Below are 57671 nucleotides of genomic sequence, written 5' to 3'. Positions count from 1 at the left end.
ACAGATAAAAAAACTATTTTTGGAATATGCTACTCACCTTTCCAAAAAAGGTAATGAACTCGAGGTTTCAATGAAATGATCTCTGTTTTTTATCATCTTGATAAAAATACTTGGTCGCATGACCATAGTGAATCAAGATATTCCATAGGCCATAATCGGCTTACTATATTACCATCCCACGACGATCGTTCAAATTCCATACAATTTCAGGTAAAAAAAACCGGAACCCATTTAGGCCCTATTATCGGTATTTTAACAAACGAAGATCGGCTACCTTTTAGTGGAAATATTAAAACCTTTAAAAGAATTTGTAAGAAGGTATTAACTGAAGGCGGTATACCTATCATAATAACCCCTACCGCCCTCTCTGGTAATTCGGTTACATGTTATACGTTTTGTTTTAAAACAAAAAAATGGCTTAAACTATTTTCCCCTTTACCAGACGTAATTTATAATCGCATCCCATCTGTTCAGTACGAATCTAACGATGATTATAAAAATTTCCGAGAAAAAATCTCAGAACTAAACATTCCTTTTTTTAATGAATCATATCTCTCAAAAATACAAACAACATCAATATTATCTTCAAACGACTTTTTAAAAAGTTATATACCAAAGACAATCAATTTAACTAGCGAAAAAGATTTATATTTCTATTTAAAAAAATGGAAATTTCTATATATAAAGAAACATAATTCTTCAAAGGGATTTGGGGTGTTTAAGCTCTCCTTAAAAAGTGACAAAGAAGTCTTAATCCGGAATGCATTTCATGTAGAATTGGTGAAATCAATTAGTGATTGTTGGAAATTTCTAAGTTCATTAAGCGAGGACTTTATTTGTCAACAAGGGATCGTGAGCGAATTACCTGATGGAAGAAAGTTTGATCTACGAATTCTTGCACATAAAAATGAAAATAATTATATTCTTTCCGGTATCGGTGTAAGAGTAGGAACATTTAATGCTATTACAACTCATGTACCTAGAGGTGGTAGCATTATTACAATTGAAGAACTACCGATTGAATTAAATTTTTCATTATTACAAGAAATAGTCAAACAAACAGGTATTGCATTAAATATGGATGATGCACATTTTTATGAATTCTCAATGGATATCGGAATTCAAAACAATCATTACTATATTTTTGAAATTAACTCAAAACCAATGGTCTTTGACGAAATTGCAATCAAAGAACAAGGACTTGAAAACTTAATTCGACTATTTTATGAACTTTCGAATTTTAGACAGTAGTTAAAAGATTACTGTAACAATGTACAAAAAACTTGAGTCTCAGACTGATTGCAAGCGTTTGTCTTTCGAGGCGCGAGGGCTGGTGAGGAGCGGAGTTACCTTTGAACGGTAATGAGCACCGCAGACAGACGAAGCAACGAAGAAAGCCAACGTTTGTCAACAGTCTGAGCTTTTTTATTTTTATTAACAATGATAAACTAATATGAAATAATGCGTCGGAAGGAAATAAATATGATTGATAAAATTAAGACATTGTTTGGGAGTGAGTCTATTTCAGTCACGCCTGATGAGAGTACATATATGGATTATTCTTGGTTTTCTACTGAGAATCAAGAAATTTTCGGGATTAAAAAAAATTCAATATCAGAGGAACAAAATAACCTACTGGAATGTCTTTTTACAAAATTAGAATCAGATGCAATTTTGATGCCATCTGAACAAAGCGAGTGGTTCCAATATTTATTTTTAAGTAAAGGACATAATCCCTTCTCTTTCGAAACTGGAGCTACTCTCCCTACCTCAATTCGTTTTATTCATTTTTATAGCAATCAGTTATTCTCTAATAAAAATGAGTTTGAAGAAGCAATCAACGCATTCTTTCATAAAGAAGTAATAGTCGTTTGGAATTCTGCTAAGGAAGGCGTCATTATAGAAAAAATAATCGATCAACCTTTTAACAAAGAATTTTTAGAGCATATGCAAGAAATCATTGCAGCTGACTTGTACCATGATGTTACTTTTTTTGTAGGAAAACGCTACTCACCATTAGCAAATCTAAGCCTTTATTTTGATATTGAACATCAATGTTTTAAAAAAGCTTTATCCGTAAAAAAGCAAAAAAATATACTTTGGTTTTCAAAAGAAATGCTTTATTATATCCTTTCCTTTTTACCAGATGATTTACAAAAGGAATTACCTAATTTATTTTTGAATGATATGAAAATTGATGACCCAATTCTTTCAACGGTAAAAATCTTTCTTCAACAAAATTTAAATGTTACTGCTACTTCCAAAAAAGCTTTTTTACATCGAAATACTGTTCAATATCGTCTTGATAAGTTTTCGGAACAAACTGGTATAGATTTAAAGCATTTCGAGGATGGACTAGTTATATTTTTAGCAATTCATCTACTTGAGATCGTGAATGAAAATTAATTAAAGCCTATTTTGTGCACCTTGTACAAAGTAGGCTATTTTTTTTGTGAACCTTTGACATTGTTTAAAAACGTTTAAATGTTTACAATTTAATCAATGAAACCGATTACAAATAGTTGGAGGTAATACTGATGGCAGAATTAAAATTAGATCACATTTATAAAATTTATGATAATAACGTAACAGCTGTAAAAGATTTTAATCTTCACATTGATGACAAAGAATTTATCGTATTCGTTGGTCCTTCTGGTTGCGGTAAATCAACAACACTTCGAATGATCGCTGGTTTAGAGGATATTTCAAAAGGTGACTTCTTTATTGACGGCAAGCGAGTAAATGATGTTCAACCAAAAGATCGTGACATCGCAATGGTATTCCAAAACTACGCACTTTACCCACATATGACTGTATATGATAACATGGCTTTCGGATTAAAATTACGTAAGTTTGACAAAGCAGAAATTGATCGTCGTGTAAAAGATGCTGCACGTATTTTAGGTCTTGAGGAATATTTAAACCGTAAACCAAAAGCTTTATCTGGTGGACAACGTCAACGTGTAGCTCTTGGTCGTGCAATTGTACGTGATGCAAAAGTATTCTTAATGGATGAGCCATTATCAAACTTAGATGCAAAATTACGTGTTGCAATGCGTTCTGAGATTTCAAAATTACATCAACGTCTTCAAACGACAACTATTTATGTAACACATGATCAAACAGAAGCAATGACAATGGCTACACGTTTAGTAGTCATGAAAGATGGGATTATTCAACAAGTAGGTACACCAAAGGAAGTTTATGATCGCCCAGAAAACGTATTCGTTGGTGGATTTATTGGTTCACCTGCAATGAACTTTGTTTCTGGTAAGGTTGAAGATGGTCATTTTAACTTTGGCAGCAAAAAAGTTGCTATACCTGAAGGAAAAATGAAAACATTACGCGATAATGGATATGTTGGAAAAGAAGTTATTTTAGGTGTACGTCCTGAAGATTTACATGACGAACCAGTATTTATCGAAGCATCTCAAGGTACAGTTCTTGATTTAAAAATTGAAGTAGCTGAGCTTTTAGGAGCAGAATCAATGCTTTATACTAACTTTGAAGGAAATACATTAGTAGCTAGATTAGATGCACGTTCAACATTTACACATGGTCAAGTAATCAAATTAGCAGTAGATATGAACAAAGTTCATTTCTTTGATAAAGAAACTGAATCTCGTATTCGATAATTTAATAATAAATTAAACATAAAAATAACGCGGTACCATTTTAATTGGTACTGCGTTATTTTATTTTCTCAATAATTTTAAGAAAACCTTCGTTACAATCCGGACAATTAAACATATGAGTACAATACTGATTTGAATTTAGCTCAGTTAAACCATCAGCTTTTGCTGAAATGTCATAATCTAAATATGGACTATATTTATCTTCGTAATCAACAGCTCTGCCTTTATCTTCACAATGATTTTCACAAATTGGACATTTTAGTTTATAATACTCAATTCCATTGCACAGTGGACAAATACCATCCATAAAAAGCTCACTCCAATTTCATTTACTTCATTAAGAAAGGATGGAGATTAATCTCCATCCCTTATTAGCCATAGCTATTATTTTGTATAACCACCTAAGCTTTGTTCAGCCATTTGAACTAAACGTTTAGTGATCTCACCACCTACAGAACCGTTAGCACGAGCTGTAGTATCAGGACCTAAGTTTACTCCAAACTCAGAAGCGATTTCATACTTCATTGCATCTAATGCTGATTGAGCACCAGCTACTACTAAGTTGTTGCTGCTATTGTTGTTTGCCATGTTGTCTCACCTCCTTAAGTAGTGTAATGATAGTATGACTCTAATCGATTAACATATGTATGTTTAGCTAATGTAAATTTTGGAAAAAACATTTTAATTGGTTTTTCCGCGTTTTTTACATAAAAAAAGCACTAGATCAACATCTAGTACTAGTTTTCTACACTATATTGTAAATTATTTTATCTTAAAAATTATTGTATTAATTGTAAAAATTGTTTTGTTCTTGCATGTTTAGGATGCTCTAAAACATCTTTAGGATGACCTTGTTCAACAATATAACCACCGTCCATAAAAATGACTTCATCCGCTACATCTCGAGCAAATTTCATTTCATGTGTAACGACAATCATTGTCATTCCCTCTTCTGCTAACTCCTTCATTACCTTTAGAACTTCTTGTACAAGCTCTGGATCTAATGCTGAAGTTGGTTCATCAAATAAAATGACTGTTGGTTCTAAGGCTAACGCTCTAGCTATCCCCACACGCTGTTGCTGTCCACCTGAAAGTTGATGTGGTAATAAATTTATTTTCTCTTCTAATCCTACTTTAGTAAGTAAGTCAATTGCTTTTTGTTTTGCAACATCTTTTTTTATTTTTTGTACAGTTACTAAACCTTCCATTACATTTTCTAACGCTGTTAAGTGAGGAAATAAATGGTGTTGTTGAAAAACCATACCTGTTTTACTTCTTAAAGAAATAATTTCTTTTTTCGTAACTTTATTAGAAAAATCTAATGTCTGTTCATCAATTGTTATCTTACCATCTGTCGGATGCTCTAAAACATTAATACATCTTAAAAATGTTGTTTTCCCAGAACCAGAAGGGCCGATAATAGCAGTAACAGTACCTTTTTCTACATTTAAGCTAACATCTTTTAATACTTCTAATTCACCAAAATTTTTTTTAATATTTTCTAGTTTTATCATATGTTCTTCCTCCATTACTTAGCAACATAGCGTTCAACTCGAGCTTCTAATCGACCTTGAATGACTGAAAGGAAGAAGCAAATTATCCAATAGATGAATGCAGCCTCTATATAAACAACTAAAAATTTATAATTCGTTGCAGCTATTTCCTGAGCTGTTCTAAACATTTCAGTAACTAAAATTAATGAAGCCAAAGAAGTGTCTTTTACTAAACTAATAAAAGTATTTGATAACGGCGGTAAAGAAACTCTAGCCGCTTGAGGAATAATAATTCGTTTTAATGTTTGATTATATGTCATGCCGATTGAATAAGCAGCTTCCCATTGCCCCTTATCAATCGACTGGATTGATCCTCTAATAATTTCAGATGCGTAAGCACCAACACTTAATGAAAAACCAATAATAGCAGAAATATAAGGTGATATTGTTACATGTATCGAAGGTAAACCATAAAAAATAATAAATAATTGTACTAAAAGAGGTGTCCCTCTAATGATTGAAACATAAAATTTTGCTATTCCATTTAAGAATTTATTACCTGACAGACGGAAAAGTGCGGTAATAAATGCTAATACAATACCTACTACAAATGTAATAATTGTTAATGGAATAGTGCCTATTAAAGCAGTTTTAACCATTGGAAGGAAAGAATCCTTCGCAATGGTTAAATTGTCACTCCACTCTGGGCTGAGTATATTATTTAAGTCCATCTTTACCGAACCATTTTTGTACTATTTCATCATACTTCCCGTCTTTTTTCATATCTGCAAGTGCTTTGTTCACTGCTTTTACTAATGAATCATCATCTTTACGGAACATAAATCCACTGTTAGAAGCATCCTTTTCTAATGCTGCAATTTTAACTTTATTGTCGCCAGTTTCATTTAAATAGTTTTGAATTGATAATTTATCGTTGATTGTAACATCAGCACGGCCTGTTTCAATTAATTGAATTGCTTGGCTAAAACCTTCTACCCCAACTAATTTAGCTCCATATTTCTTAGCTAAGTCACCATAATTACTTGTTAAAGATTGAGCAGCATTTAAGCCTTTAATTCCATCAAATGAGTTAACTTTTGAATCAGATTTTACAACTAATGCACCTGATGAAGTGATATATGGATCAGAGAAATAATATTTTTTCTCACGATCTGGTCTAATACCAACTTCATTTGCAATGATGTCAAAACGTTTTGCATCTAAACCTGCAAACATTGCATCCCATTGAGTTTCAAAATATTTTGGTTTTACTCCTAAACGTTTTGCAACTTCATTTGCTAAATCAACATCAAAACCTGTTAATTTACCAGATTTATCATGGAACGTGAAAGGTGCATACGTACCTTCAGTACCAATTTTTAACTCTCCGCTATCCTTCACTTGAGTTAATAAATCTTTTCCTTTTGCAGTTTCTTCTTTTTTATTTGTATTGCAACCTGCCATAACACCTGCTGCTAAAAATAACGAACCTAATGTTAAACCAATTTTCTTAATATTCATTCTTCAATCTCCCTTAACCTTATCGGAATTGTTTGTTTTGAATTGTGTGTCTTAAATATATTGCATGTATTAAAAAATTACAACAAAAAAATCTTATATTTTTATTATTTTTCTTTTTGCCTTTTTAATTCTATTTTTATGATAGAAAAAGAAATTTGGAAAAATCGGGCGTCTAAGGAAAACAAGAATTTATCATTAACCTAAAATTACCAAAATAAGAAAGTAAAAATCGTAATCATATTATTTTCTTTAAGATCTAAACTGCATCGTCAACACAAACATAAAAAAACTCGACTCCTAAGAACGAGTTTACAGAGTGTTGAAATGTAACACGATCTATAGAGAATACAAAATTTAGTGGAAGTTAATATTCATTTTATATTTATTAACGATTTTAAATGTTAAAGTGTTTCAACAATTTTAATATACCAACAATCTATAGTAATTGTTTTTTATTAAATTAATTAAAAATTTTAAGAGCAAATTTTAAATATATCGTTCTAAATGATTATTTATAATTGATTGTTCAATCTCAATTGACTTAAAAATCGTTTATTAAACTGTTACACTAAGTAAAGGATATTTAATTAGTATTTTATCGTAAACTTTTTTTGAAGAATTAGTTGATTGGAATGGAGGGATGCTCGACTCCTATGGGATAAGCGGGAAGGCTGAGACCCCGCAGGCTTGCCGAAGAGGCGAAAGAATCTCGCCCCATGGAAAGCGAGCATCCTGTAATGGAAATCAACATCACTCAACTCCTTTTACGAAATTTTGATAATTATAATTGACAAGATTGTTTTTAATAATATAAAAAACTCGGCTCCTAAGAACCGAGTTTACTTTGCAAATTTTGTTGATTTATTTTTACAATTACACTTTGGATTCTTCTATTTTGAACTTCTTTAATGATGAAGGTTAAATTTTTATATTGAAGTAATTCTCCATTTTTTGGTATATGTTTAAAACTTTCAAATAACCATCCACCTAATGTTAAATATCTACTACTAGGTTTTTTTATGTTAAATCGATTAAAAAAACTCGATAAGTCAATTGCGGCTTGGAATTGGTACTCATTCTCATTTATTTGGAAAAACTCATCCTCTTGCTCGTCAAATTCATCTCTAATTTCGCCAACTAGTTCTTCAATTATATCTTCAAGCGTAACGATACCGGAAGTTCCTCCAAATTCATCCATAACAATAGCTAGATGTGCATTTTGTTTTTGAAGAAGTTTTAGCACTGTAGAAATTTTCATTGTTTCCATAACAAAAATCGGCTCTCTAATCAGTTCATGAATATTAACTGTTTTTTTTTGTATTAGTTGAGTTAAAAATTCCCTTTCAGAAATTACACCAATTATATGATCAATATCCTGCTCATAAACTGGGATTCTAGAATACCGTTCTTGTAAAAATAAATTACATATATAGTCCACAGATTCATTTATATCAATCGCTACCACATTTGTTCGGGGTGTTAAAATGTCATTTACTTTTTTTTCTTTAAAAGTGATTATTCTTAAAAATAATTCATCTTCGTACAAGTTAAATTGTTCTTCATCATCAACATCAAATAAATAATTATGAGTTAAAAGATGTTTTTCTTTTGACTCTACATTTTTTCGATCATTAGATTCCTTAAAAAAAAGTCGGTTAATAAAGTCTAAAAAAATTTTTATACCATTACCCGAGGGAGCATCTGACAAGCACTTCACACCCCTATAACAAATTTTTTTAATTATTAACTATCGACAATCCTTTACAAATATTTAATTTATATGTATTCAATAAAGGTAGAATTATGCAAAAAAAAGCCTCTTACTTTAGAAAAGTAGAGGGGGAAAAATGAGGTATTGTACGAAACGATTAAAAAATAAGCTGATTGAAATAGTTAATAAAATAACTAGTAGAAGAATTAGAACTTCTGTTCAAATCAACCTTACAACCTTATTTTATAATAAAATGAATTGAATTGGAGTTGTAAGTTGTTAACTTTTTGTGAATTATTGTACAAAGTATAACACTATAAGGTTTTAGTATTAATTTGTTTAAGAATCAAAAAAAAGAAGGTATAAAGACTTATGCCGTTATCCTTCTTTTTCATTTTTATCTTTATGATTTTACTGCCTGAATAAACTCATTTTTTTTTATTTCAACTAATTTAACTTGGTGTGAATCTAATTCAACAACTTTGAATTCAAAGTCCTCAAATATGACAGATTCACCTTGTTGGATGTCGTGATTTTGAGTTAAAATCCACCCACCAATTGTATCAACATCGTCTTCCTCAACATATAGACCAAATAAGTCATTAATTTCAGTAATTAATACTTTTCCGTCTACAATCTTATGTGATTCTGAAATATGTTGAACAGCTGGTTTTTCATCATCATCATATTCATCACGTATTTCCCCAACAATCTCCTCAAGAATATCTTCCATTGTTAATAATCCCGCTGTTCCACCATATTCATCATACAGAATTGCAAGTGGAATACGTTTCTTTTGCATTAACAATAATAAATCATGGATTGCGATTGTTTCAATTACCTGAATAACTGGGCGAGTATAGTTTGCGAAATCGTATGTTTTTTCAACTTTTCCATCAAGATATCGAATAAAAAAGTCTTTTACATTAACCATACCTAATATATCATCTTTATCTTCACCAAAAACTGGGTAACGTGTATATTTTTCGTTTTTAATTATTTCAATTTGTTCTTCAATTGGGTCTTCTGCATATAAACCGATAATTTCAGTACGAGGGACCATAATTTCTTTTGCAAGTCGGTTATCGAATTCAAAAATATTATTTAAATATTTATACTCAGCCTGATTAATTTCTCCGCTTTCAAAGCTTTCTGATAAAATAATTCTCAATTCTTCCTCAGTATGAACTTCTTCTGATTCAGATGCTGGCTTAACTCCAAATAATCCTGTAAAAAATCTTGCAGAACTATTTAATGCCCAAATAAATGGATAAGCTATTTTATAGAAAACAATAAGTGGAGTAGCAAGTATTAGTGTGATCGATTCAGCTTTTTGAATAGCAACCGTTTTAGGTGCTAGCTCACCAATTACAACGTGAATAAATGTCATAAATGAGAAAGCTAAAATAAACGAAATAGATTTAGCGATTGTTCCGTTTAATCCAAGAAATTCTACGACTGGGTGTATAAGATGCTCAAACGTTGGCTCACCTAAGTAACCTAATCCTAAAGCTGTAACCGTAATACCTAATTGACAAGCTGATAAATATTCATCCAAACTCGTCGTAACCTTTTTAGCAGCTACTGCACCTCGCTTTTTTTCGGCTAATAGTTGATCAATTCTACTTGATCTAACTTTCACTATCGCAAATTCTGCTGCTACGAAAAAAGCTGTAAGTGCGATTAAAACTGCAATCATAAACAAGTTAACTATGTCCAATGACGAACTCGAGTATATTACTCGAGTATTCACCTCCTGAGAATTTCAATCTACAAAAATATAAAATTATTATTTTACTTACTTAATAGATTACCATAATTTAGTAAAACATACCTATTTTATAGCTTTAATAAATTGTTAAGTTTTAAAATTAATTTAGTCATTATTTTACAAAATGTTTCAATGTTTCAAATAACGGAAATGTATGATGTGACAATGAATCTACTAAAGCATTTTTTTCACAATCATTCATACCCGATATTACTGGTACTAATTGAGCTAATTTAGCTTCAAGCTCAATAATTTGATTTGATATTTGTTGAATTTGTTCAAAAACACAATTTTTTTGATTATAATTAGTTTGCAGTAAATCTTTTATCTCTTCTAAGGAGATTCTCATTTTTTTACAATGTTCAATAAATCTGAGAGTCTCAATTGCCTCTGTGGAATAATATCGATAGTTTGATTCAGATCGTTTTGCTTCTAGTAACCCTAATTTTGTATAATAATCAATTGTTCTTTTTGAAACTTGAGCTATTTCAGCTAACTCACCAATGCGATACTCGATCCCAAGTGACAACCCTCCCCATTTTAAATAGTATTACTATTATATAATTTAGAAAGTATACAGTCAAACGTTACAGTTCTACATAAATTTCGTCTTCAAAGTAAATACGGATTCGTTATAATTAATCGTTTTTGTTTAATCTTTGTTGTTTTTTTTAGAAGTTGGTGTGTTGATTTCCTCTCCAGGATGCTCGCTTTCCGAATTTCCAGTCCATAATACCTTAAATGGTATGGGTAATTTTTTATTTTATTTGCGATTCACTGGATTTTAATTGTAGTTTTGCTAATTTTATTTGCGATTTTCTAATTTAAATTGCAGTTTTCCTAATTTTATTTGCGATTCTCAGATTTTAATTGCACTCTCCTGTTCTTCTGTAGCTTTTCAATAAAAAAGAGGGTCCCCCATAAAACTTATGGGATACCCTCTTTTTTTTGAAACTTTTCATTCTCTAAAATCAAATAAGCTAAGGAAAACATCAGTAATCTCAGGATCAAATTGAGTTCCTTTATTCTTTTCTATTTCCTTTAAGCAGTCTTCTAAAGACATGCCTTTACGATATAATCGATTTGAGATCATCGCATCATAGCTATCGGCTATTGCTACTATTCTAGCAGTTAAAGGAATTTGATCACCCTTTAGTCCTCTTGGATATCCTTTTCCATCGTATCTTTCATGATGGTATAAAACGCTATCAAGGATGCCATTTTCATTAAAAATAGCAATATGTTTAATAATGTCATATCCAATCACAGGATGTTTTTTAATTGTATTATATTCATCTTCAGTCAATTTCTCATGCTTCAGTAAAATATGCTCCGGAATTCCTATTTTACCAATATCATGTAATAGCCCCCCTTGATGGATGACTGCACATAAATTTTTAAGTAATATGTAATTAGGTAGCTAATAATATGCCCTGCCTGGGGAACTAAATAGTATCTAGAAAGTACTATTATTGTAGAAACTAAAATGATAAACCAATTAGAACAGTTGTAAAAACCAAGTCCAAATAATACAGTATCAAGCATGTACAGTAGGTAAAAACTATCACTTTTTTTAGAACAAATTAGATTAAATAATACACTCACCGCAAAAGAAATGTAAAAAGCATAACGAAAATAAACTGGATTGTTAAACCATTTAGAAAACATTTAAACTCCCTTAAAAACAATTTAATCATTAAATTTTCCATTTTCTTCTAAAACTATGCATTTTTATTTTTTAATCAAAGTATTAACCGAATTAATTTTTCGTTTGTATTCATGTAAATTTACTAATTTAAGTACTTCAATCATTACATTCACTTTTCAGAAATGCGAAAATTAAAATATTTTGTGAATTTTTTATGATTTTATTTCATCTTTTATTGACCAACGTATATGAGTAGTTTAAAGTTAGAATATTATAAAAATAACTAGTGAGGATGATTTTTATGGAACGCGTTTTTAATTTCTCTGCAGGCCCATCTGTCTTGCCTGTTCCAGTATTGGAAAAGGTACAAAAAGAACTTGTTTCTTACGGTACTTCTGGTATGTCAGTTATGGAAATGAGTCATCGTTCGGCTGAGTTTGAAGGAATTATTAAGAAATGTGAAAGCTTATTACGTGAACTTTTAGAAATTCCATCAAATTATAAAGTGTTATTTTTACAAGGTGGAGCATCAACTCAGTTTTCAATGATTCCATTAAACTTATTAAGAAAGCATAAAAAAGCTGCTTATATTAATACAGGAACTTGGTCAAAGAAAGCAATCTCTGAGGCAAAAAAATATGTAGATGTTGATGTTATCGCTTCATCTGAGGATGAAAATTTTTCATATATTCCTAATTTAGAAGATTTAGCCCTTTTTGAACCATACGATTATTTACATATTACAACGAATAACACAATTGAGGGGACAAAATACTCTACTTACCCTAAAACAAATTCTCCATTAGTTGCAGACTTTTCTTCAAATATTCTTTCTGAACCAATTGATGTCTCACAATTCGGTTTAATTTATGCTGGAGCTCAAAAAAACATCGGTCCAGCAGGGTTAACAATTGTCATTATTAGAGATGATCTTATTGGAAATGCCGATAAAAATTGCCCGACAATGCTCGACTACAAAACACATGTAGAAGCTTCTTCACTTTATAATACACCTCCTACATTCAGCATTTATGTAGCGATGCTAGTTTTAGAATGGATTAAAGAATCAGGTGGTTTAAATCGTATTTATCAAACTAATCTTTTAAAAGCTCAATTATTATATGATTTTATCGATCAATCTGACTTGTTCTCTTCACCAGTAAAAAAAGAGAATAGATCACTTATGAATATTCCATTTACATCAACTTCTGATGAATTAAATAAGCAATTTCTTGCTCAGGCAAATTCAGCTGGCTTGGTGAATCTTGAAGGTCATCGATCAGTTGGTGGAATGCGAGCTAGTATTTATAATGCGATGCCATTAGAAGGCGTTGAGAAATTAGTTCATTTTATGAGTCAATTTGAAAAGAAAATATTAGAGGAGATTGTAAGATGATAAAAATTCAAACATTAAATAATATTTCTGAGCACGGAATGAAAGAATTTCCTTTGGAAAACTATACTATTAACAATCAATTAAATGAACCGGATGGAATTCTTTTAAGAAGCCATAGTATGCATGAAATGAGCATACCAAGCAGTGTTAAAGCAATCGCAAGGGCTGGCGCTGGGGTCAATAATATTCCAATTGATGAGTGTACTTCAAGAGGTATTGTTGTATTTAATACGCCTGGTGCAAATGCAAATGCAGTTAAAGAACTAGTTCTGACAAGTTTATTCCTTTCTTCACGACGAATTATTGAAGGAATTGAGTGGACTCGTTCATTATTTGGTGAAGAAAATGTTTCTAAAATTGTCGAAGCTGGTAAAAAAGAATTTGCAGGAGCAGAGGTCGCAGGAAAAAAATTAGGTATTATTGGTTTAGGAGCAATTGGTGCACTTGTAGCAAATGATGCGCTTGCGTTGGATATGGAAGTATATGGTTATGACCCTTATATTTCAGTCGAAACTGCATGGCGATTATCTAGGAATGTGCAACGAATCGATAATTTAGAGCAGATTTTTTCAACATGCGATTATATAACAATCCATGTGCCTTTAACACCTGAAACAAAAGGATTTGTGAATGAAAAACTTTTATCTGGAATGAAAAAGGGAGCAAGAATACTTAATTTTTCACGGTCTGAATTAGTAGATGATGTGGCGCTAGAATATGCGTTGAATAACGGGACTGTAGGGGTTTATGTGACTGATTTTCCAAATGAAAAAGTGATTGGTATGAAGAATGTCATTCCAATTCCTCATTTAGGAGCATCAACAACTGAATCAGAAGAAAACTGTGCCCGAATGGCAGCAAAACAATTAAAAAATTATTTGGAAACAGGTAATATTAAAAACTCCGTTAATTTTCCAAATGTAGAATTACCTTATACAGGGAAAAAACGTATTACGATTGCACATAAAAATATTCCAAATATGGTCGGTCAAATTACAGGATTACTAGCAAACTATCAAGTAAATATTGCTGATATGCTTAACCGAAGTAAAGGTGCTTTTGCATATACAATGATTGACCTTGATGAAACAATCAATGGTCCAGTTGAACAGTTGTTAAAAGATATTGAGGGTGTTATTTCTGTAAGAATTATCTAACCTTCAGACTGCCCGTAAACGCTCGCTTTCTTCGTTGCTTCGCCAGTCTGCGGTGATTTTTAATTAATCCAATGATGCGGTAGGATCATTAAGAGTCCTACCGCCATTTATTTATTTTTTATTCAAAACAATTTTCAATAATTGTCGCAACGCCTTCTCCGCCACCAATACATAGTGTTGCAAGGCCGTACTGTGTCTCTCTTCTCTTCATTTCATGAATCAATGTAACTAGTATTCTAGTTCCACTTGCACCAATTGGATGTCCGAGTGCAATCGAGCCGCCATTTACATTTACAATATTTTCGTCAAAACCGCATTCCTTCATAACAGAAAGCGATTGCACAGCAAATGCTTCGTTCGCTTCAATCAAGCCTATTTCACTTAATTCAATCGATGATTTTTCAATTGCTTTTTTAGCTGCAAATGCTGCTCCAATTCCCATTATACTCGGATCAACGCCTGCACTACTATTTGCATTTATTTTTACTAATGGTTTAATACCTAGTTCTCTTGCTTTACTTTCACTCATTAATACAACTGCTGCTGCGCCATCATTTATACCTGAGGCATTTGCTGCTGTAACTGTTCCATTTTTTTCGAAGGCTGGTCTTAGTGATGAAATTTTCTCTACTGTAGCACCAAATTTTGGATATTCATCCTCTTTAAAAATGATTGGATCCTTTTTACGTTGTGGAATTTCAATCGCAACAATTTCATCTTCAAATTTTCCGGCCTTCATTGCATTTTCGGCTTTTTGTTGACTATTTACCGCAAACTCATCTTGTTTTTCTCTAGAAACTTCATAACGAACTGCTAAGTTTTCAGCTGTGTTTCCCATGTGATAATCATTAAACGCACACCATAGTCCGTCTGCAATCATACTATCAACAATTTGTTGATTGCCCATTCTATATCCATCTCTTGCACCTTTAAGTAAATATGGTGCTTGACTCATATTTTCCATCCCGCCAGCAACAATAATTTCAGAGTCTCCTGCTATAATTGCTTGAGTCGCTAAATGGACTGATTTTAATCCAGATCCACAAACCTTATTTATCGTCATTGCTGAGACAGTATTTGGGAGTCCTGCCTTTAATGCTGATTGTCTAGCCGGATTTTGACCTAAACCAGCCTGAAGTACATTTCCCATTATGACTTCATCAACTTGACTTTCTTGAATACCCGCTCTATTAATCGCTTCTTTAATAACTTTAGCACCTAATTCTACTGCACTTACATCTTTCAATGTACCACTGAAACTTCCGATTGCAGTTCTAACAGCACTAACAATTACAACGTTCTCACTCATTTTATTTCCCCCTTTTTATTTCATCCTAATTAACCAAACGACATGAAATCCTTTAACTTTTTATGTTATAAGCTTTACATTTTTCATAAAAAGTTGACTTGCTTATTTCTAATAATTTTGCAGCTTCAATTTTATTACCTTGAGATTCAATTAGAGCTCTCTTAATTGCTTCCTTTTCGGTCTCTTCAATCATTTCTTTTAACGATTTTAAGGAAATTTGATTATTTAATTGAGATGCATTTTTTTCGAATTCGACTGTATTTTTTTGATTGGTTGGATTTTCATATAAATAAAGAGGTAATTGCTTTGGTGTAATCACTTTACCATTTAGGACATTTATGCATCTCTCAAGTACGTTTTCTAGTTCTCGAATATTTCCTGGCCAATGATGTGACTTAAGAATTTGAAAAACTTCATTTGAAATTTGAATTCCGTTTCGATGAAATTTCCTTTCGAGTTTTTTTATTAACGAATCTGCTATGAGAGGTAAATCATTTATCCTTGATCTAAGTGGAGGAATGTCTATTTTAATTACATTTAAGCGGTAATACAAATCCTGACGAAATTCTTTTAATACTACCATCTTCTCAAGATTTCGATGCGTAGCGGCAATGACTCTTACATCAATGGAAGTAGGAGAACTTCCACCAACTCTTTCAATCTCTCTTTCTTGAAGTACTCGCAGTAATTTACTTTGCATATGCAAAGACATATCACCAATCTCATCTAGGAAAATCGTTCCTCGGTTCGCAATCTCAAATTTTCCTTTTTTCCCGCCTCTTTTTGCACCTGTAAAAGCACCTTCTTCATAACCAAATAGCTCTGATTCTAGTAAATGCTCTGGAATTGAAGCACAATTTACTCTTACGAATGGAAAGTTTCTTCTTGGACTAGCATCGTGAATTGCATGTGCAAATAATTCCTTACCTGTACCAGATTCCCCAAAAAGTAAGATTGCAGATGAACTTGCAGATACTTGCTCTGCCAAGTTTTTTGCAGAATTAAAGATTGGAGTATCACCAATTATTTGATTGAAGCTATATTTACTACTTAACTCTTTCTCAAATTTTCTTTTATAATAGTTTAATTCTTCTATTAAAGGTTCTACTTTTTTAGAATACTCAAGCCACTCTTGCGCATTACGGAACATTACGGTTCCAACAGCACCTACTAATTCATCCCCTACATACAGCGGATAACGATTTGCGACCATTTCTGTATTTTTTATTGGATGGATCTCAGCTACTTCTGCCTGACCAGTTTTGGCGACTATATGCATTCTAGAGTTTTCAATTACATCTACTACAGGCATCCCTATCACTTCATGAGCAGAACGACCAACAAACTCACAATACGATTCATTCATATACAAAACTTTTCCTTCACGATTAACGACAACAATCCACTCAGTTGCAAGATTAATAATCTCGGAAATCCAATCAAAAGGAAGACTCTCTAACATACTATTCATACCATACCTCGCTTAAAGTAGTAGGGTACTAGAAAGGATAAGAGCAGGAATCACCCCCTGCTCAAAACAAACCTTTCCTCTTATCCTACTGAACTGTATATCCTGCATCTATTACATTCGCTTGACCTGTAACCCCGCCAGTATATTCACTAGCAAGAAATACTGTATAATTTGCAATTTCTTTTACTGTAAGTAATCTTTTTTGAGGTACTAATGGATAAATTACTTCTTCAATTACACTTTCAATTGGCACATTTCTTGTTTTTGCTAAGTCGGCCAACTGGTTTTGAACTAAAGGTGTATCAACATAGCCTGGGCAGATTGCATTGACTGTAATACCCTCAGTTGCACCTTCTAATGCAGCAACCTTTGTTAAACCAATAACGCCATGCTTCGCAGAATTATAAGCAGCTTTGCCAGCGAATCCTATTAACCCATTGATCGAAGCCATATTAATAATGCGACCATACTTTTGCTTTTTCATAATTGGAAATACATGTTTGATACTAATAAAAGGTGCAGTTAACATGACCTTAATAAGTAATTCGAATTTTTCAGTAGGGAAATCCTCTATTGATGACACGTATTGTAATCCAGCATTGTTTATTAAAATATGTAATTCACCAAATTGATCGATTACTTTATGAAACGTGTCAACTACCTGTTCTTCATTTGTAACATCACATGCATAACCGATCGCATTAAACCCTAGCTCTTGTAATGATGTAGCAGACTTTTGAACATTTTCCTCATTTAAGTCGGTTAAGACAACTGTTGCTCCTTGCTCTGCAAAGGTTTTAGCAATTTCAAAACCAATTCCACTACCGGCACCAGTTATCAGTGCAACCTTCTCAGAAAGCATTTGCTGCATTTGTTTGCCTCCTTTTAAAGATTAGTTCACGTTATTTAATAACTTCGGACTAATTGTAAATGTAGCCTCAGTTTTTTCAGTAATTTCTTGAATCGTTGCTCCACCAACGCATTCTACTAAAACCATTCCATTTTCTGTAAAATCAAAAACTGCTAATTCAGTAATTAGTCTATGAACTACGCTTTTTCCAGTTAAAGGTAAAGTACATGCTTTTTTAACTTTACTTTCACCGTATTTATTTGCATGTTCCATCACTACGACGATTTTCTTAGCACCATTTACTAAGTCCATCGCACCGCCCATACCTTTAACCATTTTTCCTGGAATCATCCAGTTAGCAAGATCACCAGTTTCTGAGACTTCCATACCACCTAAAATAGCTAAATCAATATGGCCTCCTCTAATCATCGCAAAAGATTCAGCGCTATCAAAATAAGAAGCTCCTTTAGCCGCAGTTACTGTTTCTTTACCTGCGTTGATTAAGTCAGCATCAAGTTCAGCTTCTGTTGGGTATGGTCCAATACCTAGTAAACCATTTTCAGATTGAAGCATTACTTCAATTCCTTCTGGAAGATAGTTTGCTAATAAAGTAGGTAGTCCAATTCCAAGGTTTACATACATACCATCTTGAATTTCTTTAACCGCAGTTTGAATAATTAATTGACGAATATCTTTCATGTTATTAGCCTCCTATACTCCTGTAGTCATTCTACGTTCAATTCGTTTTTCGTATGTTTCACCGTGGAATACGTGTTGTACATAAATGCTTGGCGTATGAATTGCATCAGCATCAAGTTCCCCAACTTCTACTACTTCTTCGACTTCTGCAATTGTGATTTTTCCAGCCATAGCTGCAAGTGGATTAAAGTTACGAGCAGTTTTTCTAAAAATTAGATTTCCTTGCTTATCAGCTTTCCACGCTTTAACAAATGCAAAATCTCCTACGATTCCTTCTTCTAATAAATAAGTTCTTCCATTAAATACTTTATGTTCTTTTCCTTCTGCGATTGGTGTACCTACACCTGTTGCTGTGTAGAATCCTGGGATTCCAGCACCGCCTGCACGAATACGTTCAGCTAGAGTCCCTTGAGGAACAAGCTCTACTTCAAGTTCTCCACTTAAGAACTGCTTTTCAAAAATTTTATTTTCTCCAACATATGAAGAAACCATTTTTTTAATTTGTTTATTTGCTAATAAAAGACCAAGACCCCAATCGTCTACTCCACAGTTATTACTTACGATTGTTAAATCCTTTGTCCCTTTATCTCGTAATGCTAAAATCATTTTTTCAGGAATACCGCAAAGACCAAAGCCACCAACTATAATCGTAGCTCCATCATGAATTTGTGAAACAACCTCTTCAACTGAAGTAATTACCTTATTCTTGCCCATTATTTTGCTCCCTTCAAAAGTAAGATTAGTAGTTTAACATTCTTAAACAAGTCCTGTAAGTTTAAATACTGCAATGATTAAGAATACTGCAACTGTTTTAATGATTGTTATTGCAAAAATATCTTTATATGACTGGCGATGTGTTAAACCAGTTACAGCTAATAATGTAATAACTGCACCATTATGAGGCAAAGTATCCATACCACCTGAAGCCATCGAAATAACACGATGCATAACTTCAGGGGGAATATTGTATTTATTGATTGCCTCGATATATTTTTCAGACATTGCACTAAGTGCAATCCCCATACCACCTGATGCAGAACCTGTAATACCTGCTAAAGTTGTAGTTGTCACAGCTCCATTTACTAATGGATCCGTAAATGTATGAGAGATTCCTTTACTTACCATCCCAAATCCAGGTAAAGCAGAGATTACTCCACCAAAACCATACTCAGCACCAGTATTCATAGAAGCAAGTAGTGCTCCACCAATGCTTGCATTCATACCTGTCTTTAGATTTGTACGCATATTCTTATAGCCATAAATCATCGCTGAAAGAATCCCAATAACTAAAGCACATTCAACTGACCAAATACCAACAACTGCAGGAATTTGAACAACCCCAAAAGCTTCTAGTCCAATTGATTTAAAGTCAAATCCATTTGGGTACCATTTTGGGAATGAAACAACAAAAAATTTATTTGAAAATCCAACTAATAATAGTGGAACAAATGCTAAAATTTGTTTTAAAACTGGTGTAGGCGTATTGGTCGTTAATGAAGGAACTTCTGTTTGAGTTTCATTTGCAGCAGCTAATTCTCCATTAAATCCTAAATAACCTTCACCAGCTTTTTCTGCTTTTTTACGTCTTGATTCTAAGTACCAAAGACCAACTGCAAGTACAAAAACAGCAGCTAAAATACCTAGAAATGGTGCAGCATAAATATCTGTTTTGAAAAATGTAGTTGGAATAACATTTTGAATTTGCGGTGTACCTGGCAATGCATCCATCGTAAATGTAAACGCACCAAGTGCGATTGTTCCAGGAATTAATCGTTTAGGAATATTCCCTTCACGGAATAAGTTTGCAGCAAATGGATAAATAGCAAATACAACAACAAACAAGCTTACTCCACTATATGTTAAAATTGCGCCCATTAATACAATCGCTAAAATCGCTCTTTTTGCTCCAACTAATTGAATAATTGTTTTCGCGATTGATTCAGCAATTCCAGACATTTCAACGACTTTACCAAAAATTGCTCCAAGTAAAAATACAGGAAAATATAGTTTTATGAAACCAACCATTTTTTCCATAAAAATATTACTAAAGAATGGAAGAATATAACTTGGTTCAGTTAAAAGTACTGCAAATAAAGCACAAATTGGTGCAAATAAAATAACAGAAAACCCGCGATAAGCAACAAACATTAAAAGTCCTAATGCTAATAAAATAATTAAGATTTCCATAATAACCTCCTTGTTATCTTTATGAATCGGCACTTTCTGATAACGCTTTCATTCAAACTATTTAACTAGTTCAATTTCCACTATTTACTGTATTTTGCTCCTTTCACAGAATGTCCTTCTGCTTTTATATAAGCAAATAGTGTGCCAAGTTATTAATGGATTGTCCTTAGACTGATGTGTATATTTTTAGGACCGTGTCTTCACACTGAATATTTATTTTATAATTCTAATAATATTAAGTTAATTTATAATTTTCAATTATTTTTATCGAAATTTTTCCGAAATTTCGGAATTTCACTTCAATAAAATTCCGAAAACCTGGAAATTCCAGAAATTCGGAATTTTATTTTTTGTACATTTTATGAACTTTTTATAGTGAACAATGATGATGAATTAAATTTTTCATCCAATCATGTACCTCTAAAAATTGAAACCCTTCTTTTTTAGCTTTCTGATTACTCAATGATTGATCACTATAAGCATCAAATGGTGATTGATCTTCGACTGGACCATGAGAGTTAATAATAGCCTCTTTTCCAGTTTCCTTTTCACAAATGTTTATTATTTCTTGAAAAGTTATTTCACCATTAGAACATGCATTAAAAGGACCACTTTTAATCGATTCATTTTCACCTAACCAAAGTAAAAACTCAGCGGTTTCATCAGAATCGATAAAGGTCATCTCTTTGTTTAAATCTGATAGTATTATTTCTTCATTTCTTAAAACTTTATCAACATGGAAGAGTAATCTTTTCGTATAATCATCTGGTCCTAATACGATTGGGAATCTAGCCGCAAACACTGGAAAATTTGCTTCTTGATATAAAACAGCCTCACAAAGACGCTTCCCTTCGGCATATGAATATTCGTTATCTTTATTATACTTAATAGGATAATTGTAAGGATCGAAGTCAGTTTCCACATGGTTTAATCCCGTATCATAAACTGCTAAAGATGAAGTAAAAATATATTTTTTAACTTGATTAGTTAATAGTTTAATAATTTCTTTTGCTTCTTTTGGAGTATAACAAATATTATCATAGACAATGTCCCAATTATGCTTGCTTAATTTTGCCATTGTCGCAGGATTTCGTCGATCGATCACAAAACGACTAACTTGATCTCCAAATTCATCTTCTGTAAGTCCTCTTGTTGCGATTGAAACATCATAACCTTTATCTATTAATTTATGAACAAGTCGTTTTCCGAAAAACCTTGTACCACCTAATACTAAAACCTTTTTCATTTTTTAACCTCCAAACAAAAAAATACCCAATATTTATTATTCGCCATAAAACTACAAATCACCTTTTTAAATTAGGAAACTTCTTTTACTAAGTTCGTTTTTCTAGTAGTCTAGTTATGCAATTTGGACGAAAAAAGAGAGCCTCTTTCACAGAGGCTCCCCGTTTTTATTATTATTTGTTTAAAACGACTGTTTCAGTTGCAGCACTCACATTCCCTGCTGCATCTTTTGCCGTTACAGAGATTACCAATCCAATGTAATCGCCATAGTTTTTATGAGGTATGTCTAAACTGAAGTTCCCGTTTTGATCTGCTTGTACTTCTGTCACTACATTGTTGAAGTTTATAGTAACCTTCGCATTTGCTTCAGTTCTACCTGTAATTTTTTGATCTTTTTTCGTCACTGTATTCACGATTGGTGCGTCTGGTGCTGTACGATCTAATACAACAATCGATGCTGTTTCACTTTGGTTTCCAGTTGCATCATTTGCACTTACTGTTAATACACTGTCTGCTTTTTGTGGTTTAATTTGAATATTATAGTTTCCACTTGCATCCGTTTTTCCTGAACCAACTACTGTACTATTATTTTTCACAACAATATTGACATTTGCATTTGCTTTACCTGTAATCGCTGTATCATTATCATCAATTACATCAATAGTTGGCGTTAAAAGTAAAGTAGTCATCTGAATAACGTTTGAATAACCACTGTTAAGTGTACCATTTAAGCCGCCATTAACAACTAATCTAAAACGATAGAAAGTACTATCACTTAAGCCTATAACTTTGGCACTAGTTGAGCTAACTGTGATTGGTGTATCCAGTTTTGCATCTGTCCAAGTAGTTGGCCATGTGATACCATCATTGCTTGATTGCTGTTGAATTTTCAATCCACCCCAATTGCCGGCAGGATCTACAGCTAACCAATTAAGTGTAACTGAGTTAGCATGTTTCGAATCAACTTTGAACGTATTTACATTACTATAAACCTTAGCCTTATTGAAGATTTCTGTAGCATACAAGTCTTTACCGTCAACTTTCATAACTTCTTTTGGTAAAATCGTTGCATCTGGATTTGTTTTACCGAAGTTAGTAGCGACAAACTGCATGTCGTTACTATCAACAATACCGTCTTTATTTAAATCTTCTATTGGGTAGTTTACACTATCTTGTTGACCCATTTTATCAGATACTCGCTTCGCATCAAGAACGTCAATCACACCGTCGCCGTTTATATCACCAGCTGCTCCGTACGGTTGAGCTCCTCCGATGTATTTATACACTCCAAGATCATCACCCCATGGCGATTTTTTACCAAGTGTGATAGACTGTATGCTCTTTAAGTGTCCTGGTCCTTCCACAATGAACTTGATTGGATCTTTTGAAAGTGGAATGCCTTTGATATCAATGTAGCCATAACTATCAATTGTACCTGGTATTTTCGTTCCGTCCGGTAGTTGTGCGTACCCTTTTGCGCCAATGCTATCCAACTTCGCTGTGAAGTTATTTTTAAGCCCTTGAAGTTTCACGTACGTTTGCACTTGTGAATGCGTCGGAACGATTTGGAATTGATTTAATCGGCTAAATGCTGTAATTTCTTTTGTTTCATCTGTGCCGTATTGTGTCATGCTAAATTTTGTCATGTCATCATCTGGTGTCAATTTCGAATACATAATATCCCACATGTCATCTGTCACTTTGAATGTCACATCTAAAAATGGACTATCGCCATTGAATCCTTTAAAGTCTGATCCACCTGTTAAATGTGCCCCAACATTGATGTCTGTCACGTGACCAGGGTAAACCTCATCTGCTGTTTTCACTGGTGTATCTACATTCACCTTTACACCGTTTTGGTCTGCCCACTTTTGGAATGCTGGGTTGACTGTTACGCCTTGTAGCTCAAGATAATTATGGTAGTATGCTGATTTAAAAGTACCTGACATCATATCTTTCACGTTGTTTAAGTTTAACGTCATCTTGATTGTATCGTTTAAGGTAACTTTTTGTTTGTTATACGTCGGCACCATATACGGTGATCCTTTTTTGATAAACCCGTACTCATGGAAATCATTGAGAAGCTCCACGTTATGTGCTGCATCCATTGGCATTAACGTAATTGTTGCTGGTCCATTTTCGATATCGGATTTTTCAATTCCGAATTTTGCATCGCCATTTGCTTCAACTGGGAAATCGCCTTCTGGTTCCCCGACACTATTGTGATAGTACCATAAAATATTTGCTGACTGCGTTAACCCAAGTGGAGCAAGTTTCGCTGTCCCTTCATCCGATAGGTTTGTGTGTACCCAGAATGCGTTGTACATGTTGCCATTTTGTTGTTCATCGGTAAAATCTTTGTCTTCTAACTCGTACACGCCAGGTGCATGGTCTTTATAGGTTAACGTCGGTAGCGTGTTGTCCACCACAAACAGTTGTGATTTTTCATACGTTTTTGCATACATGTTAGTCGTATCAGTTGTACGCATTTTTAACGTATATTGCCCTTCCGGTAATGCTGCTTTTGTGAACATATTTGTTTTTTCGAGTTTTGGATCTCCAATAAACGGATAGTATGTGCTTGGGTCAAAGCCTACAACATAATCAATATCGGTTTGAACACTACTCACATTTAATGGGGAATCCGTTGTTGCACCAACTGGATTTCCGTCTTTGTCATAAATCACAATCCAGAAATACTTCATTGGACTGTTGAATCGGAACTTTAGTTGACGACCTGGGTTTCCGTTGAAGTCCGAATAGATTACCGGTTGTCGAGTCGGGGCTGCCGGAACATCCATTAGTAAATTGCCAAGTCCTTTTTCTACCGAGCGAACAGCCAATGGCATGCGATACGTCTCACTTGGGTCGTCATGATTAACAATGTTCAAATAACCTTCGTATCGGCCATATTCCGCCGTATCTGGCAGATTCAAAGTTACTGTAAAGTTCGTTGTTTCACCTGCTTTTACTGTTAGTGATGGTGAACTAGTTGTCACCGTAATGCCGTTTTTAGTTGCGTCACTAACTGTTGCATTTGGTTTAATGAAAGTTGTAGATATATCAAACGTTTTGTCAGAGTTTCCTCGATTTTTTACTTTCACTGTTCGATTACTCGTATTGACCGCACCGTCTTTTTTATACACTGCGCCAAACGTTAATGAACCTTTTTCGTAATTCAAGTTCACACTATTACCGTTACTATCAATGTTTGCAGTTGTGTCTTGTGCTTTAAAACTCACATCACGTTTTACTGCTTTCACTACATTGACTAAACCAGCACCTTGTTCGTATACAGAATAATTGCCGTCTAGATTTCCAGCAGTGTTTGTTAACGCTGCTTTCACATCAGCAGGTGTATAATCGGGATGGGCTTGTAAGATTAGTGCAGCAATACCTGCCACATGTGGCGACGCCATCGATGTACCTGAAATACGAGAATACGCGTTACTATAATCTACTTTATCTGGGCTATGAACGAAATATGGATAAGTTGAGTATACCGATACACCTGGTGCAACAACATCTGGTTTAATGTCATATGTTGCAGCGACTGGTCCTCTTGAACTAAAACTTGCCAAGTGGTTCCCTTCTGTATTTGTTGTACTTACATTCGTAAAGGTGATTGTATTTGTGCCTTCTACACTACGTAAACGTTCACCGTCAGCTTTTGTCATACGGAATGTTGGTATAAAGCCATCATTACTTGCTAAGTAAGCATCAATGTCCCCATCAATATTATTACTCATAATTGCTGCAACTGCGCCTGCTTTCGCTGCGTTTGTAATTTTTTCAGCTAACGCGATTGTACCTCGTGTAATAAGTGCAACTTTTCCAGTTAAATCGATTGGATTGCCGTTCGCATCTTTAAAATCAGCTGCTTGTGCTAAACCAACATCCACGATTGGATACGATTTGTTCTCTAAATCTGACACATGATCATTGTATCCTTTTCCAAGTAACTTGAAGTCAGTAAATGTTTCATTTCCAACTTTTGCTGACGCAATTGGAATACTAACTGGGAAATCACTTGCTCCAACTGTAATGGCAAGTGCTGATGCACCTGGTGTACCTAGTGTCCCTTCACCTGGACCAGAGTTTCCTGCTGAAATAACACATGTTACACCTGCAATGGTTGCGTTATTAATTGCCACAGCTTCAGCTGATAACGGATTATTAACTGGTGCTCCAAGAGATAAGTTGATCACTTTCATACCATCTTTTATTGCTTTATCAATTCCACCTACAATCCCATCTGTATACCCTGTACCGTAAGGACCAAGTACACGATAGTCATACAAGTTCACGCCTGGTGCAACCCCTTGAGCTGGGAATTCTACATTATTTTTCGCTTGAGCAGCAATCGTACCTGATACGTGTGTTCCGTGGTACGTGTAATACGGTTCATCACTTTCAGGTTTGCCAGCTTTTATCCAATCATCGATTGTAGTTTCCATAGGATCGGCATCATTATCAACAAAATCCCAACCTTTAACTGTCGTTGGATCGATTTTGCTTGCATCTTCACCACTTTTTGCACGGTAGCCTTTATATACGTCTGTTAAATCTGGGTGATTGTAGTCAACTCCTGTATCGATAACTCCTACATTGATTCCTTTTCCAGTAGTGCCCTCTTTATGCAAATCTTCAATTCCTGGTAATGGAATATAATTTTCTGCTAAATTATTCCCACCTTGTTCACTTTCAGCAGCAGCTTTCAGTTCACTTGGGTCAAGCTTTACTAAGTCATCGTTTAATACACGATTTACTACACCAGAATCAAATAATTTTTCAACTAAGTTACCTGGTAGTGTCATTGCCACCCCGTTTAATGCATGTGTGTATTCACGCGTAATTTGAGCGGTTGCATCCCCAGTTTGATCGGATGTTTCGTTAGATACTTCGTTTGGCGAAACAGATAATGCAGATACTGCATTTACTGCATTCGTTTTACTTGCACTATTATTTAACCCTTTTATAAATGACTTAAATGTAGCGTGTGACGAGTTAACTGCGCTAGTTTCTGCGCTTAATGTCGTTTTTTCGCCCTCCACTGCTTTTTGCAGTACACTTATTTTTGCTGGCGCTTGTGTAAATTCGACAATAACCCTAACTGGTTTTGAGCTTGTCGTATCAATTTTTGGCGAAATCTTTACATCACTTTCTGGTGACACGTTCTTTAACGCGGCGATTTGCTCAGCTGTTAAGTCTGGTGTGCTTGTTTTTTGTGCCAGTGAACCCATGACCGTTTTTTCTGTGCTCGCATTTGAAGTAGCTGCTAGTACGTTAAATGGAATCATCGAGCCTACAACAAGCGCACTGATCGTTGTTTTAGCTAAACTCATTTTAAAGTTTCTTTTACTCACCTGTTCTCCCCCATTTTTTATTTTATTATTTTGACTTTTGACAATTCTCTTTCTTTTTTTTATTTTATCGCTAGTAATCGACATCGTAAATTGGGGGAAATCATCAAATAAACTTTAAAAAAAAGAAGATAATTGATCCTATTTATAGAACTATTTATTAAAAAGCTTTATAAAACGTCATTTTCAGACAATTTTCATTTGGGCGAATTTTGCATTTTTTAATAAAAAAAAGAAAAGATTAGAAATAATTACTAATAATTATTACAATCCTCTAATTTGACTAAATTTCCATATTTATTTTTCGTTCATATTTTTTTACAAAGAAAAATATTAAAAAAGTTCTAATAATAAAAAAAGAAGATACGAATGTATCTCCTTTCCTAATGACTATAAATACTCTTAATAACAATATAATGAGTTTCCGGCCTTGCACTTAATCTAAGTGGTATAGTCGTCGTTCCATATCCATTACTTATTATTTGTGTTATCCCATTGTACACATGCGTTTTACCTTTTTCATAAGGACCGTATCTGAAAACCCTGATTTGCCCTCCATGTGTATGACCACTTAAAACAAGTGATACTCCTTGTTCCTTCTTTAGTAACTTCAAGATTCTTGGATTATGACTAACTATAAGCTTAAAAGCATTTGGTTTAACATCTTGAAAGGCAAGTTCAAGATCAACCTCTCCAGTTTTCAAATCATCTACCCCAATTAATGCCCAATCTCTTTGCGAATGATTTATCGTAACAGAAGAATTTTTCAAAACAGTTACATTCCATCTTTTAAAAATAGTCAGTAAATCATTCTTTTCTATTTCGATATCATTATTTCCCCAAACAAAATAGACTTTCCCAAGACTACATAGTTTTTGAATATTTTCTTCGATCCGTTTAAGAGGCACGCCTTTTTCTACTAAATCCCCACCAATAATAACAAGATCAACTTGATTTGACAGTCGATCTATAATGGAAGAATGTATTTTTCTTCTATGAATATCAGAAATAAAAAATAGTCTAATTGGCTTTTCAAGAGGAGTATTTGAAAAAGAAAATTCATGTTTTCTAACTATATTTAACCGAGCTTCTATAAACATATACAATAACAGCAATAAACCTAGTAATATACAAATGATAAAAATATAGATGAAATTGCCCTCCATTTCTAGCATTGGAAATTTATCTTCACGCAGTGAGCTTTTCTAAAAAGGACTTTTTAGAAATTCCGTTACTTAATATCCCTAATCATTCTCGCGGGATTACCTCCAACGACAACATTGTCGGGAACATCCTTTGTTACAACCGCACCAGATGCGATCACTACATTATGTCCAATCTTTACTCCTGGGTTAATAATAGCCCTTCCACCAATCCAAACATTATCACCAATCGTTACTGGTTTACCAAATTCAACTCCACTTGCCCTCTCAACTGGATCAAGTGGATGTGTTGCAGTATAAATGTGTACACCGGGTGCCATAAAACAATTTACGCCAATATAAACCGGGCAAACATCCAAGATGACACAATCAAAGTTTGCATAAAAATTTGCACCGACATGAATATTGTATCCATAATCACAACGAAACGTAGGTTCAATAAATATTGTATCACCAGTTGAACCAAATAACTGCTTTAATAGATTTTCTCGTTTACTACTTTCCGTTTCAATCGTCAAATTATACTCACGTGTTAAACGTCGGGCATTAACTCTCTCCTCAATCAATTGAGGATCCCACGCTAAATACATCTCACCATTTATCATTTTTTCTTTCTCACTCACATTATCCTCTCCTTTAAAATCATTTTCCACCTATCTTCTCCGACTTTTCCTGTCTTTTTCATGTTAAAGTATTATAAAAATAAACAAAAAATTGCTAGGGGGTATTTCATTGGATTTAACGATTTACTTGTCGTTTATAGGTGTGTCCTTATTATTAATAATAGCACCTGGACCTGATAATATTTTTGTTATGGCACAAAGCATTTCATATGGTAAAAAAGAAGGAATTGCAACTGCATGTGGCCTTTGTTCAGGAGTTACAATCCATACACTTGCTGCTTCAATTGGATTATCTGCTATCTTATACAAATCAGATGTCGCTTTTTCAATTTTAAAATACTTAGGTGCTTTTTATTTATTATACTTAGCTTACCAGGCATTTCGTTCGAGTAATGAAGTTGGCTCATTTACGAGACCTAAAAACAAACTTTACCTGCCTTATATCGTCGCGGATTTTTAATGAATGTACTGAATCCAAAGATGTCTTTATTCTTCCTAGCGTTTTTGCCTCAATTTATAGATAAACGCGGTATGGCAGTTCCTCTTCAGATGATTGTTTTAGGTTTAACTTTCATGGTATTAACTCTCATTGTATTTTCAATTATAGCTGTTTTTGCAGGCAGCTTAGGTGAAAAATTGTTACAAAATGGGAAATCATCTAAAATTATCAATCTAGCTCAAGGCATTATTTTTACAGGAATTGGGTTAAAACTATTCTTTATGGATCGCTGAAATTGATATTTAGTAAGTTATCGTGAACAGAAAAATGAGTACTGTGACTAGTACTCATTTTCTTTTGTGAGAAGGACCTGTTTTTATTGTATTTCGTTATGTTTTAGTCGATTCACACTCTATTGTATTGTTATCTTTTGAATTTAGTAGGTTTCACTCTAATTATTCATATTAGTGAGCCCTTATTTGCAGTTTTCCCGATTTTATTTGCAGTTTCACTATTTTTAATTGCAGATTTCGTATTTTATTTGCACCTCATCAATAGACAAGTCTCAATCTTTTTATAATATTTTCAACTCTCCAGCTTTGATCATACCCGCTTGTTTTAAGAATATGTACACGATGTACGAAACGATTCCAGGTACTAATACGTAAGTAACAATCATTGGTATAATAACTGCACTTCCATAAGAAGCTAATAAATTCATTGGTGCAACAAATGCACATAACCCTAATCCAGCGATTTCTTTAGGTGCTTCAATATGAAATAAAAAAGCTGATACTGGTCCTGCCACAGCACTTGCAACGATGGTCGGTATGAGTATCCTAATATTCCTTGTTACATTTGGTAGCTGTAATTTAGGGGTAATGATTAATAAACCAAGAATACTTCCTGGATCATTCTCCCGTGCTGAGATAACAGCTAAACCAACAAATTGTGCTGCACATCCTGCTAAGGCAGCCCCGCCAGCAAGTCCATCTAAATTCAATGCAATTGCTAATGCAGCAGAGGAAGCAGGCGAAACAATTAATATCCCCCATACGACTGCTAATACAATTGAAGCTATAATTGGCGAACCTTCTGTTGAACTTTTAATAAAATTCCCAACCGCTATTAAGAGTGGAGAAATCCATTTTGATAAATATAATCCAACTAAACCTGAAATTAAGATGGCGAACAAAGGTACAACCATTAAATCTAGTTTTGTTTTACCTTGAACAGCTTTTCCAACAAGGATTGCAACTAATGCTGCCAATAGTGCCCCTACTGGTTCACCCATTTTAATGGTCATTGCGGTATCTACCATTAATAAAGCTCCGGAACCGATTATTGCAGCGGCCATTGCAGAAAAAATGATTAACGTACTTGAACCTAATAAAACGGCTATACCTGCGCCAATTGCTGGTGCCATTAATAACTTAGTTGATAATCCGATCGCCATTAAAGATTCAAAATGAAAAATTTTCCCAATGCTTTCAAGTAAAGACCCGATACCGATCATAACAAAAACAGCATGTGCTATACCTTCTGACGCTCTAAATACCCTACTTTTTTCTTGCGTACTCATATCATACCTACCTTTTTTTAGTAACTACTTCTAGTATTTGCATAATGAATAGAAAATTATTAATAAATAGAAGCACAAAAAAGCGTCCAAAGAAATTGGACGCTTTCAATAGGGAAATTATACCATATTCGTTGTAATGCTTAAACACTCTTCCGCTTTCATTATTTGTTTCCAAACTTCATTTGTAGAAGTTCCACCTTCACTAATTCTTGCTTCCATAACTGTTTTTGGATTTAATGTATGATAAATATCTTCTTCAAACACTTCATTAATCATCTTAAATTCCTCAAGATTTAATTCCCCAAGAAATTTATGATTCTCTATAGCATATAGAACCGTTTTTCCAACGACTTCATGAGCTTGTCGGAATGGGATATTTTTTCGAACTAAGTAATCAGCAAGGTCAGTAGCATTTGAATAATCATTTTTAACAGCTTCATACATTCGAGTTTCGTTTACTTTCATTGTATCAATAATTCCTGATAGTAATTGCAATGCTCCTACAACAGTATAAACAGTATCAAACATACCTTCTTTATCTTCTTGCATGTCCTTGTTATATGCTAAAGGTAGTCCTTTTAAAACAGTTAATAACCCGATTAAGTTGCCATAAACCCTCCCTGTTTTACCTCGAAGTAATTCTGGAACATCTGGATTTTTTTTCTGCGGCATAATACTAGAACCCGTACAAAAAGCATCGTCTAATTCAATAAACTGAAATTCTTGACTAGACCAAATGACAAATTCTTCTGATAGTCTAGAAATATGTGTCATTAGTAATGACGAATCAGAAAGGAACTCTACGATAAAATCACGATCGCTTACTGCATCTAAACTATTATGATAGATATCACTAAAACCAAGTAATTCAGCGGTGCGTTGACGGTTAATTGGGAATGTAGTTCCAGCTAATGCACCTGCACCTAATGGTGAAATATCCACACGTTTTAAACTATCTTTGAATCGGCTTTTGTCACGCTCAAGCATCCAAAAATACGCAAGTAAATGATGTGCAAATGAAACAGGCTGTGCTCTTTGTAAGTGCGTATACCCAGGCATAATTGTATTTACATGCTTTTTTGCTTGCGTAACTATTTTATTTTGAACTTCTTCAATTAAATCAATAATGGAGGACGTATTATTTTTTAAAAAAAGATGCATATCTGTTGCTACTTGATCATTTCGACTACGCCCTGTGTGTAGTTTTCCTCCTACAGGACCGATTTCTTTAATTAACAAGCTTTCGATATTCATATGAATATCTTCATTTTCAATGCTAAATTGAACCTCATTTTTCTCAACTTTTTTTAATATTTTATTTAAACCTTCTATTATAAGTTCAGCTTCATTGATTTCAATTATGCCACATTCTCCAAGCATCGTTGCATGTGCGATACTACCAGCTATATCTTCTTTAGCCATTATTTGATCAAATTCAATTGATGCCGTAAATTCTTCTACTAATTGGTTTGTCTCCTTCGTAAAACGTCCGCCCCAAAGTTTTGACATAACTGCCTCCTTAATCCACTCTATATTTTATTTACTTAAAACTGTATTTTTCTGTGTAACTTCGCTATATACCTTTGTTGGTAATCCCCATAATTTAATAAAGCCTACCGCTGCATTATGATCAAATAAATCACCCTTTGAATAAGTTGCAAGCTCTTCATTATATAGACTAGTTTCCGATTTTCTACCTACTACTGTATGTGTCCCTTTAAATAATTTCACACGAACAACACCACTCACTGTTTCTTGTGTTGTATTAACAAACGCATCTAAAGCACCCATTAAAGGTGAATACCATAATCCATCGTAAAGCATTTTTGAAAATTGTTGTTCAATACTTACTTTAAAATTTGTTACCTCACGAGGTAATGTAAGGAACTCTAATTCTTTATGAGCATTGATTAAGATTAGCGCTGCTGGATTTTCATATACTTCACGTGATTTTATGCCTACTAATCTATTTTCAATATGGTCGATTCTTCCAACACCGTGCTTTCCACCAATAACGTTTAATTGTTCAATTAATTGAACTAGTTCAATAGGCTGGCCATTCAAACTTACAGGTACACCTTTTGAAAATTCAATTTCAATATATTCAGGAACATCCGGAGTATTTTCAATTGCATTCGTCCAATCAAAAGCTTCTTCCGGTGCTTCATTCCATGGATTCTCTAATACACCTGCTTCACAAGCTCTTCCCCAAATATTTGCATCAATTGAAAATGGATTATCCAGATCGACCGGAATTGGCACGCCATTTTCATGTGCGTACTGAATTTCCTCATCACGAGTCATGCCCCATTCACGAACAGGCGCCACTACTTTAAGATTCGGATTCAAGGCCATTACTGAAACTTCAAAACGAACTTGATCATTTCCTTTTCCAGTACAACCATGGGCAACTGCAACTGCACCTTCTTGCTTTGCTACATCGACTAATAGTTTTGCGATTAAAGGTCTTGATAGAGCAGATGACAGTGGATACTTTCCTTCATATAATGCATTCGCTTTTAGAGCCGGGACAATATATTCATTTGCAAATAAGTCCTTTACATTGATCATATAAGACTTAATTGCTCCTAAATTTAACGCCTTTTGACGAACCGCTTCAACATCTTTTCCTTCACCTAGATCTAGACAAAGTGCAATCACATCGTAGTTATATTTCTCCTGTAACCATTTAATACAAACTGATGTATCTAAACCACCTGAATATGCTAGAACAATTTTTTCATTTCCCATTTTATTACCCCCGATTAGATTTTTAGAATAGATTTTTAGAATTATAAATTACCCATTAATGCTACTAAGATTGCTTTTTGAGCGTGAAGTCGATTTTCCGCTTCATCAAATACTACTGAATGCTTACCATCAATTACCGAAGCTGTTACTTCTTCCCCTCTATGTGCTGGTAAGCAGTGCATGAATAAATAATCATCTTTAGCGTTTTCTAATAAGTGATCATTTACTTGATACGGGCTAAACTCTTTTAAGCGAATTTCAGTCTCTTCCTCTTGCCCCATACTGGTCCAAACATCCGTTATGACAACATCAGCTCTACTTACACCATCAACAGGATTATTCACTACTTCAATAACACTTCCAGTTGTTTTTGCAACATGTTTCATCGATTGAAGTACAACTTTATTCGGCTCATACCCTACGGGACATGCAATTGTTAAATAAACACCAAGCTTAGCTGCACCTTCAATTAAAGAATGACAGATGTTATTATTACCATCTCCTACATAAGCAATCTTCAAACCTTTTAATCTACCTTTATGCTCAAGAATTGTTAAGAAATCAGCCATAATTTGAGCAGGATGGTGTAGATCAGTTAATCCATTAATAACTGGAATTGACGAATGTTCAGCAAACTCCTTCACCATCTCATGAGTATTTGCTCGAATCATGACTCCATCTACATAACGAGAAAATACTTTCGATGTATCATGTACAGTTTCGCCTCTACCAAGCTGTAAATCTTTACTGCTCATAAAGATTGCATGACCACCTAATTGCATCATCGCAATTTCAAATGAAAGTCTCGTTCTAGTAGAATTCTTTTCAAAAATCATCCCTAACACTTTGTTTTTTAAATAAGGATGTGCCTCTCCAGCCTTTTGCATATTTTTCATCTCTAAAGATTTTTCTAGTAAGAATAATAATTCACTTGATGAAAATTCACTTATCGAAAGAAAATTTTTCCCTTTAAAATCCGACCATTTTACAGAGCTAAAATTTCCTTTTGTAACATTCCCTTTTGTCTTTTGAATATAACCATTTTTCTTTACATGATTTTCTTTCAATACTTTGCTCATAAATCCATCCCCTTTTTTTAGAAGCTCAGATTCTTATATAATGAATGATTATACACAAATATAAATAATTATACAATTGGTTTTTTATTTTTTTTTGGTAATTTTTTATGAGATAATTTTAACGCATCACCAAAACTCTTATAATCACTCGTTTTATACTAGTAAACAAAATGAAAAAAAGGGATAAAATAAAAAAAAATGAACTAACCAATCATATGTAATGATAGGTTAATCCACCTTATTTAATATTTATTCATTTACCAAGAAATGACTTTAACATCCAAAGCATCTTTTCAATCTCAGCAATCTTACCTAGAAATAAGTCCGCTGTTTCTTGATCATTACTTTCTTCTGCAATTGAGATTACATCACGTGATTCTTGTACAACTTTTTCATAGTCTTTAATTAGATCAGATACCATTTCTTCTGCAGAAAACGTATGGTTACCTTCTTTAATCGTAGCCGTTTCTAAATATTCACGCAGTGTCGCAATTGGTTTTGCACCAATTGTTAAAATACGTTCTCCTAAATCGTCTACCATTACTTTCGCATCGTCATAATACAATTCAAATTTTTCATGTAAAGTAAAGAAATTCGGTCCTTTTACATACCAATGATAGTTATGTAATTTTACATATAACACATTCCAATTCGCCAATTGTTGATTTAAAAGACTTTCTAAATTTGCCAACTTCATTCACACTCCAATTTCTTTGTTAACATACAAAGAAATTTTTCCCAAAAAGTGTGTGGTCTATTCTATTTTTTCCCATGAATGTTCAATTGTAGTTCGAAATAGTTTGTTTAAGTTCTCAGTATTCACCTTGTTTGATTCAGTAATTCCCTTAACAAACTCTTCAAAAAACTGAATGTTATTTTCAATAAAATCATTTAATACTTTTTTTCTAGGCTCTAAATCTAATTCTTCACCTTGTTTTTTTCGGATTAATAACTTGTCTACTTCTTCTAAAAATTCTAGCTCTAACCCTTCCATCTCTAAAAGTTCATCAAACAAAATTGGAGGAATTTCATTGTATTTTTGAATCCATATACAAGCTAAAATTGGTCTTAATACATAAAAATATTTTTTAATCTTAACATCTTCCCCTTGCAAATAATCACGGTAATTCCCTTTGGCCATATGGAGATAATGATAAATACACGCCTTTTTAGAAAGAATTTCATTACCGACTTTTCTTAATTCTTCTGAAATCGTTAAATCATCGTGATAAACAATTGGAGACCTTAACCATTCTAATAAGGCTGGGTTTGACTTTGCGAAAAGATTAAGTGCCTTTTTTAAGTCCCACCCACTAAAGTCGAGTAAATCATTGATTGGATATTCAATTACATCACGTTTTTGGTCAATGCTTAAATACCAATCTTTGCGATGCACATAAACAAAACGTACATCATAATCACTGTCTTTAGATGGAAATCCCCACGCTCTACTTCCAGACTCAACTGCAAATAGTATTTTTACATCTTGTTCGGCTTCTATTTGTTTTAGTTTTTCTGATATTATTTCCTTCATATTTATCCTCTTACCCCCGTCATTAAATGCTTCAGTATAAATAGTATTATAAATATTATGGAATCTAGATAGAAATATACTTTCATCTTTTAGATTCCTAACACCTAGATATGTGATTCTCTTTCTATCTTTAGGAAGTTTTATTTTGTAAATCGAGGATTGAAAAAAGAAAAAAACAGTCATTAATGACTGCCCTTTAAAAACTCTCTTAGCCTATCTGATAACTCATCCATATTTTGAATTCCTTCTTTAACTGTTTGAACGACCATTTCAAAATTTGGTTCTTTCATTTGCAATTCTTCATATAACCAATCATATAGATTTCCAGCGTCGGAACATAATTGATTTAAACATTCCTTTTTGTTAGAAGGAAAAACTAAATCTTCTAAAGTTAGTTCTCTTTTTTCTTTTGCTATTTCACTTCCCATTATCTGTCTTCTTTTCAAATTTTCATTGCCTAATTCTTCTACTCTATCCCACAATTCTTCACTCATTCGATCACCTCATATTCTCACTGTAAAGTAGTTTCCATTTCTTTAGCAATTGTATTTATTCCTAGATACTTACCTTTTCTTACATCAAGCATAGTATCTCCAATTACATAAAAAAATGAATGAAATTTTTCAGCTAAGATTTATACCTCTGTCTTCAACTATTATTAAGATTGATTTCGGTGATTCTCCAATTGTTCATTAATGCCTAATCCATCTTCTACTCTTAATAGTCGGAGATAAAATTAATCCATATGGCATTTGCCCATTTAACTCCTTGCATATATTATGAGAGAAAATACAGAGAATTAATCTAGATTCCTTAATAATATTGAATAATCGATAGGATGGTGCCCTACTAAGTGGAAAACTTTATTTATGTTTTAAAACCAGTTCGATCTACTTTTTTACATGATTCAACGGAAGAAGAACGAAATATTGTATCAGAGCATTTCCATTATCTACAAAACTTCAATAAAGAAAAGACTGTATCATTAGCAGGAAGAACCGAACAAGCAGAATTCGGGATTGTCATCTTAAAAACAGAAAACTTACAGCACGCAAAAGAAATAATGCAAAATGATCCAGCTGTTAAAAAGAATGTAATGACTGCTGAATTATATCCATTTTTAGTTGCATTTAATTAATACAAAGAGTACATCGAAATTGACTAATACAAGCCATTCTCGATGCACTCTTTATTGTTAGTTACTTAAAATTAAAAAATATATTTCCTAATTCTTTTAACGTAGTAGCTTTCTTAGCTACCTCAGACTTTTCTTGATAGAAACTAATATTACTAAAACGATGTAGTAATAAATAAGTCATTAATTCTTTTTGTAAGCCCTCATTTAATTCGTTATTCGTATAGCCATAGCTCTCTAGAAAAATTTTATTTAGTCCTTCAAATGGATAAAACATAAACGCTATTGGCCCAAGTAAATCATATTTTGAGTTTCCTATAAAGCAATCAGCGAAATCAATTAAACCAGTAAACCTCCACATGCCATTAGTTTTATTCATGATTAAATTAAATGGTGTGTATTCTCCGGTTAATAATACGATTTGTTCTTTTCCTTGTAATGTTTTATCTTCTAAATAGCTTGTTAATTGTGTAAATAATTCATCATTCATTCCGTTGTTTTTATGATGATTCTCTACTTGCTCTATTTGATTCGTAATAAATTGCTTCCAATGATCATAATCATCTTGTTTTGTTGAGATCGTTGCGTCATGAATTTCTCTTATTATTTTTCCTAAATCAAACGCAACTTGCTTTTTCTCCTCAAAATTCAGTTCATCAAAGACATCAATTAAAAGAGTCCCTTTTAGTTCACTCATGACTAAATAGCTCCAGCCTTCAAATTGACCAGTTGAAATTAATTTAGGAACATCTACGGAGAGAGTTCGGCCGTTTAAAAACTCAAGAACCTGTTTCTCTTTTATGAACTCGTCATTCACATAAGAAGGATATAATTTAATGACAATTTCACTATCTATACTAAAAACAATATTTCCACCGTACGAAAATCGAGTAAGCTTCTCATAATCGATCTTTTCTAACTCACAAATTTTACGGATTTTACCTTCCCAAAAACAATTTTTATCGCGCATTATTCTATATTTTTCTTTTGTTATTTTATAAAGATAGGTCATCCATTCTACCTCAATTATTAAATTATTTTTTTATTAATTTTCCTTCTACGCAGAAAGATTTTGATTTAATACCGCTCTTTTTTTAATATTAAGTACAAATAAAGTTGCGACTAAGCAAAAGATACCTGCTGCAATAAAGATTGATTGGTAAGCATTTAACCAAGAATAAACTAAACCTCCACCATATGCTGCAGCTCCAGCACCTAATTGATGGGCAGTATAAATCCATCCATAGATTACCCCAACCTTCTCTTTACCAAAATGATCCGTCGCTAGTTTAATAGTTGGCGGAACTGTAGCAATCCAATCCATCCCATAGAAAATGGCAAAAGCACTTAAATAAATGATTGAATTAGTAGATAAAGCAAAAGGTAGAATAAGTAGTGATAATCCTCTTAAACCATAATACCAAAATAACAACCAACGATTATCAAAGCGATCAGAAATATAGCCGGATAAAGTCGTTCCGATAATATTAAATATTCCCATGAACGCTAAAATACTAGCAGCCGTCACCTCTTTATATCCATAATCGATACAAAGTGAGATAAAATGGGTCCCAATCAAACCACTAGTTGAAAAGCCACAAACGAAGAAGCTTGCCGCTAATAACCAAAAAACTTTTGATTTAGCACCCAATTTTAACCCATCAAAAGCTGCCTTCACTGGGTTCACATTGTTCGCTTGCTTCTTATTACTTTTTTCAGCCCCTAAAGGTAAAACCCCAACATCTGCTGGATCATTCTTCATAAAAATCCAAAGTAATACATAAATGAAAACACCAAAAGAAAATATGCTTAAAACGGCATTTCTCCATGAATAATTTTCAACGATATATGCCATAAGTGGCAAGAAAACAAGTTGACCGGCTGCTGAACTAGAGGTTAAAAGCCCAAGTGCTAAACCACGTTTTTTTTCAAACCATGTTGTTGCGACATACGCATTTAACACCGTCAGAAATGCCCCTGCACTTAAACCAATAATGATTCCCCAAATGATAAATAAATGCCAAATTCGTGTCATAATTGTTGTTAGTAAAATAGCAACTAATAATGTTCCCATACCTACTAACAATACTTTTCGTACACTAAACTTTTGATATAAGCCAGCAATAAATGGACCAGAGAATCCAACAAGAGTTATACAAATCGCAAACGCACCAGAAATTGATGCTCTACTCCAACCAAATTCCTTTTCAAAAGGAATCATCATCACTCCGGACATCGTATTTGTTACTGCAGCAATAATGACGGATAAGAAAGTAACAATTAAAATAATCCAAGCATAATGTATTTTTCCGCCCTGCAATCAAACTCCTCCTTCATTAGTAGACCATGATTTTTCTCTCATTTAATAACATTTTTTTCAGTTGATCTACACTATTAATAATTGCATTCGCTCCTGCATTAGTTAATTCTAATTCAGTTCCATATCCGTAAGTTATTCCAATTGAATCAATATTAGCGATTTTTGCACCTTTTATATCGTGAAATCGATCCCCAACCATTACGGAATCTTCCTTAGAAAGTTCATTATTCTTTTCAAAAATATACTCAATGATCTCGCCTTTATCGATTCTTGTGCCGTCTAGTTCACTTCCAACAATTTGAATAAAAAACTCATCAAGCTGGAAATGGATCAATATTTCCCTTGCGAAAATAGTAGGTTTTGAAGTTGCTACATATAATCTTTTTTTCTCTTTTTGGAGTTCACTTAGAAGTTCACGTATCCCATCATATACATTATTTTCAATCATACCACTCTGCGAAAAGTATTCGCGATAAAAACGAACTGCATTTACTAATTCTTTTTCATTAAATTGAAAAATTTCCGAAAATGATTGCTGAATCGGAGGGCCAATAAATTTTAAAAGCTCTGATTCTATTGGAATAGCTTTATTCATTTTCTGTAATGCATACTTTACCGAGTTCAAAATCCCTACCTTTGGATCCGTCAATGTACCATCTAAATCGAACAAAATTGTATTATAAGTCATTATTTTCTTCCTCCATCAATATTACTCCACAAAAAAGCGTTAGCATTTTTAGCTAACGCATATTGATTCATTTAAATTTTCCATTCTTTTTTCAACATACTATAAACAGCTATATCATAATACTTTTCTCTAATTTGCTGTGCTTCTCTTTGGATACCTTCTTGTTTAAAATTTAAACGTTCAGGAATTGCCCTACTCTTACCATTTTCAACAGCTGCTCTAATCACAACTCGATTAAGATTAAGCTCATCATAACAATATGAAACTAAGCCTTCTACAGCACGAGTCATTATTCCCTTACCTTGTACATGTTCACTTAGCCAATAGCCTATTTCAGTTGTTTGATTCGACCAATCTATATAATGTAATCCTACCATACCTACTAGTTCATTTTTATAAAAGATGCCCGTTTCAAAACCATTATTATCTGCAAATTTTTGTAACCACATAGGTATAATCGATTTTTGATAATCCTCGATCAATGGAATATTTTCAGCCCAAATCAACCATTCTTTTAAGGAGTTTTGATTTTCCTTCAGTGCCTCTACTAATGTTGCTGCATATTTCGGTGTTAATAAATTGATTGATAAATCCTCACTTATTTTAACCTTAAACATGTCCATCCTCCTTTTTTTACTAAGACATTATTCCTAATTAGCTAATTACATTTCGTCAGATTTAGGAGAAGTATTGTAACCAAATCTAATTTCTGCTTTTATATTAATCTACTTTAATTCTCTATCAACTGCTCTAAATCCTCTCACTTTCAAAAAAATTTCCACCTACAATGTTAATCTATTGTTCACTAGACATAAAATCTACATTTTATTAATTGTTTTTTAATATATTTTTGGAACAAGTTTCACAATCACTTGCCTAATCACTAGTTACATAGTATATTTTTTCACAAGGAATATTAAAAACTTCTAATTATCCCTTAAAAATAAATATCAAACATGAGGTAATTTCATGCAAAACTGGATTATTGAAACAATGGATACATTTGGCTATTTAGGTATCTTTTTATTAATTGCATTAGAAAACATATTTCCTCCAATTCCTTCCGAAGTCATTTTAACGTTTGGGGGGTTCATGACGACAGAATCTTCACTATCTAAAATAGGTGTTATTTTCTTTTCAACTTTAGGATCAGTAATTGGGGCAATCATACTTTTTTGGATTGGTACTTTACTAGATATAAAAACGTTAGAAAAAATCGTAGAACGCTGGGGGCATTTTTTACGTTTAACTAAAAAGGATGTCCATAAAGCGGACGAATGGTTTTCAAAATACGGTGTTTGGACTGTCTTTTTCTGTAGACTAATTCCATTAATACGTAGTTTAATTTCTATCCCAGCTGGAATGGCACGTATGAATTTTTGGATCTTTTTGTTATTTACAACTTTAGGCTCATTAATATGGAATACAATTTTAGTTTTAGTTGGTGCATCGGTTGGTGCTTCCTGGGAAAAGATTGTTGAGTATATGGATGTGTATTCAAGTATTATTTATGTAATATTAGCGATTGGATTGGTCGTTTTTACCTTCCTTTTTATCAAAAAAAGAAAACACTCTGCTTAAATAAGAAGAAAAAACTCAGACTAATTTGTTTAGTCTGAGTAAGTGTGTAGACAAATTTCTAAAAACCTGATTATCAGACTGATTGCAAGCGCTTGTCTTTCGAGGCGCGAAGNNAGCGTTTGTCAACAGTCTGACTCAGACAAATTTCGTTTAGTCTGAGTTTTTTAGCTTTATTTATGTCTAAGTATTCTCATCGAATTCAATACTGCCAATACAGTAACGCCAACATCTGAAATTACTGCTTCCCACATTGTAGCGATTCCGATTACACCTAGTAATAAGAAAAATCCTTTCACTGCTAAAGCAAAAAAGATGTTTTGCCATACAATTTGTCTTGTACGTTTAGCGATTTTAATTGCATCTACAATTTTTGAAGGTTCATCCGACATTAATACAACATCAGCAGCTTCGATCGCTGCATCGGAACCAATTCCTCCCATTGCAATACCTATATCTGCTTGTGCTAAAACTGGTGCATCATTAATACCGTCCCCAACAAAAGCAATCTTTTCTTTCGATGATTTTATCTTTTCAATCAATTCAAGCTTTTCTACTTTTTGATGTGGAAGCAGCTCTGAATAAATATCATCTATTGCTAATTCCTTACCAATACTTTTGGCTACTAAGTTAGAATCACCGGTTAACATGATCGTCTTTTTAATTCCAACTTTTTTAAGCTCAAGTATCGCTTTTTTTGCATCATCTTTTAGTTGATCTGCAATGACAATTGATCCTATATAATGATTATTTTTTGCTAAATAAACTGTTGTGCCTACTTCTCTAGTTGGTTCATATAAAATTGAATGACTTTCTATTAGTCTTGAATTCCCTACTAACAGAGCATCTCCATTAATCGTAACGCTAATTCCATGTCCGGCAATTTCAGTATAGTTAGATAGCTTTGCTTCAACAATATCTTTACCATACTTTTGACGAATTGATAATGCGATTGGATGAGTAGAATAAAACTCTCCATAGGCAGCTAATTCCAATAGCTCCTCTTTCGAATGACCACGTGTTGGTATAATCGAGCTTACTTGGAATTGCCCTTTCGTCAATGTTCCTGTTTTATCAAACACAATATATTTCAAATCATTTAATGCTTCTAAATAATTACTTCCTTTTACTAATACTCCTGATTTTGATGCCGCTCCGATTCCTCCAAAAAATCCTAAAGGAATTGAAACAACTAGTGCACAAGGACATGAAATAACTAGGAAAATTAATGCTCGATATACCCAATCATATAATGTTTCACCAGGAATAATAATTGGTGGAATTATTGCAATAATGGCTGCTGTGATTACAACTATAGGTGTATAGACCTTTGCAAATTTTGTAATAAAATTTTCTGTAGGAGCCTTTTTATTTGTTGCATTTTGAACAAGTTCTAATATTTTTGAAACTGTCGAATCATTAAATTCCTTCGTGACTTCGATTTCTAGTAAACCTTGAACATTTATAAATCCACTTAATACTTCATCGCCCTCAAATATTTCTCTTGGTAATGACTCTCCTGTTAATGCAGAAGTATCAACACTTGAAAATCCACTTTTTACAATTCCGTCTAACGGAACCCTTTCCCCAGGTTTAACGATGATCATATCACCAATTTGAATCTTTTCAGGAGATACTTGTTCAGTTTTGTCACCATTTTTTAAATTAGCATAATCAGGACGTATATCCATTAATTTTGAAATCGAATTCCGTGAACGATTTACTGCAATACTTTGGAACAATTCACCTAACTGATAAAATAGCATAACGGCAACAGCTTCAGGATACTCACCAATAATAAATGCTCCAATTGTAGCTACTCCCATTAAAAAATTCTCATCAAATACTTGCCCTCTAAAAATATTTCGAATCGCTTTTAGAACAACGTCAGCACCTGCTATTAAATAGGCAGCTATAAAAATAATCAATTGAAAGAGCATAGGTACATTAAGTAATTGAGCTAAGATTAATAAAACAGTACCGCTCCCTAATTTAACAATAAGTTTTTTTGTTTCAGCATTCATTCCCTGTTGCTTCTCTTGCCCAAGTTTTGAATCCATTTTTGAAACAGGATTAATATGCGGTTCTAATACACGAATCTTATCTTTAGCGCTCTCGATAACCGATTCTTTTTGTTCCTCACTCGTTGTAATTGTCATCGTTAATGTTGCGAAATTTACTGAACATGCATCAACGCCTTCAAGTGTGGAAACTCCTTTTTCAATCTTCATTGCACAATTAGCGCAATCAAGACCTTCTAATTTTAATTCACTATTTACTTGCCTCTGCCCCCTACTCAACAAACTCAACTCCTCTCTCAAAAAACACCTATATTAATCCTCTAAAATATGTTCTAGTGCTTGATTGAAAATTTGCGTAACATGATTATCTGCTAACGAATAATAAACTACTTTACCTTCTTTACGATTTTTTACTAAATGCGCCTGTTTTAATACACGTAACTGATGTGATATAGATGATTGAGTCATTTCTAATAAATAAGCTAGGTCACATACACACATCTCAGATTGACTAAGTGCATGTAATATTCTCGTTCTCGTCTTATCTCCAAGAACTTTAAAAAGTTCTGCTACTCCTGTCAGTGTTTCAATATTTAACATATTTTCTTTTACTGAAAGAATTATATCCTCGTGCATAACCGTTTGTTGACAAGCTTCTTCACAAACTTCGTCAACTTTCTTCTTTTCTTCAATCATAACTGTCCTCCTATGAATACATGAACAATCATTCATATGTTTTCTATATGTATATTATATGAGTGATTGTTCATATGTGTCAAAATATTATTAGTAAAATTTAAAGGAATATTTCATATGATAAAGAAATGATTAGTAATGCATACAAAAGGAGAAAAATTAATGACTCTAATCGGATATCTTTTTTGGGGAATTTGCTTAGTAGCCGTAATATTTACTTTTTTAATCGAAAAAAAATTAGGAACAACTCCTCCTTATAAAACAGAGCATCAAGCATTATTTGAAGAAATTACGAAGATTGATCGAGCTTTAGTGCAGGAATAAATATTAAAAATAAAAAAGTCAGACAGTTACCGGAATTACTCAGTAACTGTCTGACTTTTAATTTTGTCCTATATCCTAACTCTGTTCTTTCGGCATAGGGGTATTTGTCGACTTGGCATATCCTTCTTTGTATTTATTATCAATGACTTTTCGAATTTCTAAAGGCGTTTTTCCATCTTGCTGTAATTTCGCTGATTCAACTGCAATTTCCATACAGTTGACACATGAAGTAGCATGGCTATCCCACACGATTGAATCATCTTCTTTTACTTCATAAATAAAGCAATCTAAATTACTTTTATGACCTACACTTTCACCACAACCACAATAACACGGAATATTTTTAAGTAAATCAGCATGTTGTGCTGCCACCATATAAATTTGTTGAATCTGTTGTTCTTTATCGCCTAAAAACTTCGGCAAAGTTTCTTTATTAATTGTTTGTTCTCTAATATCACTTGTTTGAACATGTTCGGCATGATTTTCGTGTTTCTTCGTATCATTCGTTTCTACTTGGTGATTACTACATCCTGTAAATAAAATCGAAATTGTTAAAGCTGAAAGCACATTATGAATTGTTTTTCGTTTCATCCTTTTCCTCCAATAAATGCACATTAATTTTATTTTAATAATTATTGGAGTGGAAAACAAATTCTTTTAACTATGAATAAATAACTGAGTCGATCAACATTTGCAATAAACTTGTAAATAAAAAGAAAAACCTAATCAAAAAACCAGCCCATGCAAACCGTCTATATTTTTCCCATCGTTCCTGATTATCATTACGTTTACAGATCCACATTAATATCCAAAATCCAAGTGGTAAAATTGGTATTTCAATACGGTACTGATTAAAATTCAAATTAATACTAAAGACAAATAAACCGATAAGAATTGCAATAATAGCCTTCCATACTTCTGGTTTCACATCATTTGTTCTATAGATCCAAAATAGTAAAATGCCAAGAGTAATATAATTTACTAGCGTAATAATGATGGTAGAAACAAAGTGATATTCATCAAAATGGATATTAACGTCCATTAGATTCTCCTTTTAGATAATTTGATGGTTTCTAATAATTATGACGGTCTTTACGATAATATTTAGTTAATTCACCATTTTCTCCATCAATTGATTCTAAAATTAAATTAAATCCTTTTTTCTCAAGGATCTTTACTGAATAGATGTTTTTTGCTTCAACGGTAGCTACTATAAAGTTTAACTTTCTGATTCCAAAACAATAATCTTCTATTAAACTAGCAATTTCAGAGCCATAACCATTTCCCCATTCTTCTTCAGCTAATCGGTAGCCTATTTCCAACTTATTCGCTTCATTTTTTATGACCGCACATGTTCCAATCAATTGATTAGTCTCATTTTTACAAACTGACATCACTTCAAAATCAGCGTTTTTCTCCTTATCCATTTGAAGAATCCTATTTAATTCATTTTCAGTTTCTTCTAATGTTTTGGGACAATTTGTAATGTATCTCATTACATTCACATTAGATTGAAGCTTGTGTAAAAGCTCTAGGTCGTCCATTTTAAGCTTTCTTATATATAGTCTATTTGATTTCATAATCGTGGTTTATCTCCCGTTTCCAGTGTGTAAACAAAGTCCTAAACAATTGATTTTCAGAGTCTGAGTCACCTATTAAAATAGGTGACCAATCAAATTAACAAATACATGTTTTTTTCTTTACTCCAAGCTTTCCCCTAGCTTCGACCTTTTCAATATAATCAGTCGCTAAAGGTACCTTACAAGCCGTATCTCCTACGTCCACGTGGACTTTTCCAATCTTTTGACCAACCATCATTGCTTCAACTGTAAAACTTGGAACAAAACTACCTACTGAAATTACAAACCCATTCATTGTATAACGAACTCTATTTTTTGAAGTATGTATATTATTTTCAATATAATTAAGTAATTTACGAACTTCTTCTTTATCAATCTCTTCATCTGGGGCAATTGATAAATAATGACTATACGTACTCCATCCACAATTTTCAATCAATTCATCATCTGACTTCAACCATTCTCTAGCTAATTCGATTGCATACTGGCTTTCTGCTGCAACAGCAGCTACAATACTTTCAGAAATCATATACCAATGAGCTTCTTTCGCCCAATTTTGAAGCTGTTCTTTCGTCATTAATTTCGGATTAATTGACAAACCCGCTAAATACATCGCATCTGAATTTCCTGTATGAAAAAGTGATAATGCTAATTCCTGATCCTTTTTAACATATTTAACAAGCTTTTTCATATCACCAATTTTAACCCCAAAGAATGGTTCCTTGGCACCATGACGCAAAAAAGTTTTTTTCGTTTGCTCAGTTCCCATTTCCTCTAATGATTTCAAAACTTCTTCTAGTGTCATCATTTTCTCCCCCTTAATAAAGGTTTGTTCCGTAACATCGTTGTCTAAAATGTATCCTATCATACATATCAAGGAAGGAAAGTATATAATGAACTATTTTTTTCTATTCATCATACTATTCAGTTTTACACTCTCATCCTGTTCAAATAATCAGATCGTGCATGAGGTTCATCTAAATAAATCAACAATTGCAGCTGCAAGAAACGAAGACTGGTCTTACACAGGAAAAACTGGACCAAAATATTGGAGTTCAATCAATAATAAATATGCACTATGTTCAAATGGAAAACAGCAATCACCAATTAATATTGATCAAGCTATAAAAAAATTACTACCTTTAGGTATAAACTATCATAATGATCTTTTTAAAATAGAAAGGTCGCAGTACACGGTAAAATTCATTCCGGTTAATCACTCCAACACTATTAATTTAAATGGAACAAACTATACATTACTACAATTTCATTTCCATACCCCAAGCGAGCATACAATAAATGGGAAACAAAGTGATTTAGAGATTCATTTTATAAATGAGAATAAAAATAAATCTATTATTACCATCGGGGTACTTGTTGATAGCGGAAGATTGAATAAAGAATTCCAAAAAATCCTAAATGTAAATCCTATGGATGAAGATCTTGGGGGAAAGATTGTAAAAATAAATTTGCAGTCCTTTATTCCGTATACAAGTAAAAAATTTTCGTACACTGGCTCTTTTACAACTCCTCCATGTACTGAAGGGATTAAATGGATAATCTTTAACAAACCTATACAAATTTCCGAAGAACAAATCCATTCTTATCAAAATTATTTCGAACCAAATAGCCGCCCCGTTCAGCCATTAAATGGTAGAGATTTATTTGAATCTTGGTAACATTAGTAACTATAAATAGAAGAAAACTGAAAACAACTTACTAATAACATCCTGTAGTGGAAATCAACATCACTCTACTCCTTTTACGAAAATTTGGGAATTTAATTGAAATGGTTGTTTTTCAACACCACAAAAAAAGTTATCCTACCTAAAGGATAACTTTTTTGATTAAATCGTTATTCAGCAGTTTTTTCATCTCGATGAACTACTTCTAATTTTCCTGTATGTGGGTCAATTACTAAACCATGAATTTCAACCTCTTTTGGAACAAGTGGGTGGTTTTTAATAATTGAAACACTGTGGTTAACACTGTCGTATACATTTGTAAAGCCAGTTAACCATTTGTCTAAATCTAGACCTGAAAAACCTAAAATTTCTAGGTTTTCTTCTTTAATACCTTTTTCAATCATTTTTTCTTTCATACGTGTAGGATTTGTATTACCCATTCCACACTCATGGTGACCGATTACTAATACTTCTTTAGCTCCTAGTTCATAAATTGAAACTAGAATACTTCTCATAACTGAACCAAACGGATGCGCAATAACTGCACCAGCTGTTTTAATCATTTTCACGTCACCGTTTCTAATATCAAGAGCCTTTGGTAAAAGCTCAACTAGACGTGTATCCATACAAGTAACAACTACAACCTCTTTATTTGGAAACTTTGAAGCTATGTATTGCTCATATTCCTTATTCTCAACAAACTTCTTATTAAAATCTAAAATTTGATCTAACATATATTCCCCTCCAAACAAAAATAAAGAGCATTTTTCCTATACCTATATTGAAGGAAAAGCTCAAAATATACAACCATTTTGCACTCAATAATAGTATTAATCTAAAATTATGTTTTCATTTATACCGTTTTATATTTATTTTTAGAATGCTAAATACACTATCATACAAATAACCAAACGAAATGCTTTATTTTTAAATTCCCATTAATTTCTATCAAATTTTTTTATTTTTAAAGTTTATATTGTACACTAGACTTAATCTTTAATAAGGGGGGAATTAAAATGAAGTTTGAACATTCTATTGCATTACATAATGGAGTTAAAATGCCTCAATTAGGTTTAGGTGTGTGGCGTGTGTCACCAGAAGATGGTGTAGATGCAGTCCGAACAGCTATCGAAGTAGGTTATCGTCATATTGATACTGCAGCTGTCTATCAAAACGAAGAGCAAGTAGGTGAAGCAATTCGCCAATCTGGTGTTTCCCGTGATGAACTTTTTATTACAACAAAAGTTTGGAATGCCGACCAAGGGTATGATTCAACTTTAAAAGCTCATGAAGAAAGTCTTAAAAAATTAGGCTTGGACTATGTTGATCTTTATTTAATTCACTGGCCAGTAAAAGAGAAATATTTAGATACATATAAAGCATTAGAAAGACTTTACGATGAAAAGCTTGTGCCAGCAATTGGTGTTTCAAATTTTCATATCCATCACTTAGAAGATATTGCAGCTCATCGCAATATTAAACCAATGGTCGATCAAGTCGAATTGCACCCAATGTTTCAACAAAATGAATTACATGAATATTGTCATAAAAACGGTATTGCATTAGAAGCATGGAGCCCATTAATGCAAGGTGGCGAAGCTTTAACAAATCCTGTTATAAAAGAGATTGCGGATCATTACGGTAAAACAACTGCCCAAGTCATCATCCGTTGGCACTTACAACGCAATGTTATCGTTATTCCTAAATCAATCACGCCTTCACGAATTCAAGAAAACTTTGAGGTATTCAACTTCGAGCTTTCTTCAAATGATATGCAACAAATTGCTACTCTTGATGCAAATAAACGTGTAGGTCCAGACCCTAATAATTTTGATTTTTAAGGGGCAGGTTTAAGAGTAATAAATTTATAATAATGAAAATAGAAATGGCTACAAGTTTTTTGAAAGGTAGCCATTTTTCCTTATCCTTTAGGTTCTTATGTAATCAAATTAAATAAATCTCTATCCGTTCTTTCCCTCCACCTATATTGTTTCGTTTTAAATTTATTCCTTCAATTTCTCCAGTTCGTTTAATATGTGTCCCACCGCACGAAACTTTACCAAAGCCTTTGATTTCCCAATATCTTCTTTGATTTTCGAGATCATCAAACTCACTTTTTATTTCCAAATCTCCATCAATCAGTTCCATTGCTTTTGTCTCTAAAAGTGGGAATGTTTCAGAGATTTTTCCATCCCAATAGAAATCAATTCTAGCTTTATCACTAGTAATATTTGCACCAATTTTTTCAGGATTATTATAATTTTGATACATTAGCTCCAAGATGATTTCTGCAGCAAAATGTAGCTTCATAATACGATATCGTTTCTCCCAATCGATTTGAATCACTACTTCTTGTCCTTTTTGAAGGTCATGATTTTCTGGTAAAGTGTAGATAATATCTAATCCGTCCTTCTTAGCTTCAATCACCTCATAATTACCAATTCTCCCCGAGTCTGATTGTTGGCCACCCGAAAAAGCATAAATAATGGTTTCGTTTAAAGTAACATTCCTGCCATCTACTTCCGTAACAATTGCAGTGGCTTTTGTAAGATAAGGATCTTCCCAAAATAGTTTTTTTACTCCCATTTCTATACTCCTTATTCGTTTTTGGTTTTGAATTTTGTATCCACTAGTTGATTTCCCTTTTATAGTTATAAAAAAGGAACAATTTCTATAAATTGTCCCTCTTCTAATTAATCCATATTACTTTGTTACAGCTTCACTACCTTTTACTAATTCAATACGTACTTTTTTCAGCCCATCTTTTTCATCAACATATGTACTTAAATTCCAATTTGCTGCAAGAGTATGTTTAATTAGATTAATTGCTTCTTCAGATAAATAAATTCCTTGAATTGCAGTTCCCATATCTTCATAATCTTTTTCAACTTCAATGCCAAATTTATATCTTAATAAAGTCATTAATGAGCCTTTTGTTAGAAATTTGATTTGGTAGCCATCATTAACGATTTTATTAAAATTCTCTTCATTGTTTTTGTACAGATTAATTAATGTTTCCCAGTTAGGAAAACCATTACCATATTGATTTAAAAACTCGAAATTTTCTTCTTTTACTGCGTCTATTAACTGAATGTTTTCTACACCAGCACTACGTAGACTTTCTATCATAATTGCATTATTAATAGCAATACTAACAAAGCTCATCTTTGTTCTCCCTTCGAATTACAAGAATATTCTTTTTATTCAACTTTAACATAAAATACCTTACTAAACTATTAAATTGATGTGATTTACACCGTGATGATGAGGATAGGGAATGCTTTGTAAATACGAAAAAAATCACAAGATCCTGTAACAGATCTTGTGATTTTACTTCTTTTTGGAGAATTTAGATACTCCATCTTAACTAAATTGTGTTTAATGTGATGAAAGCAGTTGTGCCTTCTCCATTTTTACTTGTAATTTGTAGATTACCACCATAGTTTTCGATTAGGTCTTTTGCTATTGATAAGCCTAAACCATTACCGCCGTTAGCTCGACTTCTCGCTTTATCAGCTCGATAAAATCGGTCAAATATATGATTGATATCTTCTTCTTTAATACCGATTCCGTTGTCTTCCACTTTGATTTCGATCTTGTTTGCAACTTGAGTTGTTGTTATATCGATAATGGTGTGTTCTTTACTGTATTTAACTGCATTATCAAACAAAATAATTAATATTTGCATTAAATGTTCTCTTGCAATATTTGCTTTATCGACAATTTGATTAGGAGTATGGAAGTGAATTTCCAAATCTTCATGTAATAACTGATAATTGTTTATGATTTCATTTAATACTTCATTAATATTTGTTGGAGCATACTGTTCAATCTTTTCGCTATTTTTCTCTAGCTTCGTCAACTGGAGTAGCTCATTCGTTAAAATAATCATTCTGTTTGTTTCATTAATACATGTATTTAATGAGTTTTCTAACACAGTTTCGTCTTTTTTCCCCCAGCGATTAACTAATGATAAGTGACCATGAATGATTGCTAATGGTGTTCTTAATTCATGAGAAGCATCTTCAACAAATCGCTTTTGTCTTGTAATTGAAGCCTCTAACTCATCCATCATTTTGTTAAAAAGTAGACCGAGTTCAGATAGCTCATCTTTTGTTTCTCCTACGAAAACTCGCTCTTTTAATTGATTATTTTTTATTTTAATCATTGTTTGATTTAAATTTTTAATAGGATTTAATATTTTTTTAGATAAGAAATAACCACTGAGAATACTTAAAATTAACGAAATGGTTGTTCCTAGAACGAGAATCATGAAAGATTCTTTAATTAATTTCGAAAAGATTTCTACATTCATTGCAACTTCTAATACACCGTCAAAATTCTTATAATGTAGCACCTTACTATTAATTAAAATTTCTTGATTGTTTTTTCTATATTTTTGAATTTCACCGAAGTCTTTTTTATTAATATGAATTTTAGGCATTGTTCTTGAAACTGTAAATTTTTCTTTGCCATCTATATCTATTAATCGAATCATCTCATTATTTTGAATAATTTTTTCAAAATATTGTTTGTTTTCTGCAAAAGAAGCCGCATTAGGTCGTTTCGTTTTATATTCTTCATCTAAATAAGCTGCCGTATCATTTAATCTTTTTTCAATTCGATGTTGCTGCTGATTCATTATAGACATTTGAATCAAAGCAGATTGAATAAGGTTACATAAAGTAAATATGAAAAACATAAGCACAGCGATTGTAATTGTTATTTTCCATCTAATCGAAAGCTTATTTAACAAGGTAAGATTCACCTCTACATCCTCATTACATACCCAGTACCCCTTACAGTGTGAATATAGGTATTATTTTTATCATCTAGTTTTGTTCTTAAGTAGCTAATATAAACATCCACTACGTTTGTTTCAATTGTAGAGCCATAGCCCCATACAGTTTCTAATAAAATTTCTCTAGTTAATACACGATTTACATTGCTCATTAATAAATACAATAAATCGAATTCTTTTTTAGTTAAATCTATAATCGCTTCATCTTTTTTAACAACTCGAGCTGCAGAATCTAGTGACAAATCTTTAAACTTTAAGCAGTGTAAATTTGTTGAACGATCGAGTCGTCTAAAGATTGCTCGCATATGAGCTAAAAGCTCTTCAATAACAAATGGTTTTGAAATATAATCATCTGCACCACTATCTAAACCAGAAATTCGATCAAAAACACTATCTCTAGCTGTAATCATAATAATTGGTGTGTCTTTATGCGCTCTAATTCGTCTACAAACTTCAATACCACTTAAATTAGGAAGCATTAAATCAAGCAAGATTAAGTCAAATTCTTGGTCGATCGCTTGGTTTAAACCGTCTCTACCATCATTTGAAATATACACTTCATTTCCTTCATACTCTAATTCTAATCGTATAAAATTTGCTAATTCTTTCTCATCTTCTATAATTAATATTTTTTTCATATATTTTATCCCTCATTTTTTTTATAATAACATCTATAAAATTATTATTTGTCTTGTATAAGGATATCTGTTTAAGATGAAAATGGCTTTACGGATATTTTAAAATTGAATTAGAGTTTTATTAGAAATTTTTAATATTTTAACTTAATAATCTTGATATTACTACCTATTGTGTACATTTTCTAATAATTTCACTTAAAAACGATTAAAATTTATTTAAAAATATATTTAAAGCTTTCCAAAAGATTGGGTAAAAACTTTTTTAATTTATGTAATTTTTAAAGTTAACTTCTTAAGATTTCAAAAAAAATGGCTTTAGCTTTTGCTAAAGTCATTTTCATACTAAAAAAAATATTTGTCAATCGAATAAGTAGAATCAAATCGATTCCCATTAAAATCAATTTTTTCCTAATCTATATTATTTATAATTAGGAAACTGAATCGGAATATTTAGTATATGTTCTGGTTGGCCGTCTTTTGCGCTTGCAACATATAAAGTAAGTACCCCATTTGGACTAGTTGGCTGATCATAATTAATGACTAATTTAAAATTCCCCCATTCTGGAGCACCCATATCAGCCATTGTATGACCTTCCGCTAAAACATTATGACCATCTTCTATGCGATAAAGAAATGTTGCTTCAAAAACACTAGCTTTCCCTTCAACAATTAACACATTTTTACCTGTTGAGTCATTTACGACTGAAGTGACTTTAAATGCCTCATTTTCAACTGGTGTAAATACTTTAACTGGTGGCTTAGTTTCATCCTTTTTGGGTGGATTATTAGTTCCTTTATCTGGAGTATTGCCCTTATCAGTTGTTTTCCCCTTATCAACATGTGATGACTGATCATCTTTTTTGCCATTACCGTAGTCACTTGACTGACAGCTTGCTAAACAGAATAAGCTTAAAATTATAAGTCCAATAAATAAAAGTCTTTTCATTCTATTAATCACCCCTAAATTAATTTATTGCTGCAGTTTAAATATTGTTCTAAATTAAACTATTTATTTTTAGCAACAGATGAAATGCATTTTTACCGAAGTGGACTTCTAAGAATAGGAATGAATTTTTAAACATATTAAAAGAACGTACTAGCAAGCTGTATTACTATTGGTAAAGTTAGACTACTTAATATAGTTGAGGTAATTACAGTTTGTGCTGCAAAATTTGCATGCTGACCTTTGAATGATAGTAATGCACTGTTTCTTGAACTTGGAAAGGCACTACCTATGAAAAGGGCTTTTGCAACCACACCTTCAAAACCGAAAATTTTTATAAGGGCAAATGCAATGATCGGACCACCAATTAATCTTAAGAAGTTACTAATCGCTAAATTGTTCCAGCTAATTTCTTTTCCCGATTCAGCTAATTGAGCTCCAAGTGTAATTAACGCAAATGGGGCGAATGATTCAGTAATAGGATTTAAAATGGTAACCATTTGATGATTTAATTTCACATGAGATAGTTGAAGAATAAAGCCAAGTACTACACTATATATGATTGGTAGCTTTAGCATCTTCATAATTGCTTCTTTCATTTGAACTGAAGCCTCTGCATTATATACCCCAACAGTAAATGTCATTATATTTTGAAATAAAACGATTAAAACTCCAATACTCAATGCAAAAGGATCATTTTTAAAAACTAACGCATTTACTGGTAATCCAAGATTTCCTGAATTATTTAATGCGATGCTATTAGCAAATGTACCTTGCATCGATTTTTCAATTCCTCTCCATCTACATATTAATGTTGAAATGAGAGACATGGCGACAAATTGAATAACCAAGTAAAATAAAACACCACCTGCAACTTTACCAGATAACGGACTATCATATATTTTCATAAATACTGCTACTGGAAGAAATAAATAAACTAAGAGGGTTGTTAAAGTACGTAAGTGAAGTTTAAAAAGACGATTAAACAAATAGCCTAATATAACATAAAAAAATAGAGGTAGCATAACTTCTAGTAGTAATTTTATTACCATTGCTTTTCCTTCTTTCAGATGATCAAGCGATATTTATTTTATCTACATATCTCGGTTAAAAATTTTTTCTTTTTGTTTCTGAAATTCACTATCTGTGATCACCCCGTCATTTTTTAATTTATTTAATTTACGACGTTTCACTTCAAAGTCCTCTTTCTCTCTTGTCATATACTCTTCAACATTTACTTCATAATTTGATATACCACGATCACTAAAAACGTTATATCCATTAATAATCGTAATCATTAGCGCAATTCCGGTCCATAACAATCCGAACAAACCAGCTTGCGGTATTACAATTGTAAAACCGAGGACGATAAAAATAATGCCAACCATTAAACCAAAAAATGACTGCCCTTTACTTGGTTTAACTCGAATCTTTCTCAAATTTCCACCTCTTTTCATTTTAAAATAAATTTCTGAATGAAATAGAAGCTTTGACGGTTAAATTTGATAAACTATTATTTTGCTTTCGAAATACTATATTCGACAAATTATGTTTAAATACCTATTGCAAAAATAAAAAACCACCTAATTAAGTGATTTTTTAAATTTTTATATTAACTTATTTACACTATTTTTGATTTAATCTGATAGGTTCATATAAAATGAATTCACTCCATTTTTATAAACAAAAATCAAAGAGTTATTTTGAATATCTTTCTTTCCATTCACTTAAATAGAAAACTTCATTTGTTTTTATAGATTCTCCATCAAGTAGCGTTATAAATTCTAAACTATTTCCATCAGGATCTCGGAAATAAACACTTGCTGCTGGCATCCAAGTATGTACTACAGGTTCTATTGGATTTAATCCAAAAAAGTTTTCAGTTGGTTTTATCCCTCTCTCTTTTAGCCATTCAATACTATTCTCTAGTTCATGTAGACTTACTCCAAAAGCGAAGTGACCTTTGTGAAATTCCTTTCCTTTCTCTACTTCCCATAGACCGAGCATTTGTTTGTCCTCACCGATAAAAAAGAAAGCTACTCTTCTTTTTTCAATTTTATGAGCAAGCTTAATACCTAGTTTTTCGTAAAACATAATGGATTCTTCTAAATTTCTCACTTCTAAATGAGTTTCATATATACTTTTTATCATCGCTTTTTCTCCTTTCATCAGATGAAAGTAATATCGTAAGTATTATATTTTAGCATTATGCTGTTTAATTTTAAAAAATTCTGAATTTAAAACTCTAAACATCTCCAAGATGATATGATTTAATTAACTTTAATTCAAAATGAAAGGAGATTTGGACTTGATCTTCCAATCAAATAAGCTTACTATTCGTCAATTAAAAGAAAATGATGTTCCCCTTCTAGCAAAATGGCTTTCGAATCCTAAAGTTCTTCAATATTATGAAGGTCGAGATAATCCGTTCAACGCTGAAAAGGTTAAAAGTATTTTTTTTACTAAGGATCCCTCTATTCATATGTGTATTGTAGTTTATGAAAATATTGAAATAGGCTATATACAATTTTATAAATTAGACGATGAATCAAAAATTGAATATGGATATGAAAATACAAGTGAAGTTATTTACGGAATGGATCAATTTATTGGTGAAACTGATTTTTGGAATCGT

58 protein-coding genes and 1 pseudogene (2 of these 59 cut by a window edge) are annotated in these 57671 nt (G+C 32.7%); 14 read left to right on the top strand and 45 right to left on the bottom strand.

Annotated elements, in window-relative coordinates; all coding sequences use genetic code 11:
• The 4 genes from COJ46_RS16895 to COJ46_RS16880 all read left to right on the top strand — a co-directional run.
• A protein-coding gene (locus COJ46_RS16895) for a YheC/YheD family endospore coat-associated protein (protein WP_286133422.1) crosses the window boundary here: on the top strand, positions 1-79 show its end. Its footprint begins 1277 nt before the window's first position; the window shows 79 of its 1356 coding nt (coding positions 1278-1356); its start codon lies beyond the left edge, outside the window; the stop codon is at positions 77-79.
• Complete coding sequence (locus COJ46_RS16890; protein ID WP_097973777.1) at positions 76-1251, top strand: YheC/YheD family endospore coat-associated protein; 1176 nt, start codon at positions 76-78, stop codon at positions 1249-1251. Before COJ46_RS16895 ends, COJ46_RS16890 begins: the two co-directional genes overlap by 4 nt.
• Before the next feature lie 231 nt (positions 1252-1482).
• Positions 1483-2406: a PucR family transcriptional regulator gene (locus tag COJ46_RS16885; protein ID WP_176522446.1), complete on the top strand. Its 924-nt coding sequence runs from the start codon at positions 1483-1485 to the stop codon at positions 2404-2406.
• 131 nt (positions 2407-2537) lie between these two features.
• Positions 2538-3635 carry an ABC transporter ATP-binding protein gene (locus COJ46_RS16880; protein WP_097973780.1) on the top strand — a complete coding sequence of 366 codons (1098 nt, stop codon included), beginning with the start codon at positions 2538-2540 and terminating at the stop codon, positions 3633-3635.
• A 55-nt stretch (positions 3636-3690) separates the two neighbouring features.
• Here the strand turns inward: COJ46_RS16880 and COJ46_RS16875 are convergent, their stop codons facing one another.
• The 9 genes from COJ46_RS16875 to COJ46_RS16835 all read right to left on the bottom strand — a co-directional run bounded on the left by COJ46_RS16875 (position 3691) and on the right by COJ46_RS16835 (position 11452).
• The gene (locus COJ46_RS16875; RefSeq protein WP_097973782.1) at positions 3691-3942 is read right to left on the bottom strand and encodes a hypothetical protein; all 252 of its coding nucleotides are present in this window, start codon (positions 3940-3942) and stop codon (positions 3691-3693) included.
• Positions 3943-4019: 77 nt separating this feature from the next.
• On the bottom strand, positions 4020-4223 hold the full coding sequence (locus tag COJ46_RS16870) for an alpha/beta-type small acid-soluble spore protein (protein WP_097973784.1): 204 nt from the start codon (positions 4221-4223) through the stop codon (positions 4020-4022).
• Between the two features lie 191 nt (positions 4224-4414).
• Positions 4415-5149, bottom strand: coding sequence for an amino acid ABC transporter ATP-binding protein (locus COJ46_RS16865; protein WP_097973786.1), 735 nt, complete (start codon positions 5147-5149; stop codon positions 4415-4417).
• Between the two features lie 14 nt (positions 5150-5163).
• The gene (locus tag COJ46_RS16860; RefSeq protein WP_097973787.1) at positions 5164-5859 is read right to left on the bottom strand and encodes an amino acid ABC transporter permease; all 696 of its coding nucleotides are present in this window, start codon (positions 5857-5859) and stop codon (positions 5164-5166) included.
• Positions 5846-6643: an amino acid ABC transporter substrate-binding protein gene (locus tag COJ46_RS16855; RefSeq protein ID WP_420488130.1), complete on the bottom strand. Its 798-nt coding sequence runs from the start codon at positions 6641-6643 to the stop codon at positions 5846-5848. The genes COJ46_RS16860 and COJ46_RS16855 overlap by 14 nt, the downstream gene beginning before the upstream one ends.
• An 832-nt stretch (positions 6644-7475) precedes the next feature.
• A complete protein-coding gene (locus tag COJ46_RS16850) occupies positions 7476-8357 on the bottom strand; it encodes a hemolysin family protein (RefSeq protein WP_141437755.1) in 882 nt (293 codons plus the stop codon).
• Between the two features lie 406 nt (positions 8358-8763).
• Positions 8764-10080, bottom strand: coding sequence for a hemolysin family protein (locus tag COJ46_RS16845; RefSeq protein ID WP_097973792.1), 1317 nt, complete (start codon positions 10078-10080; stop codon positions 8764-8766).
• 163 nt (positions 10081-10243) lie between these two features.
• Positions 10244-10660 carry a MerR family transcriptional regulator gene (locus tag COJ46_RS16840; RefSeq protein WP_097973794.1) on the bottom strand — a complete coding sequence of 139 codons (417 nt, stop codon included), beginning with the start codon at positions 10658-10660 and terminating at the stop codon, positions 10244-10246.
• Positions 10661-11089: 429 nt separating this feature from the next.
• Complete coding sequence (locus COJ46_RS16835; RefSeq protein ID WP_286133435.1) at positions 11090-11452, bottom strand: HD-GYP domain-containing protein; 363 nt, start codon at positions 11450-11452, stop codon at positions 11090-11092.
• A gap of 628 nt (positions 11453-12080) precedes the next feature.
• Between COJ46_RS16835 and serC the strand changes: the two genes are divergently transcribed.
• Positions 12081-13175, top strand: coding sequence for a 3-phosphoserine/phosphohydroxythreonine transaminase (gene serC / locus COJ46_RS16830; protein WP_097973797.1), 1095 nt, complete (start codon positions 12081-12083; stop codon positions 13173-13175).
• Complete coding sequence (locus tag COJ46_RS16825) at positions 13172-14332, top strand: phosphoglycerate dehydrogenase (protein ID WP_097973799.1); 1161 nt, start codon at positions 13172-13174, stop codon at positions 14330-14332. Before serC ends, COJ46_RS16825 begins: the two co-directional genes overlap by 4 nt.
• 118 nt (positions 14333-14450) lie before the next feature.
• Here COJ46_RS16825 and COJ46_RS16820 read toward each other — a convergent pair whose 3' ends face one another.
• From COJ46_RS16820 to COJ46_RS16775, 10 genes are all read right to left on the bottom strand, one after another.
• A complete protein-coding gene (locus COJ46_RS16820; protein ID WP_097973801.1) occupies positions 14451-15641 on the bottom strand; it encodes an acetyl-CoA C-acetyltransferase in 1191 nt (396 codons plus the stop codon).
• A gap of 52 nt (positions 15642-15693) precedes the next feature.
• Positions 15694-17112, bottom strand: coding sequence for a sigma-54 interaction domain-containing protein (locus tag COJ46_RS16815; RefSeq protein ID WP_097973803.1), 1419 nt, complete (start codon positions 17110-17112; stop codon positions 15694-15696).
• An 85-nt stretch (positions 17113-17197) separates the two neighbouring features.
• Positions 17198-17974 carry a 3-hydroxybutyrate dehydrogenase gene (locus COJ46_RS16810; protein WP_097973941.1) on the bottom strand — a complete coding sequence of 259 codons (777 nt, stop codon included), beginning with the start codon at positions 17972-17974 and terminating at the stop codon, positions 17198-17200.
• A 30-nt stretch (positions 17975-18004) separates the two neighbouring features.
• Positions 18005-18661, bottom strand: a complete 657-nt coding sequence (locus tag COJ46_RS16805; protein WP_097973804.1) for a 3-oxoacid CoA-transferase subunit B — start codon at positions 18659-18661, stop codon at positions 18005-18007.
• Between the two features lie 12 nt (positions 18662-18673).
• On the bottom strand, positions 18674-19375 hold the full coding sequence (locus tag COJ46_RS16800; RefSeq protein ID WP_025568519.1) for a CoA transferase subunit A: 702 nt from the start codon (positions 19373-19375) through the stop codon (positions 18674-18676).
• 42 nt (positions 19376-19417) lie between these two features.
• Complete coding sequence (locus COJ46_RS16795) at positions 19418-20848, bottom strand: GntP family permease (protein WP_097973806.1); 1431 nt, start codon at positions 20846-20848, stop codon at positions 19418-19420.
• A 370-nt stretch (positions 20849-21218) separates the two neighbouring features.
• On the bottom strand, positions 21219-22094 hold the full coding sequence (locus COJ46_RS16790; protein WP_097973808.1) for an NAD-dependent epimerase/dehydratase family protein: 876 nt from the start codon (positions 22092-22094) through the stop codon (positions 21219-21221).
• Between the two features lie 172 nt (positions 22095-22266).
• Positions 22267-27459 (bottom strand): S8 family serine peptidase, encoded by a 5193-nt coding sequence (locus COJ46_RS16785; RefSeq protein ID WP_176522447.1) that lies wholly within the window; start codon positions 27457-27459, stop codon positions 22267-22269.
• A gap of 380 nt (positions 27460-27839) precedes the next feature.
• On the bottom strand, positions 27840-28631 hold the full coding sequence (locus tag COJ46_RS16780) for a metallophosphoesterase (protein ID WP_097973811.1): 792 nt from the start codon (positions 28629-28631) through the stop codon (positions 27840-27842).
• Positions 28632-28687: 56 nt separating this feature from the next.
• A complete protein-coding gene (locus COJ46_RS16775; protein WP_097973943.1) occupies positions 28688-29224 on the bottom strand; it encodes a sugar O-acetyltransferase in 537 nt (178 codons plus the stop codon).
• A 127-nt stretch (positions 29225-29351) separates the two neighbouring features.
• On the opposite strand from COJ46_RS16775, the gene COJ46_RS25075 reads away from it, so the two are divergent.
• A complete protein-coding gene (locus COJ46_RS25075; RefSeq protein WP_286133423.1) occupies positions 29352-29702 on the top strand; it encodes a LysE family translocator in 351 nt (116 codons plus the stop codon).
• The gene (locus COJ46_RS25070; protein WP_286133424.1) at positions 29702-29974 is read left to right on the top strand and encodes a LysE family translocator; all 273 of its coding nucleotides are present in this window, start codon (positions 29702-29704) and stop codon (positions 29972-29974) included. The genes COJ46_RS25075 and COJ46_RS25070 overlap by 1 nt, the downstream gene beginning before the upstream one ends.
• A 281-nt stretch (positions 29975-30255) precedes the next feature.
• Here the strand turns inward: COJ46_RS25070 and COJ46_RS16765 are convergent, their stop codons facing one another.
• The 7 genes from COJ46_RS16765 to COJ46_RS16735 form a co-directional block, all read right to left on the bottom strand.
• A complete protein-coding gene (locus tag COJ46_RS16765) occupies positions 30256-31263 on the bottom strand; it encodes a PTS sugar transporter subunit IIC (protein WP_097973813.1) in 1008 nt (335 codons plus the stop codon).
• 117 nt (positions 31264-31380) lie between these two features.
• Positions 31381-32772 (bottom strand): argininosuccinate lyase, encoded by a 1392-nt coding sequence (argH, locus tag COJ46_RS16760; protein ID WP_097973815.1) that lies wholly within the window; start codon positions 32770-32772, stop codon positions 31381-31383.
• Between the two features lie 27 nt (positions 32773-32799).
• Positions 32800-34014, bottom strand: coding sequence for an argininosuccinate synthase (locus COJ46_RS16755; RefSeq protein WP_097973816.1), 1215 nt, complete (start codon positions 34012-34014; stop codon positions 32800-32802).
• Positions 34015-34055: 41 nt separating this feature from the next.
• The gene (gene argF / locus COJ46_RS16750; RefSeq protein ID WP_097973818.1) at positions 34056-35093 is read right to left on the bottom strand and encodes an ornithine carbamoyltransferase; all 1038 of its coding nucleotides are present in this window, start codon (positions 35091-35093) and stop codon (positions 34056-34058) included.
• A gap of 253 nt (positions 35094-35346) precedes the next feature.
• Positions 35347-35784, bottom strand: a complete 438-nt coding sequence (locus COJ46_RS16745; RefSeq protein ID WP_420488129.1) for a Dps family protein — start codon at positions 35782-35784, stop codon at positions 35347-35349.
• 63 nt (positions 35785-35847) lie between these two features.
• Entirely contained in the window at positions 35848-36627 is a 780-nt protein-coding gene (locus COJ46_RS16740; RefSeq protein ID WP_097973821.1) for a nucleotidyltransferase domain-containing protein, read from the bottom strand.
• 182 nt (positions 36628-36809) lie between these two features.
• The gene (locus COJ46_RS16735; protein ID WP_097973822.1) at positions 36810-37121 is read right to left on the bottom strand and encodes a hypothetical protein; all 312 of its coding nucleotides are present in this window, start codon (positions 37119-37121) and stop codon (positions 36810-36812) included.
• Between the two features lie 359 nt (positions 37122-37480).
• On the opposite strand from COJ46_RS16735, the gene COJ46_RS16730 reads away from it, so the two are divergent.
• A complete protein-coding gene (locus tag COJ46_RS16730) occupies positions 37481-37765 on the top strand; it encodes a YciI family protein (RefSeq protein WP_097973824.1) in 285 nt (94 codons plus the stop codon).
• A 61-nt stretch (positions 37766-37826) separates the two neighbouring features.
• Here COJ46_RS16730 and COJ46_RS16725 read toward each other — a convergent pair whose 3' ends face one another.
• The 4 genes from COJ46_RS16725 to COJ46_RS16710 all read right to left on the bottom strand — a co-directional run bounded on the left by COJ46_RS16725 (position 37827) and on the right by COJ46_RS16710 (position 41387).
• Positions 37827-38774, bottom strand: a complete 948-nt coding sequence (locus tag COJ46_RS16725; RefSeq protein ID WP_097973826.1) for an aminoglycoside phosphotransferase family protein — start codon at positions 38772-38774, stop codon at positions 37827-37829.
• A gap of 45 nt (positions 38775-38819) precedes the next feature.
• On the bottom strand, positions 38820-40082 hold the full coding sequence (locus COJ46_RS16720) for an MFS transporter (RefSeq protein ID WP_286133425.1): 1263 nt from the start codon (positions 40080-40082) through the stop codon (positions 38820-38822).
• A gap of 16 nt (positions 40083-40098) precedes the next feature.
• A complete protein-coding gene (locus COJ46_RS16715) occupies positions 40099-40770 on the bottom strand; it encodes an HAD family hydrolase (protein ID WP_097973828.1) in 672 nt (223 codons plus the stop codon).
• A 71-nt stretch (positions 40771-40841) separates the two neighbouring features.
• Positions 40842-41387 carry a GNAT family N-acetyltransferase gene (locus tag COJ46_RS16710; RefSeq protein ID WP_097973829.1) on the bottom strand — a complete coding sequence of 182 codons (546 nt, stop codon included), beginning with the start codon at positions 41385-41387 and terminating at the stop codon, positions 40842-40844.
• A 352-nt stretch (positions 41388-41739) separates the two neighbouring features.
• Here COJ46_RS16710 and COJ46_RS16705 point away from each other — a divergent pair, with 352 nt between their 5' ends.
• Positions 41740-42351, top strand: coding sequence for a DedA family protein (locus COJ46_RS16705; RefSeq protein WP_097973831.1), 612 nt, complete (start codon positions 41740-41742; stop codon positions 42349-42351).
• Between the two features lie 170 nt (positions 42352-42521).
• On the opposite strand, the pseudogene COJ46_RS16700 reads toward COJ46_RS16705, so the two are convergent.
• Positions 42522-44609, bottom strand: a pseudogene (locus tag COJ46_RS16700) (heavy metal translocating P-type ATPase); the annotation flags it as partial.
• A gap of 72 nt (positions 44610-44681) precedes the next feature.
• Positions 44682-45065 carry an ArsR/SmtB family transcription factor gene (locus tag COJ46_RS16695; protein ID WP_097973834.1) on the bottom strand — a complete coding sequence of 128 codons (384 nt, stop codon included), beginning with the start codon at positions 45063-45065 and terminating at the stop codon, positions 44682-44684.
• 162 nt (positions 45066-45227) lie between these two features.
• Between COJ46_RS16695 and COJ46_RS24555 the strand changes: the two genes are divergently transcribed.
• The gene (locus tag COJ46_RS24555) at positions 45228-45389 is read left to right on the top strand and encodes a hypothetical protein (RefSeq protein ID WP_165347033.1); all 162 of its coding nucleotides are present in this window, start codon (positions 45228-45230) and stop codon (positions 45387-45389) included.
• Positions 45390-45464: 75 nt separating this feature from the next.
• On the opposite strand, the gene COJ46_RS16690 is transcribed toward COJ46_RS24555, so the two are convergent.
• The 4 genes from COJ46_RS16690 to COJ46_RS16675 all read right to left on the bottom strand — a co-directional run bounded on the left by COJ46_RS16690 (position 45465) and on the right by COJ46_RS16675 (position 47774).
• Complete coding sequence (locus COJ46_RS16690; RefSeq protein ID WP_286133426.1) at positions 45465-45980, bottom strand: PCYCGC motif-containing (lipo)protein; 516 nt, start codon at positions 45978-45980, stop codon at positions 45465-45467.
• A gap of 70 nt (positions 45981-46050) precedes the next feature.
• The gene (locus COJ46_RS16685) at positions 46051-46431 is read right to left on the bottom strand and encodes a hypothetical protein (protein ID WP_097973838.1); all 381 of its coding nucleotides are present in this window, start codon (positions 46429-46431) and stop codon (positions 46051-46053) included.
• Positions 46432-46462: 31 nt separating this feature from the next.
• Complete coding sequence (locus COJ46_RS16680) at positions 46463-46969, bottom strand: GNAT family N-acetyltransferase (RefSeq protein WP_097973840.1); 507 nt, start codon at positions 46967-46969, stop codon at positions 46463-46465.
• A 97-nt stretch (positions 46970-47066) separates the two neighbouring features.
• On the bottom strand, positions 47067-47774 hold the full coding sequence (locus COJ46_RS16675; protein ID WP_097973842.1) for a DNA alkylation repair protein: 708 nt from the start codon (positions 47772-47774) through the stop codon (positions 47067-47069).
• Between the two features lie 88 nt (positions 47775-47862).
• Between COJ46_RS16675 and COJ46_RS16670 the strand changes: the two genes are divergently transcribed.
• Positions 47863-48648, top strand: coding sequence for a carbonic anhydrase (locus tag COJ46_RS16670; protein ID WP_176522448.1), 786 nt, complete (start codon positions 47863-47865; stop codon positions 48646-48648).
• A gap of 176 nt (positions 48649-48824) precedes the next feature.
• Here COJ46_RS16670 and COJ46_RS16665 read toward each other — a convergent pair whose 3' ends face one another.
• Positions 48825-49388: a beta-class carbonic anhydrase gene (locus tag COJ46_RS16665; protein WP_097973845.1), complete on the bottom strand. Its 564-nt coding sequence runs from the start codon at positions 49386-49388 to the stop codon at positions 48825-48827.
• Positions 49389-49670: 282 nt separating this feature from the next.
• Between COJ46_RS16665 and COJ46_RS16660 the strand changes: the two genes are divergently transcribed.
• A complete protein-coding gene (locus COJ46_RS16660) occupies positions 49671-50495 on the top strand; it encodes an aldo/keto reductase (RefSeq protein WP_097973847.1) in 825 nt (274 codons plus the stop codon).
• A gap of 103 nt (positions 50496-50598) precedes the next feature.
• Here COJ46_RS16660 and COJ46_RS16655 read toward each other — a convergent pair whose 3' ends face one another.
• The 8 genes from COJ46_RS16655 to COJ46_RS16620 all read right to left on the bottom strand — a co-directional run bounded on the left by COJ46_RS16655 (position 50599) and on the right by COJ46_RS16620 (position 57187).
• Complete coding sequence (locus tag COJ46_RS16655) at positions 50599-51240, bottom strand: alanyl-tRNA editing protein (protein ID WP_097973849.1); 642 nt, start codon at positions 51238-51240, stop codon at positions 50599-50601.
• A 117-nt stretch (positions 51241-51357) separates the two neighbouring features.
• Entirely contained in the window at positions 51358-51819 is a 462-nt protein-coding gene (locus COJ46_RS16650; RefSeq protein WP_098566129.1) for a hypothetical protein, read from the bottom strand.
• 202 nt (positions 51820-52021) lie between these two features.
• The gene (locus tag COJ46_RS16645; RefSeq protein ID WP_098566128.1) at positions 52022-53410 is read right to left on the bottom strand and encodes a sensor histidine kinase; all 1389 of its coding nucleotides are present in this window, start codon (positions 53408-53410) and stop codon (positions 52022-52024) included.
• 14 nt (positions 53411-53424) lie between these two features.
• Complete coding sequence (locus COJ46_RS16640) at positions 53425-54093, bottom strand: response regulator transcription factor (protein ID WP_097973854.1); 669 nt, start codon at positions 54091-54093, stop codon at positions 53425-53427.
• Positions 54094-54511: 418 nt separating this feature from the next.
• Entirely contained in the window at positions 54512-55039 is a 528-nt protein-coding gene (locus COJ46_RS16635; RefSeq protein WP_097973855.1) for a Gmad2 immunoglobulin-like domain-containing protein, read from the bottom strand.
• A 137-nt stretch (positions 55040-55176) separates the two neighbouring features.
• A complete protein-coding gene (locus COJ46_RS16630) occupies positions 55177-56088 on the bottom strand; it encodes an AEC family transporter (protein WP_097973857.1) in 912 nt (303 codons plus the stop codon).
• A gap of 42 nt (positions 56089-56130) precedes the next feature.
• Positions 56131-56475 (bottom strand): SHOCT domain-containing protein, encoded by a 345-nt coding sequence (locus COJ46_RS16625; protein ID WP_097973859.1) that lies wholly within the window; start codon positions 56473-56475, stop codon positions 56131-56133.
• A 259-nt stretch (positions 56476-56734) separates the two neighbouring features.
• Positions 56735-57187 (bottom strand): VOC family protein, encoded by a 453-nt coding sequence (locus COJ46_RS16620; protein ID WP_097973860.1) that lies wholly within the window; start codon positions 57185-57187, stop codon positions 56735-56737.
• 157 nt (positions 57188-57344) lie between these two features.
• Between COJ46_RS16620 and COJ46_RS16615 the strand changes: the two genes are divergently transcribed.
• Positions 57345-57671 carry the 5' portion of a GNAT family N-acetyltransferase gene (locus COJ46_RS16615; RefSeq protein ID WP_286145519.1) on the top strand. The gene runs 207 nt beyond the window's last position, so 327 of the gene's 534 nt are visible here — the first part of the coding sequence; its start codon is at positions 57345-57347; its stop codon lies beyond the right edge, outside the window.

The organism is Bacillus sp. AFS077874 (assembly GCF_002566505.1).
Taxonomy (GTDB): Bacteria; Bacillota; Bacilli; order Bacillales; family Bacillaceae_G; genus Gottfriedia.
The sequence above is the reverse complement of the archived record's forward strand: the minus strand, read 5'-3'. Positions and strand labels throughout refer to the sequence as shown.

What these genes read in the sequence shown, in the direction of transcription:
- COJ46_RS16890 (WP_097973777.1), top strand. Translation starts at nt 76, where the DNA reads ATGATCTCTGTTTTTTATCATCTTGATAAAAATACTTGGTCGCATGAC.
- COJ46_RS16885 (WP_176522446.1), top strand. Translation starts at nt 1,483, where the DNA reads ATGATTGATAAAATTAAGACATTGTTTGGGAGTGAGTCTATTTCAGTC.
- COJ46_RS16880 (WP_097973780.1), top strand. Translation starts at nt 2,538, where the DNA reads ATGGCAGAATTAAAATTAGATCACATTTATAAAATTTATGATAATAAC.
- COJ46_RS16875 (WP_097973782.1), bottom strand. Translation starts at nt 3,942, where the DNA reads ATGGATGGTATTTGTCCACTGTGCAATGGAATTGAGTATTATAAACTA.
- COJ46_RS16870 (WP_097973784.1), bottom strand. Translation starts at nt 4,223, where the DNA reads ATGGCAAACAACAATAGCAGCAACAACTTAGTAGTAGCTGGTGCTCAA.
- COJ46_RS16865 (WP_097973786.1), bottom strand. Translation starts at nt 5,149, where the DNA reads ATGATAAAACTAGAAAATATTAAAAAAAATTTTGGTGAATTAGAAGTA.
- COJ46_RS16860 (WP_097973787.1), bottom strand. Translation starts at nt 5,859, where the DNA reads ATGGACTTAAATAATATACTCAGCCCAGAGTGGAGTGACAATTTAACC.
- serC (WP_097973797.1), top strand. Translation starts at nt 12,081, where the DNA reads ATGGAACGCGTTTTTAATTTCTCTGCAGGCCCATCTGTCTTGCCTGTT.
- COJ46_RS16825 (WP_097973799.1), top strand. Translation starts at nt 13,172, where the DNA reads ATGATAAAAATTCAAACATTAAATAATATTTCTGAGCACGGAATGAAA.
- COJ46_RS16820 (WP_097973801.1), bottom strand. Translation starts at nt 15,641, where the DNA reads ATGAGTGAGAACGTTGTAATTGTTAGTGCTGTTAGAACTGCAATCGGA.
- COJ46_RS16815 (WP_097973803.1), bottom strand. Translation starts at nt 17,112, where the DNA reads ATGAATAGTATGTTAGAGAGTCTTCCTTTTGATTGGATTTCCGAGATT.
- COJ46_RS16810 (WP_097973941.1), bottom strand. Translation starts at nt 17,974, where the DNA reads ATGCTTTCTGAGAAGGTTGCACTGATAACTGGTGCCGGTAGTGGAATT.
- COJ46_RS16805 (WP_097973804.1), bottom strand. Translation starts at nt 18,661, where the DNA reads ATGAAAGATATTCGTCAATTAATTATTCAAACTGCGGTTAAAGAAATT.
- COJ46_RS16800 (WP_025568519.1), bottom strand. Translation starts at nt 19,375, where the DNA reads ATGGGCAAGAATAAGGTAATTACTTCAGTTGAAGAGGTTGTTTCACAA.
- COJ46_RS16795 (WP_097973806.1), bottom strand. Translation starts at nt 20,848, where the DNA reads ATGGAAATCTTAATTATTTTATTAGCATTAGGACTTTTAATGTTTGTT.
- COJ46_RS16790 (WP_097973808.1), bottom strand. Translation starts at nt 22,094, where the DNA reads ATGAAAAAGGTTTTAGTATTAGGTGGTACAAGGTTTTTCGGAAAACGA.
- COJ46_RS16780 (WP_097973811.1), bottom strand. Translation starts at nt 28,631, where the DNA reads ATGCTAGAAATGGAGGGCAATTTCATCTATATTTTTATCATTTGTATA.
- COJ46_RS16775 (WP_097973943.1), bottom strand. Translation starts at nt 29,224, where the DNA reads ATGATAAATGGTGAGATGTATTTAGCGTGGGATCCTCAATTGATTGAG.
- COJ46_RS25070 (WP_286133424.1), top strand. Translation starts at nt 29,702, where the DNA reads ATGAATGTACTGAATCCAAAGATGTCTTTATTCTTCCTAGCGTTTTTG.
- COJ46_RS16765 (WP_097973813.1), bottom strand. Translation starts at nt 31,263, where the DNA reads ATGAGTACGCAAGAAAAAAGTAGGGTATTTAGAGCGTCAGAAGGTATA.
- argH (WP_097973815.1), bottom strand. Translation starts at nt 32,772, where the DNA reads ATGTCAAAACTTTGGGGCGGACGTTTTACGAAGGAGACAAACCAATTA.
- COJ46_RS16755 (WP_097973816.1), bottom strand. Translation starts at nt 34,014, where the DNA reads ATGGGAAATGAAAAAATTGTTCTAGCATATTCAGGTGGTTTAGATACA.
- argF (WP_097973818.1), bottom strand. Translation starts at nt 35,093, where the DNA reads ATGAGCAAAGTATTGAAAGAAAATCATGTAAAGAAAAATGGTTATATT.
- COJ46_RS16740 (WP_097973821.1), bottom strand. Translation starts at nt 36,627, where the DNA reads ATGAAGGAAATAATATCAGAAAAACTAAAACAAATAGAAGCCGAACAA.
- COJ46_RS16735 (WP_097973822.1), bottom strand. Translation starts at nt 37,121, where the DNA reads ATGAGTGAAGAATTGTGGGATAGAGTAGAAGAATTAGGCAATGAAAAT.
- COJ46_RS16725 (WP_097973826.1), bottom strand. Translation starts at nt 38,774, where the DNA reads ATGACCTATCTTTATAAAATAACAAAAGAAAAATATAGAATAATGCGC.
- COJ46_RS16715 (WP_097973828.1), bottom strand. Translation starts at nt 40,770, where the DNA reads ATGACTTATAATACAATTTTGTTCGATTTAGATGGTACATTGACGGAT.
- COJ46_RS16710 (WP_097973829.1), bottom strand. Translation starts at nt 41,387, where the DNA reads ATGTTTAAGGTTAAAATAAGTGAGGATTTATCAATCAATTTATTAACA.
- COJ46_RS16705 (WP_097973831.1), top strand. Translation starts at nt 41,740, where the DNA reads ATGCAAAACTGGATTATTGAAACAATGGATACATTTGGCTATTTAGGT.
- COJ46_RS16695 (WP_097973834.1), bottom strand. Translation starts at nt 45,065, where the DNA reads ATGATTGAAGAAAAGAAGAAAGTTGACGAAGTTTGTGAAGAAGCTTGT.
- COJ46_RS24555 (WP_165347033.1), top strand. Translation starts at nt 45,228, where the DNA reads ATGACTCTAATCGGATATCTTTTTTGGGGAATTTGCTTAGTAGCCGTA.
- COJ46_RS16690 (WP_286133426.1), bottom strand. Translation starts at nt 45,980, where the DNA reads ATGAAACGAAAAACAATTCATAATGTGCTTTCAGCTTTAACAATTTCG.
- COJ46_RS16685 (WP_097973838.1), bottom strand. Translation starts at nt 46,431, where the DNA reads ATGGACGTTAATATCCATTTTGATGAATATCACTTTGTTTCTACCATC.
- COJ46_RS16680 (WP_097973840.1), bottom strand. Translation starts at nt 46,969, where the DNA reads ATGAAATCAAATAGACTATATATAAGAAAGCTTAAAATGGACGACCTA.
- COJ46_RS16675 (WP_097973842.1), bottom strand. Translation starts at nt 47,774, where the DNA reads ATGACACTAGAAGAAGTTTTGAAATCATTAGAGGAAATGGGAACTGAG.
- COJ46_RS16670 (WP_176522448.1), top strand. Translation starts at nt 47,863, where the DNA reads ATGAACTATTTTTTTCTATTCATCATACTATTCAGTTTTACACTCTCA.
- COJ46_RS16665 (WP_097973845.1), bottom strand. Translation starts at nt 49,388, where the DNA reads ATGTTAGATCAAATTTTAGATTTTAATAAGAAGTTTGTTGAGAATAAG.
- COJ46_RS16660 (WP_097973847.1), top strand. Translation starts at nt 49,671, where the DNA reads ATGAAGTTTGAACATTCTATTGCATTACATAATGGAGTTAAAATGCCT.
- COJ46_RS16655 (WP_097973849.1), bottom strand. Translation starts at nt 51,240, where the DNA reads ATGGGAGTAAAAAAACTATTTTGGGAAGATCCTTATCTTACAAAAGCC.
- COJ46_RS16650 (WP_098566129.1), bottom strand. Translation starts at nt 51,819, where the DNA reads ATGAGCTTTGTTAGTATTGCTATTAATAATGCAATTATGATAGAAAGT.
- COJ46_RS16640 (WP_097973854.1), bottom strand. Translation starts at nt 54,093, where the DNA reads ATGAAAAAAATATTAATTATAGAAGATGAGAAAGAATTAGCAAATTTT.
- COJ46_RS16635 (WP_097973855.1), bottom strand. Translation starts at nt 55,039, where the DNA reads ATGAAAAGACTTTTATTTATTGGACTTATAATTTTAAGCTTATTCTGT.
- COJ46_RS16630 (WP_097973857.1), bottom strand. Translation starts at nt 56,088, where the DNA reads ATGGTAATAAAATTACTACTAGAAGTTATGCTACCTCTATTTTTTTAT.
- COJ46_RS16620 (WP_097973860.1), bottom strand. Translation starts at nt 57,187, where the DNA reads ATGATAAAAAGTATATATGAAACTCATTTAGAAGTGAGAAATTTAGAA.